Here is a 52,440-nt window from a genome sequence, read left to right on the forward strand (position 1 = left end):
ACACTTCGGCCAGCACTTCTTGCGTGGCAGGGTCGCGGGTTTCAAATGTTTGTGAGCTGGCAACGGCTTTGCCGTCAATCAAATGGTCAATGCGCATTTCTTGTTTCCTCTGTTCATGTCTTCGCTGGCAGATGAATCACTCACCCAAGGTGTTGATCAACTCGCCCACACCTTCAATGCTGGTCACGATCACATCGCCCACATTGCAATTCACCACACCATCGGGTGTGCCCGTCAAAATCAAATCGCCGGGTTGCAGCGTCATAAAGGCACTGAAATACTCGATCAAAGTCGGCACATCAAAAATCATGTCGCGCGTGTGGCCACTTTGCGTCACCTTGCCGTTCACGGTGGTTTGCAAACTTAAATTTTGAGGACTGCCGTACTGGTCGTGAATGTCTTTGGCGTCTACCAACCAGGGTCCAATGGGCGTGCAGGTGTCGCGGTTCTTCACACGGAAATTGGGGCGATACCAGTTTTCCAAATAATCACGAATGGCGTAATCGTTGGCCACGGTGTAACCGCCCACATACTCGTAGGCATGTTCTTTTTTCACGTTCTTGGCCGTGCTGCCAATGACGACGGCCAACTCGCATTCGTAGTGCATGTGGGTTGCGTCTTGCGGCCTGCGAGTGAAGGCCTTGTGACCGATCAAGGAGGCCTCGCCTTTCACAAACACCAAAGGTTCTTCCGGCGCTTTGAAGGCCAACTCTTTGGCGTGATCTGCATAGTTCAAACCCAATGCCAAAATGGTTCGGGCCTGAGGCACAGGCGCCAAAGGCGGCAACCACACCACCTCGTCAAACTTCAAACGTTTGCCAGCCCAAGGACTGCGCGTGAGCAACAACTCACCATCCGATTCCACCGCTTCGTGAACGGCGCCAGCCCATGCAATGCGTGCGTGTTTCATGCGGCACCTCCCACGAATGTGTTGACCAAGGTGTCAAAACCATTAGCGGAAATTTCCACCACGTCACCCACCTTGGCGCGAGGGCGCTTGCCATCGGGCAAGCAGTCGCTGCCGAGCAACAACACATCGCCCTCTTGAAAGGTCATGAACTCAGCAATGTCTGCCAGCAAAGTTTGTGATTTGCGCACAGTGTCTGCGTAGTTCACACGCTGCACCTCTTTGCCATTCACCTTGACAGTGAGCACCACCGCGTCGGACTTGACCTGCGCAATGCCCAGCGCTTTGGACCCCACGCCCAAGAAGCCATCCACACATTTGAACTTCACAGGCGGCCTGTAATAACTCTCGTGCGGAATGGACACATCGTTCACCAACACACAAGCCACGGGTTTGGCGTCTGCGCCGAACACCCAAGCCAAGTTGGCACCAATGTCCACATCGGCCACTGCTGAAGGAATTGCGATGCTTGCCCCCGACGCTGTGAACGTGTTGGCCGTTTTGATGAACAGCACGGGTGCTTTGGGTTCGCCTTTGTAGGGCGCCTCTGGCATTTGCGACGCTCTTAAATTCCATTCTTGCTGAAAATTCAACAGAGCGCCGTACACGGTGCCTTGCGGCCAATAGCATGCATCACTGTTTAGGCTGGGATTCATTTTGCTCATTCCATTTCTTCAATCGCCTCGTCCATTGGAGACGTCTCCAACTGAATCACGGCATCTAACAACTGATACAACTGCGCCAATTTTTGTTTGCCCAGTTCGCTTTCCATCCAGGCGTAATGCGCCTCAATGGCTTCCGATAATTTGGCCACTTTGGACAATCCCAATGGGGTGGCCCGAACCACTGTGCGCCGCGCATCTTGCGAACAACGGCTGCGCTCAATCAACCCATCGCGCTCCATGCGTGTCAGCACACCCGTCAAACTGGGACCGAGTAAAAACGCTTCGCGTGCCACACGCCCCGTCTCCACACCTTCAGCACCATCCTTGCTGTTGGCATGCTCACCCAGCACTCGCAGCACGCGCCACTGCTGATCTGACAGCCCATGTTCGCGGAGGCTCGGACGCGTGTGCGTCATCACTGCCTCGCGAGCTTGCAGCAGCAGGCGAGGCAAATTGCGGTGAACAAAAGCTTGTTGTTTCATGGTGTTTGAATTTATTTAACATGTTAAATGAATTTCAAAGCGCCGCAAAATCGGGTTAACCCGCGCCTTGGCTCAAAATAGCCTCATGGGCTTGTCTCATGAGCCAGCGCACAGGGAATAATTGCGCCATGAACACCTCATTTTTTGATGCCCACGCCATCCGATTGGTCCAAGCACCTATGGCTGGATCACAAAACCATGCCTTGGCGGCGGCCGTTTTCAAAGCGGGTGGCTTGGGCAGCATTCCCGCAGCCATGCTCAATGCCGAGCAACTGCACAAAGAGTTGACCGCATTTCAAGGGGCCATCTCAACGGCAGTTCAGTCTCGTTCGGCTTGGGGCACCCTGCTCCCTCTTAACGTCAATTTCTTTTGTCACACACCGCCAGAGGCGCAACCCCACAAAGAAGCCGCCTGGCGCCTGAAACTCCACCCGGCCTACCAATCACACGGCATTGACCCAGCGACGGTGGGCTCTGGGCCAGGCCGCGCGCCTTTCAGCGAAGAAAGCCTCGCGCTCATGGGCCAATTCAAACCTGCGGTGGTCAGCTTCCACTTTGGTTTGCCAAAGCACGAGTGGGTGCAACAACTCAAAGCTTGTGGCATTCAAATTTGGTCCTCCGCCACCACCGTCCTAGAAGCCCAATGGCTGGAGCAACATGGCGCCGATGCCGTCATTGCGCAGGGACTGGAAGCTGGTGGCCACCGCGGCATGTTTCTCACAGACGATCTCAGCACCCAAGTGGGCACCCTGTCTTTGTTGCCTCAAATCGTTAAAGCGGTGACAGTGCCTGTGATTGCAGCGGGGGGCATTTCAAGTGCAGCAGCCGTGAAAGCGGCGCAAAGCCTGGGCGCCAGCGCGGTCCAGGTGGGCACCGCATTTTTGACCAGCCACGAGGCCACCACCAGCGCCCTGCATCGACAAGCTTTGATGTCAGAGCGCGCACGTCATACGGCTTTGACCAACTTGTTCAGTGGCCGACCCGCGCGCGGCATTGTGAACAAGTTCATGCAAGACTTTGGGCCCCTCAACCCTGACGTCCCCGATTTCCCCTTGGCCACGGCAGCGGTCGCCCCATTGCGTACAGCCGCTGAAGCGCAGGGTTCTGGCGACTATTCGCCTTTGTGGTCTGGTCAAAACGCGTCCGATTGCGAGGCCTTGCCTGCTGCCGACATTGCCCACAAACTCTTGCAAGCTTGGTCCTCATGAAGTTCATCGCGCGTTTGTTCGCGTCGGAGTGTTAGGCTCAACCCATGGCCAAAGACAAAACCATTTTCACCTGCACCGATTGCGGTGGCACCACACCACGCTGGCTGGGCAAGTGCCCCGCGTGCGGCGCTTGGAACACCCTCATTGAAAGTACCGTCGACGCTGGTGGCAACGCCAAAAACCGGTACACCAGCCAATTTCAAGCCTTGGCCAAAACGTCCGAGCTCACCAAGCTGGGCGAAATTGAAGCCACAGACGTCGACCGCAGCCCCACCGGCATTGAAGAGCTCGACCGTGCTTTGGGCGGCGGCGTGGTGGAAGGCGGCGTCGTCCTGATTGGCGGCGATCCCGGCATCGGCAAATCCACCTTGCTGTTGCAAGCGCTCGATGCCTTGCAACGCAAGGGCATGAACACTTTGTATGTGACGGGCGAAGAAAGTGGCGCCCAAGTGGCCCTGCGTTCCAGACGACTAGGCCTGGACCACAGCCAGGTTCAGGTATTGGCCGAAATTCAACTGGAAAAAATCCTGGCCACTTTGCAAAGCGAGCGGCCCCACATTGCAGTCATTGACTCCATTCAAACGGTTTATTCCGACCAACTCACTTCGGCCCCAGGCTCGGTGGCACAAGTCCGGGAATGTGCCGCGCATCTCACGCGCGCAGCCAAAGCCACCGGCACCGCCATTGTGTTGGTGGGCCACGTCACCAAAGAAGGCGCGCTGGCCGGACCCCGTGTTTTGGAGCACATGGTCGACACCGTTTTGTATTTTGAAGGAGACACGCACAGCAGCTTCCGCCTCATTCGGGCCATCAAAAACCGCTTTGGTGCCGTCAACGAAATTGGCGTTTTTGCAATGACCGAAAAAGGCCTGAAGGGCGTTTCTAACCCCAGCGCCATCTTTTTGTCGCAGCATTCAGAGCCCGTGGCAGGCAGTTGTGTCATGGTCACTTTAGAAGGCACCCGACCTTTGCTGGTCGAAATTCAAGCCTTGGTTGACAGCGGCGGACCCAGTCCGCGAAGGCTGTCGGTGGGTCTTGAAAGAGACCGCTTGGCCATGCTCTTGGCCGTCTTGCACCGCCATGCCGGCGTGGCCTGTATGGACCAAGACGTGTTTGTCAATGCGGTAGGCGGCGTTCGCATCAGCGAGCCTGCTGCTGACTTGGCGGTGATGTTAGCAATTACTTCATCACTTCGTGGCAAGCCTTTGCCCAAGGGTTTTATCGCCTTTGGCGAGGTCGGTTTGGCAGGCGAAGTACGGCCAGCACCCCGCGGCCAAGAGCGCCTCAAAGAGGCTGCCAAGTTGGGCTTTACCGTGGCCGTGGTGCCCAAAGCCAACGCGCCCAAAAAGAACGACAAGAACTTTGAAGGCCTCACCATTTATCCGGTTGACCGCATTGAAGACGCCATGAACTGCGTCCGCGGACTTTAAGATCGGATCATGAACTTTTCCAAAATTTTGATCCCCATTGGGGTTGTCCTGTTTGTTGCGGGCGCATGGCATCAGTACCAATGGCAAGGCGTCGCCATTGCCACGGGCGCCGTGGTGATGTGGATCTTGTTGCATTTCACGCGCATGGTGACCGTGCTCAGCCGCGCCGCCAATCGCCCTGTGGGTCATGTTGGTAGCGCCGTCATGCTCAACGTCAAGCTCCAAAAAGGCGTCAACTTGATGCACGTCATTGCCCTGACCAAGTCTTTGGGCGAGCGGCTGTCAGAACCCAACGCCCAGCCCGAAATTTTCAAATGGACCGATTCCGGCGACTCTTATGTCATCTGCACCTTTCAGGGAGGCAAGTTAATGTCCTGGGAGATGACCCGGCCCGCCGAAGAAACGGATGGGCACACGGCAGACCCCACGTCAGAACCCATAGCAGCCGCAACACGCGAAACCCAAGCAACAAGCTAATCAGCGCAGCAAGTCAAAATGACCGCATAAGCCTCGTAAAATGAGGCTTTTGCGAACCTGGCAACAAAGGACAAACAATGAGCACCGCAACCCCCTCAATGGAAGACCGTGACGGCAAAATCTGGATGGACGGCAAGATGGTCGAGTGGCGCGACGCCAAGATCCACGTTTTGACCCACACGCTGCACTACGGCTGCGGTGCCTTCGAAGGCGTTCGCGCCTACAAAACAGTCAATGGCACGGCCATTTTCCGTTTGCAAGAGCATACCGACCGCCTCTTCAACAGCGCCAAAATTTTGCGCATGAAGTTGCCCTTCACCAAAGAAGAAGTGAATGAAGCCCAAAAAGCAGTGGTTCGCGAGAACCATTTGGAAAGCGGCTACATCCGTCCTTTGACGTGGATCGGTTCTCAAAAATTGGGCGTCAGCCCCAAAGGCAACACCATTCACCTGATGGTCGCTGCATGGACTTGGGGTGCTTACCTCGGTGAAGACGGCATGAAGCGCGGCATTCGCGTGAAGACCTCCAGCTTCACACGCCACCACGTGAACATCACCATGACGCAGGCCAAAGCGGTCAGCAACTACACCAACTCCATCTTGGCCAACATGGAAGCCACCGACGAGGGTTACGACGAAGCCTTGTTGCTCGACACTTCCGGATTTGTGTCAGAAGGTGCTGGCGAAAACATTTTTGTGATCAAAGACGGCGTGATCTACACCCCCGATTTGTCTGCCGGCGCATTGAACGGTATCACACGCAACACCGTGTTCCACATCGCCAAAGATTTGGGCCTCGAGATTGTGCAAAAGCGCATCACACGCGACGAGATCTACATTTGCGACGAAGCGTTCTTCACGGGTACCGCCGCTGAAGTCACGCCCATTCGCGAACTCGACCGCATTGAAATTGGTGCTGGCAGCCGCGGCCCCATCACTGAAAAAATTCAAACAGCGTTCTTTGACATCGTGAATGGCAAGAACCCCAAATACGCACACTGGTTGACTGCGGTTTAATTCTCAAAAAGAAACAGATCATGAGCCAAGCTGTTGAACTTCTGGCCAAAGACTTGAACCCACAAGGCGGTGTCTTTTGCCCCAGCCCCAAAGCTGACATGAAAATTTGGAACACCCATCCCAAGGTTTACTTAGACGTGGCCCGCGAAGGCCATGCCAAGTGCCCCTATTGCGGTACGGTGTACCAACTCAAAGCAGGCGAAACAGTCGGCCACGGCCACTGATCTTCGTCTGGTGACCATGGCGGTGCCTACGCTGACCATTGCGGTCCTGACCAAAAACGAGGCGCACCGCATCGAAGCCTGTTTGGCCAGCGCTGCGTTTGCGGACCAAGTGCTGGTGGTTGACAGTGGCAGCACCGACAACACGGTGGCCTTGTCCCGCCAAGCGGGTGCCGAAGTCTTTGAATACCCCGATTGGCAAGGCTTCGCAGTTCAGCGCAATCGCCTCATTGCACATGCCAAGTGCGATTACATTTTTTTCTTGGACGCCGACGAACTCATCACGCCGGCCTTCCAAAAAGAACTCCAAGCCATCGTGCAATCCAACGCACAAGCCGTCTGGCAAATTCAATGGCGCATGGTGGCCTACGGGCATGAGTTGACATATTACATTTCGCGCTCCAAAGTCGAGCGCTTGTTCCGACGCGACATGCTCAAGGAATATGTCGGCGCAGTGCACGAGCAAGCCATCTTGCACAACGAAAACCCTGCAAACCCAGTGCCCCGCAAGGTGATTTCAGCCAAGCTGCTGCATCACTCGCGCGAAACCGTTCGTGGCAGTTTGGAAAAACTCACGCAGTACGTCATGCTGGGCGCCAGCAAACGTGCACAAGCAGGCAAGCGCGGCGGCGTGGTGCGCGGTCTGGCTTCTGGCCTGTCGATGTTTGTTCGCTTGTATGTTTTCCGCTTGGGATTTTTGTGCGGCGGCGCTGGCTTTTTGTATTGTTTGTTCGTAGCCTTGGAAGCATTCTTTCGCTACGCAGCCTTGCACTACGACAAAGACCATCTCACCAACAACGTGGGCCGCGCTTAAGTCAGCACAATCTTGAGCGTTTGAATGGGTGTTTCAAGCTGCACGAATGCAAGCTTTCAAAGCTTGGGCAAACGCACCACAAAACTAGCCCCGCCTCCTGCGCGGTCTTCACAGGTCACCTGACCATGGTGACGCTCTGCAATTGACTTCACCAAAGACAAGCCCAAGCCCACACTGCCGGCTTTTTCGCTGGCGCCAGGCAGGCGAAAGAAGGGCTCAAAAATTTTCTGGCGAAAGGCAAGTGGTACACCTGGCCCCCGATCGCTCACCGTCAAGACCACTTCGTGGTCGGTCACAGCAGCCATCACGTGCACATCTTCAGGGCCGTTGATGGCGCCGTAGCGGCCGGCGTTCTCGAGCAAATTGCGAATCAGGCGTCGCATCAACTTCACCACCCCGTGCATCTCGAGGGACTGCACACCCGTTTGAACCTCCAACACCGCGCCCACGCGCGCGCACTCTTCTGCACACAAGCCCATCAAATCCACTGCTTCAACGGTGCCTAAATCGGCTTCTTGCGCATCCAAACGACTGGCCAACAATATCTCGTCGATCAACTGATCAAGCTCAGCAATGTTGCGCGCGATTTCTTGTTTGGCGACGTTGCTGTTGTCGGCGCTCAAGAACTCCAAGCCCATGCGGATGCGCGTCAACGGCGAGCGAAGTTCATGCGAAGCGTTGGCCAACAAAGATTTTTGGGAGTTCAACAAACTTTGCTGCGAACTCATCAAGTGCTGAATGCGTTCGGCTGCTGCATTGAAACGCTTGGACAAATCGGCCACTTCGTCTTGACCTTGCTCTGGCATGCGCACCGTCAAGTCGCCCTCACCCCAGCGCTGTACACCCTGCTGCAATGACTCCAAACGTTGCGTCAACTTGCGCACAATGGGGTACACGCCAATGGCCACAGCCAAACCGACCAACACCAACATCCAGACAAAACCATAAGGCGGCCGCGCCCACCAAGGCGACAGATCACGAGGGCCGTTGCCCATGCCGCGATTGAACCCACCCGGCCCCATGCCCATGGCCCCGCCACCGTCTGCACCGAGGCCTGGCGCTTGACCCGCAGCAGGCGGGCGACGTGGCAGCAACAAATTCAAGGTTTGGCCATCGGGCAAGGTCACCTCAAAATTCACACCCACGCCACGTTGCAATTGGCCAGGCACGGCCGTGATCAATTCGCCTTTGTCATTGCGCACTTGCAACTCGCGAACACCTTGCGGTCCATTGTGGGCCACGTGCTCAACCGACAGACTCCAGGCCCAACCCACCACCAACATCAACACGGCCACACCCAGCACCACGGCCAACCAAATCCGCAAGTACAAATGTTTTGAGATGGAAGCGATCCAATTCATGCGCGGCTTATTTTTGTTGTTTGGCAAAAACATAGCCCACGCCGCGCACCGTCAAAATTCGCTCGGGAACTTTGTGATCTTTTTCGATGGCCATGCGGATGCGGCCCATGTGAACATCAATCGAGCGGTCAAAGGCTTCTAGCTCACGGCCCCGCACTGCTTCCATGATTTGATCGCGGGTGAGCACGCGTCCGGCGCGCTCCGCCATGGCCACCAACAAATCGAATTGATACGAAGTGAGGTCGCACGCTTGCCCGTTGACGCTGACTGTGCGCGCATCGCGGTCAATTTCCAAGCTGCCAAATTGCATGCGCGTGTGGCTGCCAGATCCCGCATCGGTTTTGCGGCGCAAGATGGCGCGAATGCGCGCCAAGAGTTCTCGGGGCTCAAAGGGTTTGGGCAAGTAATCGTCGGCACCCAGTTCCAAGCCAATGATGCGGTCCATGGGATCGCCTTTGGCGGTGAGCATGAGCACAGGTGTTTGCGCATGCGCGCCACTGAGGCCGCGAATTTTTTGACACACTTGCAAGCCATCCATGTCGGGCAGCATCAGGTCCAAAATGACCAAATCAGGGGACGTCTTTTGCACTGCCGCCAAGCCATGGGTGCCGTCTGCTGCATGTGCAAAACCAAAACCTGACTGACGCAGGTAATCTCCCACCATCTTGGCCAAGCGTTCATCGTCTTCAATCATCAACAGTTGCGGCGTCATACTTTCAGTCAAGCTTGCTTACACCACCATGATGCACCTGCCAAAGCGCAATTGCGTCGGCATCTGTTGAATGCCTCGTAAAGTTAGGTAAATCAGTCTTGGGCGCTGGGCTGATAGTGCCACGCCAAGCCCACCAGAACCAATACCGGCAAACCCAACCAAGCGGTGGCTGTAAAGAAATCTGCATAGCCATGCGCATTCACATAATCGCCCGAAAAGCCAGCAATGAATTTGGGCAAGAGCAACATCATGGAACTGAGCAAGGCGTATTGCGTGGCCGAATATTGCACGTTCGTCAGTGAAGACAAGTACGCAATGAATGCAGCAGAGGCAATGCCGCTGGCCAAATTGTCTGCGGACACGACGGCAATCAAGGCGTTCACATCATGGCCGTAGCCACTGAGCCATGCAAACAACAAGTTGCTTAGCGCACTCAGCACCGCACCCAACATCAAGATGCGCATCACACCCCAGCGCAGTGCCATCACGCCGCCAATGAAGGCACCCAACAAAGTCATGAGCACGCCATAGACTTTGGTCACGGTGGCCACTTCGGCTTTGGTGTAACCCATGTCCACATAAAAAGGATTCGCCATGATGCCCATCACCACGTCACTGATGCGGTAGACCGCAATCAAACTCAAAATCAACACTGCCTGCCATTTGTAGCGTTTCAGAAAGTCTGCAAAGGGTGCAATCAAAGCGCCCTGCAACCATTCTTTGACATTTCTAGCGGGTGGCAATTCTGCAGGGACAGGCTCCTTGGACATCAACACCGTGATGCATCCCACCGACATGCTGGCCGCCATGACCAAATAGGCCGCTTGCCAAGCAGCATGCACATAGCCTGTTGCATTGTCGCCTTGCACCCAAGCCGCCACCCACAGCACACCGGCGCCCGCCCAGATCATGGCCAAGCGATAGCCTGTTTGGTAACTGGCTGCCAATGCGGCTTGCTGCGTTGGGTCCGCGGACTCAATGCGAAATGCATCCAAGGCAATGTCTTGCGTGGCAGAACCGAAAGCCACCAACAAAGCACACCACACCACAGGACCCAAAGTTTGCGAAGGGTCGCTGATGGCCATGCCGACCAAGCCGACCATCACCATGCTTTGTGACAACAACAACCAACTGCGGCGACGCCCGAGGCGATGTGTGAAAAATGGAATGGGCAAACGATCAACCAGCGGCGCCCAAACCCACTTGAAGCCATAGGCGAGACCCACCCAACTCAAATAACCAATGGTGCTTCGATCAATGCCCGCTTCGCGCAGTCTGAAACTCAAGGTACCCAAGACCAAGAGCAAGGGCAAACCGGCTGCAAAACCCAACAGCAGCATGCGCAAGCTGGCAGGTTGTAAATAAATGCGCCAAGAGGCAAGCCAAGAAAAGGAAGCAGTGGGTGTCTTTTCGGTCATGCCCTCATTATCCAAGCCTGCGCAAGGATTTCTCAAAAAAAGCGCCTTGAATTCTTGGCTTGCGGCACTATGATTGAAAAATGTGCTGGCGTTGTTTTTCTACCTTAAAAATTTCGCATCCTGAAGCGCCTTTAGAGGCCTTGCCAGGCGCTTCGTCACGCCGTGGTTTTTTAAACCACTGGGGTGCAGGCTTGGGATTGGCCGCATTGGTTCATGCCGATGCGCAAGCACAGGTGGATGTGGGGCAGTCCTCCAGCATGCGCAAGTTGATTCCCGCCGAATCACTTGAGCAATCTGCCCGGCAGCAATACCGCCAAACCCTGAGCGAGGCCAACAGCAAAGGCGCCTTGGCGCCAGATGACTACCCTCAACTCAAACGCTTGCGTGCCATTGCCAATCGACTGATTCCTTTCACCTCACAGTGGAACCCCGATGCCCGCAAATGGAAATGGGAAGTCAACTTGATTGGCAGCAAACAACTCAATGCATGGTGCATGCCTGGCGGCAAAATTGCCTTTTACACAGGCATCTTGGACCAACTGCAATTGAACGACGATGAAGTGGCCATGATCATGGGCCACGAAATGGCACATGCCTTGCGCGAACACGCACGTGAGCGCTTGGCCAAATCCAAAGCCACCAGCATGGGTTTGTCGGTAGCCTCGCAATTGTTGGGCTTAGGTCAACTGGGGGATGTGGCCGCCAACGTCGGCACGCAATTGCTCACCCTGAAATACAGCCGCGACGATGAAACAGAAGCCGACTTGGTCGGTTTGGAAATAGCCGCACGCGGTGGCTTCAAGCCCGAAGCCAGTGTGCAGCTTTGGAAAAAAATGTTGGGCGCCACTGGCGGCGGCAAAGGTCAACCCAGTTTCTTGTCAACGCACCCCAGCGGCAACAATCGCATTCAAGAGTTAGAGGCCAATTTGCCCAAGGTGGCGCACTTGTATGAACAGGCTCGCCAAAATCCGGCGGGTACTCAGCTCAACTGACAGCGGCTGTCTCAGGTGCCGCCCACATAAGGGTTGCTGGCGCGTTCTCGGCCAAAGGTACTTTCGGGGCCGTGACCCGGAATGAACACCGTGTCGTCGCCCATGGGCCACAAGCGCTCTGTGATGCTGGCAATCAAGGTGTCATGATCGCCCTGCGGAAAATCAGTACGGCCAATGCTGCCCGCAAACAACACATCACCCACGAAGGCACGCTTGATGTCGGGCGAGTAAAACACGACATGACCGGGTGTGTGGCCAGGACAGTGACGCACGTTCAAGGTGTAGGCGCCCAACTGAACGGTGTCGCCATCTTGCAGCCAACGTGTGGGGGTGAACACTTCAGCATCTGGGAACTGAAACATCCGGCCTTGGTCTGACAAACGGTCAATCCAAAACTGGTCACCCGGATGGGGGCCCACGATGGGCAAGTTCAAATTGCGCGCCAATACCGCTGTGCCGCCCGCATGATCAATGTGCGCATGCGTCAGCCAAATTTGCTCTAACTTGAGTTGCTGCTTGGCCACTTCGGCCAAGATCAAATCCAAATCACCGCCTGGATCAATCACAGCCGCTTGACGTGTTTGGTCATCCCAAATCAAAGAACAGTTTTGCTGAAAAGGCGTGACAGGAACGGTTTGGTACTGAAGCATGGTGAAATTTCAATCGGTTTCAAGTCGGTTATTTTGCAAGTCAATGCAAACACCAAAACATCTCAAATGCGTATTGTGAGGGTTCTTTCTTTCAAGGACCCATGCACACCCCACTTTTTCGCCGCCAAGTCACCCAAGCCAAGCAAGCTTCTTGGCTAGGCGGCATTCACTTGGCGCACCATCCGCGTTTTAGCCTGATCGCAGGTGTCGCTCTGGCCCTTGCAGGTGCCCTGGTGGCATTTGGCGCTTGGGGCAAAGTTGCACGCAAAGTGCGTGTGCCGGGCATCCTCATGGCACAAATGGGCACGCTCGAATTGAGCGCTCCCACCGCGGGGGTTTTGCTGTCGCAAACAGTGCAAGAAGGCGAGTGGGTTCAACAAGGCCAAACGCTGTTTGTCATCAACACCGACAAAGCCACACCCGAGGGCAGCGCCTCCACATTGCTGGCCTCTCATTTGGCACAGCGCCGCACCACCTTGCTGTCAGAGCGCGCCTCTCGCCAGTCTCAGCACGCACAGCGCCTCTTGCACATGACCGAGCGCGTTCGCTCCTTGTCACTCGAGTCCGAGCAAGCCACCCAAGAGCAAGCCCTTGCCAAACGCCGAGTCGAGTTAGCGCACAAAACATGGCGCCGCTTTGAACAAATGGCCCACGAGGGTTTTGTTTCCGACATCCAGGCGCAGAACAAACAAGAAGAACTCATCGACCTGCAATCCCGCTTAGAAAATACACAGCGCAATGGCACAGCACTCACGCGTGAGCACCGCGCTGCTCAAGCCGAATTGAACAGCCTGCAAAAACAAGGGGCCATCGACCTGCTCCAAGTCGATCGCAGCCTGGCCAGCCTCGATCAAGAAACGGCCGAAAATCAATTGCGCAAAACCAGCAGCGTGTTGGCGCCAAAAGCGGGGCAAATCAGCACGCTCCATTTGCCCTTGGGCGCAGTGATTCAAGCGGGTCAAACCATCGCCAGCATGGTGCCCCAAACGGAACCCCAAACCCCACAACTTCAAGCCCATGCGCCACTGATCGCAGCGCTGTTTGCACCCACGCGCACAGCCGGCTTCATTCAGCCTGGGCAAGAAGTTTGGTTGCGACTTGCCGCCTATCCGTATCAAAAATTTGGCTTGGCCAAAGGCCGTGTGGTCAAAATCAGCGGCACGCCCATCGCCCCCCAAGACTTGCCGCATGGCCAAGGCAATGCACTGCTGGCTTCTACCCAAAGCAATGAACCGCTCTACCGAATTCAAGTGGCCTTGGCATCACAGCATGTTGTGGCGTTTGGCGAACAACACTTGCTTCGACCCGGCATGACCCTCGAAGCCGATGTCATTCACGACGTTCGAGGCATTTGGGAATGGATTTTCGAGCCACTTCTGGCCATTCACGCACGGCAACAAACATCATGAACATCGTTCAAAAAATCAGGGCTTCGCATCTCAATCGACATGGCTTTATAGATGCCCTAGTTTGTATTGTTGTGTTTCAAGCCATCAACGTTTCATTGATCGTATTGTTTTGCAATCTAGATGAAGGGCCAAGCGATGATGAGTCAAGGTCAATTTGGGTGATTGCGTTTTTCATGTTGATCATGGCGCCACTCCTTGAAAATTTGTTATTGATTGGCTTCGCTGCAGTCCACGAAAAGATTTTCAGTCGAACTTTGTTGTTTGTAGTGTCACCTTTGGTGATGGCAGCGCTTCATTTCAGAACGCCACAAAACCTACCATTTCCAAGTTTCATTCGATTGACTGAACTCTTTTTCTTCTTCTATATATTTTTAAAGCAATACGATTTGCACAAATTTGAAATAGGCAAGCGTAAAGCGTTTCTTTTGTCCAGCGCTCTTCACTTCGCATCCAACGCCACTGTGCTTCTTGTCTTGTGCTTGTTTGATTTTTATATCGACGCTGAAACGATTTTTTCAGCACAACCAGGAGAATGAAATGAGAAATTTAAATTTGAATGAATTAGAAGAAGTTGAAGGGGGTGGTATTAGCTTTCAGTGGGCAATCAGACTTGGTGGAATCATTGCAGATGGGATTACGCTTTTCGAAGCTGGCTCCAAAATTGAGCTCGAACCTTCAAGCTACGGCTCAGTAGATGCAGGCGGATACAACCCCATGGGCGACTACACCAACGGCATTTGCCTCCGATAAGCTTGGCATGCAGTGCCTGCGTAACTTCCTTATGCAGGCACTCGTTCTTCATCACAAAGCAGCTTTCACTTGAATCCGGTTCTGCAACTGCAAAACGCCGAATGCGGCTTGGCTTGCTTGTGCATGATTGCCAATGCACACGGACAGCATTGGCGACTCATGGATTTGCGGCACAAGTTTCCTCAGACCCTGAAGGGCGCCAATCTCAAACAACTCATCGACCAAAGTCAAGTCTTGGGTTTCAACGCCAGACCTGTTCGTTTAGAGTTAGAGGAGCTTCACCAACTGGCCACGCCTTGCATCTTGCATTGGGACCTGAACCACTTCGTGGTTTTGCAAAAAATCAAGGGGCAGCAAGTCACCTTGCTCGACCCAGCACTTGGTCTGCGAAACATCAGCTTGGCAACAGCCTCGCAACACTTCACGGGTGTTGCGCTAGAACTTACGCCGCAGGCGCAATTCAAAACAAAGCCTGTTGCCAAATCGTTTCCTTTTTCGCAACTGACTGGCACCATCCGAGGATTTGGCAAGTCAGCTGCGCAAATACTGGCATTGGCATTTGTTCTTGAACTCTTCGCCATCTTCATGCCCCTGTTCAACCAAGCGGTGGTCGACGATGTCTTGACATCTGGCGACCACGAATTGCTGTCGGTTTTGGTGGCAGGCTTTGCACTCATTCTTCTGATTCAATCGGCGCTTTCTTTGGCGCGAAGCTGGTGGGTCATGGTGCTCAGCCAAACCGTGTCCATTCAGTGGCTGAGCAATGTGTTTGCGCATTTGCTCAAGTTGCCAGCCGATTGGTTTGCGCAGCGCCATCTGGGTGATATTGCTTCCCGCTTTGGCGCTGTGCACGACATTCAAAGAACACTGACCCAAACCACGCTCGAGTCTTTGCTCGACGGCTTGATGGCCATTGCGGCCTTGGTCATGATGTTCATTTATTCACCTACGCTCACTTGGGTGGTGCTGGCAGCCTCCGCCTTGTACGCCATCGTCCGCTGGATCAGTTACGCCCCCTTCCGACATGCTGCGTCCGAACGTTTGGTCTTGGCAGGTCAAGAGCAAAGTCACTTCGTCGAAACACTGCGGGCCATGACACCCCTCAAATTGTTTGCGCGTGAAAACGAGCGTCGAACGCGTTGGCAAAGTCTGATGGTGGAAGTCATGAACCGTGATTTTCAGACAGCCAAACTCAACATGGGCTTCAACGCCGCCCGCACGCTTATTTTTGGCTTAGAGAATTTGTGCGTGTTTTGGTTAGGCGCCAAAATCATTCTGGCCTCACAAGCACAGATCTCTGGCACTCCGGCATTGACGGTTGGCATGCTGTTGGCGTTCATCAGTTACAAAATGCAATTCACTGGACGCGTCAGCGCCCTCATCAACCAAGGTATCGAACTCAAGATGCTCAACTTGCATCGCGACCGATTGGCCGACATTGTGCTGACACCCCCCGAACAAGACACACCAAAGGGCAACTTGCCTGTCAACGATTTGGCCCATCTGCCAGCCAGCCTTGAACTTCGCAATGTTTCGTTTCGTTACACCGACACCGAGCCCTGGCTCTTTCGGAATCTCAACCTGTGCATTCAAGCTGGCGAGCATGTGGCCATCACAGGCGCCAGTGGTTGCGGCAAAACCAGCTTGCTCAAGATCATGTTGGGACTTGTCGCACCCACCCACGGCATTGTTTTGTATGGTGGCGTGCCCGTTCAGCAATTGGGCTTGTCCAATGTGCGCCGCAAAATCGGCGTGGTCATGCAAGAAGATGCACTGCTGACCGGCAGCATTGCCGACAACATTGCTTTCTTTGATCAAGCGCCGCATCAACCCACCATTGAACGCTGTGCGCAATTGGCAGAAATTCACCAAGACATCATGCGCATGCCGATGGCTTATCACACCCACATTGGGGAGTTAGGCTCGGGCTTGAGCGGTGGGCAAAAGCAGCGGCTCTTGCTGGCGCGCGCGCTTTATGGACAGCCCACCGTATTGGCTTTGGACGAAGCCACCAGCCATTTGGACATGCACAACGAACAAGCGGTTTCACAAACGCTGTCGCAACTGCAACTCACGCGCATTGTCATCGCCCATCGGCCCGAGACCATTGCCCGCGCAGACCGACAAATCGACTTCAGCGACTTTAGCGACTTGAACGAATGAAGCGTAAGATCCACCAAACCAGCCACACTCCGTGGCTGTCCGATTGTCTATGTGACACACAACTCTTCGATGTCTGCTGATGCAGGCGCAATAGACTCGCTGCCAATCGTTAGCGCACCCGGCTATCTGACCAAGCAAGAGTCCATCGCCGTGCACGGCGTACCCAACTTGCTCGTTCGCTCCTTGTTGGACAAGCAACAGTTTTACGACCCTGAAGACGCTGCACTGGCACTTGGCATCTCCTCTGCGTTTTGGTCTTTGTTTGGTTTGCTGTGGCCATCCGGTTCGCGCTTGGCCGAACGCTTGGCCCTTCGACCTGTCAGCACCCATGAACGAATCTTAGAAATTGGTTGTGGTTTGGCTTTGTCCAGCTTGGTGGGCCATCGCCGCGGCGCCAACATCACCGCTTCCGATTGCCACCCCTTGGCCGGTGAGTTTCTAAGAGAAAACTTGCGACTGAACAAGCTCAGCCCCATGAATTATCAGCATGGCCACTGGGGTCAGCACACTGCACAACACCAAGATCCCACTGTCAACAGCAGGTTCGACTTGATCATTGGCAGCGATATTTTGTACGAACGCGACGAGCAAGGCGACCTGGCGCATTACATCAACGAGCACCTTGAAGACCATGCAGAAGTTTGGGTGGTCGACCCGAATCGAGGCAACCGTGCGCACTTTCACCGAAACATGGCGGCACAAGGCTTTAGCTTGCGTGAAGAAGTCCTCGACATTTCAGCCACCGAAACCGAAGCAGCCTACAAAGGCAGAATGCTCACCTACTTGCGAGACTGAACTTCAGTTTCAAAGCGACCAGTTGTAATCAATGGTCAAAGGCGCGTGATCGCTGAAGCGCGTCTCTTTGTAAATGTGAGCCTTGGTGGCGCCTTCTGCCAACGCGGCCGTAGCCAAGTGGTAATCCAAACGCCAGCCCACATTCTTGGCATACGCTTGCCCACGGTTGCTCCACCAGGTGTAGCACTCGTCAGTGGTTTCGGGGTGCAAGCGTCGGTACACATCCACCAACGGACCTTCAGAGGTCATGTGCGTCATCCACGCGCGCTCTTCTGGCAAAAAGCCGCTGTTCTTTTGGTTGCTTTTCCAATTCTTCAAATCGGCTTGTTGATGCGCAATGTTCACATCACTGCACACAATGAATTCACGCTGCGCGCCCAAAGCCTTGAGGTGCGGCCCCATGTGGTCCAAGAAACGAAACTTGGCTTCTTGCCGCTCAGGGCCCGATGAGCCACTGGGGAAATAAGCGCTGACGATCGACATCTTGCGCTTGGGCGTGTCAAAGCGCAACTCCACAAAACGGCCTTCTGCATCAAACTCCTCACAACCCATGCCCACCACCACCTCGCTGGGCTCGTGTTTGCTGTAAACCGCTACGCCCGAGTAACCCTTTTTCTCAGCGAAGTGAAAATGTCCCTTCAGCCCAGCCAAGCTCTCAAATTTGCCCGCCACATCGGGCGCTTGTGCTTTAACCTCTTGCACGCAAATACAATCGGGATTGTTTTGAGCAATCCACGCCTCCACCCCTTTGGTGGCCGCAGAACGGATGCCGTTCAAGTTCAAGCTGGTTAATTTAAACAAGGATTCCCCCATGGTGACTGGACACACACCCCAAACCGACACAGCGGCCTTGGCGCAAGAGTTTGTTCAATTTTCCGTCGATGCTGGCGTGCTGAGGTTTGGTGAGTTCAAAACCAAAGCCGGTCGCATGAGCCCTTATTTCTTCAACGCAGGCTTGTTTGACGATGGCGCCAAACTCGGAAAACTCGCTCAATTCTATGCAAAAGCTTTGGTTGCCAGCGGGATCGAATTCGACATGATTTTTGGACCCGCTTACAAAGGCATTCCTTTGGGTGCGGCTGTGTCGATTGAATTGGCGCGCTTGGGCAAAAACGTGCCTTTTGCGTACAACCGCAAAGAAGCCAAAGACCACGGCGAAGGGGGCACCTTGGTGGGCGCTCCCCTCAAAGGACGCGTGTTGATTGTGGACGACGTGATGAGCGCAGGCACTGCGGCGCGCGAGTCGATTGAGCTGATCAAAAAAGCCGGCGCCACAGCCCATGCCATCGCGATTGCTTTGGACCGACAAGAAATGGCCACCGAAGTTCAAGCCGATGGTACGGTGAAAGATGTGCCACACAGCGCCGTGCAATATGTGCGCAACACCTTGGGCATGGATGTGTGCTGCATTGCGCAGTTGTCCGACTTGCTCGCTTATTTGTCGACACAAAGCGGTAACGAGATGGGCCAGCACCTGCCCAAGGTACAAGCCTATCGCGATCGTTACGGCGTTTAACGCTTCAGAAAAGCGCTTCAGCTGAGCTTGAAGCGCAATTCTCCTTAAGCCTGCAGCTTCTTCAACAAAAGCTCATTCACTTGAGCTGGGTTGGCCTTGCCTTTGCTGGCTTTCATGATGGGGCCCACCAAACCATTGAGTGCTTTGCTGTTGCCCGCTCTGAACTCTTCAACATTCTTCGGATTAGCCGCAAGCACTTCGTCAATGATGGCTTCCAAGGCGCCGGTGTCGTTCATCTGCTTCAGGCCTTTGGCCTCGATGATGGCGTCCACTTCGCCGCCCTCAGTCCACAATGCATCAAACACTTGCTTCGCAGCACTGTTGCTGATGGTGCTGTCGGCAATGCGGCCAATCATGGCGGCCAGTTGCGCCGCGCTCACAGGCGCTTGCTCAATGCCCACTTCGCTGGCATTCAAGCGACGTGATACTTCACCCATCACCCAGTTGCTGACCAACTTGGCTTGTCCGCAAGACTTAGCGGCCGCTTCAAAATAAGCGGCCATGGCTTTGCTTTGTGTGAGGGTGGTGGCGTCGTATTCGGGCAAACCGTAGTCGGCCACAAAGCGTGCAGCCATGACGCGGGGCAACTCGGTCATCTCGGATTGAACACGCGCCACCCAATCGCGACCAATCACCAAGGGTGGCAAATCGGGATCGGGGAAATAACGGTAATCGGCCGCATCTTCTTTGGTTCGCATGGCGCGTGTTTCGCCCGTATCCGGATCGAACAGCACCGTGGCTTGTTGAATTTCAAAGCCGTCTTCAATTTGCTCAATTTGCCAGCGCACTTCAAAGTCGATGGCTTGCTGCATGAACTTGAAGCTGTTCAAGTTTTTAATTTCGCGGCGAGTGCCTAAAGGGGCGCCAGGCTTGCGTACGGACACGTTGGCATCGCAACGGAAACTGCCCTCTTGCATGTTGCCATCGCAAATGCCAATCCAGGTCACAATTTTGTGCAACTCTTTGGCATAAGCCACCGCTTCTTCGCTAGAGCAAATGTCGGGCTCGGTCACAATTTCCAAGAGCGGCGTGCCAGCGCGATTCAGGTCAATGCCACTCTGGCCAATGAAGTCTTCGTGCAAAGATTTGCCGGCGTCTTCTTCCAAGTGCGCACGCACTAAGCGAACGGTTTTTTTCTCATCGCCCACAAAGAACGACACTTCACCGCCTTGCACCACCGGGATTTCAAACTGACTGATTTGATAACCCTTGGGCAGATCTGGGTAGAAGTAATTTTTGCGTGCAAAAATACTTTCTTCTGCAATGTGCGATCCAACAGCCAAGCCAAATTCAATGGCACGCGCCACAGCGCCCTTGTTCATGACGGGCAGCGTGCCAGGCAAGGCCAAGTCCACTGCGCAAGCTTGCGTGTTGGGCTCTGCACCAAACGCAATGGGTGCACGGCTGAAAATTTTGCTCTGTGTAGAAAGTTGGGCGTGGGTTTCAAAGCCAATGACCACTTCGTAGCCTTGGACCAACAGCGTTTTTTGTTTCGTGCTCATTTTGCGCCTCCTGGTTGACGGAGGTGAAAGTCAGTGGCCTGCTGCAAACGGTGTGCGGCATTGAGCAACTGTGCTTCTTTGAAATAATTGCCAATCAGCTGCAAGCCAACAGGCATGCCCTCTTCGCCAAATCCTGCTGGCATGCTCATGCCAGGCAAGCCTGCCAGCGATGCTGGCAAGGTAAAGATGTCGGCCAAATAATTGGCGACCGGATCGTCGGCTTTTTCGCCCAACTTCCAAGCCACCGTGGGCGCGACTGGACCGGCAATGACATCGCAAATTTTGAAGGCTTGCTGGAAGTCATCGGAAATCATGCGGCGAATTTTTTGCGCTTGCAAGTAGTAAGCATCGTAGTAACCGTGCGACAACACATAGGCGCCCGTCATGATGCGGCGCTTCACCTCTTCGCCAAAACCTTCAGCGCGTGAGCGCTTGTACATCGACACGAGGTCGGTGTAATCCTTGGTGCGATGGCCAAACTTCACGCCATCGAAACGGCTCAAGTTGCTTGACGCTTCTGCGGGCGCAATGATGTAGTAAACGGGAATGGAAAGCTCTGTGCGCGGCAAGCTGATGGGGACCAACTTGGCGCCCAGCTTTTCGTATTCTTTCAACGCAGCATCGACGGCGGCGCGAACACCCGGCGCCAAACCTTCACCAAAGAATTCTTTGGGAATGCCGATGCGCAAACCATCGATGGAGGCGTTCAAATCGCGCGCAAAGTTTTCTGCAGGCACATCCAGAGATGTGGAGTCGCGGTCTAAGTCGGGGCCGCACATGGCAGACAACATCAATGCGCAGTCTTCTGCGGTGCGAGCCATGGGGCCGGCTTGGTCCAAGCTCGACGCATAGGCAATCATGCCGTAGCGTGACGCGCGGCCGTAAGTGGGCTTGATGCCCGTGATACCGCAAAAGCTGGCGGGTTGGCGAATTGAACCACCCGTGTCGGTGCCGGTTGCAGCCGGCACCAAGCGCGCAGCCACTGCGGCCGCACTACCACCCGAAGAGCCGCCGGGAACACGTGAGATATCCCAAGGATTGGTGACGGATTTGTAAGCGGAGTTCTCATTGGACGAACCCATCGCGAATTCATCGCAATTGAGCTTGCCAACATTCACCATGCCAGCGCCGCCCTCTTGCACGCCCAATTTGCGCACCACAGTAGCGTCAAATGGCGAGCGATAGCCTTCCAACATCTTGGAGCCAGCCGTGGTGGGAAAGTCGGTGGTGACAAAAATGTCTTTGTGCGCCATGGGCACACCGGCCAAGGGGCCAGCTGTACCAGCGGCCAATTGGGCATCTGCCACTTTGGCTTGCGCCAGCGTGGCTTCTGCGTTGAGGCTTAAAAAGGAACCTGAAGTATCGGCTTGGCTGCGCGCCAAAAAGTGCTGCGCAAGCTCGGTGGCGCTGACTTTTTTAGCGCGAAGGTCAGCTGCCAGGGCGGCAACTGTTAAATCATGCAAAGTGGTCATGGCGGTCCCTTACTCAATCACTTTGGGAACCAAAAACAAGCCGCGCTCGACAGCGGGGGCGCTTTGTTGGTTGGCCTCGCGCTGATTGGGCTCGCTGGCCACGTCGTCCCGCAGGCGCAGGGCCACCTCTTGGATGGTGGCAATGGGGTGTGGCAAGGGCTGAACACCGGTGGTGTCGACCGCGCGCATGGCTTCCACAATGGTGAAAAAGCCATTGATTTGGTCCAACATGCGTTGGCCTTCCTCGGGCGGGAGCTCTAACCGGGCCAAATTGGCAATGCGGTCAATATCTTGGGCAGTCAATGACATAAAAATTAACTCTTTACGGGCTCTTTATGGGCGTTGAAGCCCTCAAATTTGGGGCCTCAATTCGCGTTTTTTTTCAAGCGATCGGTTATTATCGTGCGTTCGCTGCAGGCTCTCCAAAAAAGCCTGTTCAAGCCCACAAATTTTTCCCTTTCATGCCCCCCAAACCGCAGTTGACCGCCTCAAAACTGCAGTTGTTTAGGATTTGTTATGTTCAGCTCGTTCCGCCGCTATTTTTCTACCGACTTGGCCATTGACCTGGGTACGGCCAACACCCTCATTTTTGTCCGCGACAAAGGCATCGTTTTGGACGAGCCCTCTGTGGTGGCCATTCGCCACGAAGGCGGCCCCCAAGGCAAGAAGGTCTTGCAAGCGGTCGGCCACGAAGCCAAGTCCATGTTGGGCAAAGTGCCGGGCAACATTGAAGCCATTCGCCCGATGAAGGACGGCGTGATTGCCGACTTCACGGTCACCGAGCAAATGCTCAAGCAGTTCATCCGCATGGTGCACCCCCGCAGCACCTTCCGCCCCAGCCCCCGCATCATCATTTGCGTGCCCTGCGGTTCTACCCAAGTGGAGCGCCGTGCCATTCGCGAATCGGCTTTGGGCGCCGGTGCCTCCGAGGTGTACCTCATTGAAGAACCCATGGCCGCTGCCATTGGCGCGGGCTTGCCTGTGTCTGAAGCCTCTGGCTCTATGGTGGTCGACATCGGCGGTGGCACCACCGAAGTGGGCGTGATTTCTTTGGGCGGCATGGTCTACAAAGGCAGCGTGCGCGTGGGTGGCGACAAGTTTGACGAAGCCATCATCAACTACATCCGCCGCAACTACGGCATGCTGATTGGCGAACCTACCGCTGAAGCCATCAAGAAAAGCATTGGCTCTGCCTTCCCAGGCAGCGAAGTGCGCGAAATGGAAGTCAAAGGCCGCAACCTGTCTGAAGGCGTGCCCCGCAGCTTCACCATCAGCAGCAACGAAATTTTGGAAGCACTCACCGATCCGCTGAACAACATTGTGTCAGCGGTCAAAACAGCGCTCGAGCAAACCCCTCCTGAGTTGGGCGCCGACATTTCTGATCGCGGCATGATGCTCACCGGTGGTGGTGCGTTGCTGCGCGACCTCGATCGCTTGCTGTCCGAAGAAACTGGCTTGCCCGTCTTGGTGGCAGAAGATCCCCTCACTTGCGTGGCCCGCGGTTGCGGCATGGCCCTCGAACGCATGGACCGTCTGGGCAGCATCTTCACCAGTGAATAACACTGGCGCATCGCATGGCGCTGGAGTCTCTTGACCGCAGCCCCCCACCTTTCTTCAGGGTGGGGTTTGCGCCCCTGACCAAACTGATTTTTTTCGGCGCCTTGTCTGTGGTGCTGATGTTTGGCGACAAACAACTTCAATTCACCAAACCCATTCGCGCCGGCCTTGCCACCTTGGTCCTGCCCATTCAGTGGTTGGTGCTGCAACCTGGGCAAGCCTTGTCATCTGTCAGCAAGCACTTTGAAAGCTTGAACGATGCGCAACAAAAATTGAAGCAGGCCCAGTCGCAAGTCTTGCTGCAATCTTTGCGTGCCCAACAAGTTGAGCAGTTGCAACTTGAAAACCAAAACCTTCGTCAGCTGATGGGACTCCAAAGCAGTGTGGCCACACCCTCGCAAGTGGCTGAAGTTTTGTTTGATGTGCCCGACCCCTACAACCAACGCATCGTGATTGACAAAGGGCAACTCAAAGATGTGGCGCTAGGATCTCCCGTCGTGGATACCGGGGGCGTTGTAGGCCAAGTCACTCGCGTGTACCCCTTGTCTGCCGAAGTGACTTTGCTCACAGACCGCGATCAAAGCATCCCTGTGCTCAACAGCCGAACAGGTGCACGCAACATTGCCAGCGGCGATATCTTGGGCGGCATTCCACAAATCGAACTTAAATTTGTGCCTGCCGGGGCTGACGTCAAAGAAGGCGACTTGCTCACCACCAGCGGCATCGATGGCGTGTACCCAGCCGGCCTGCAAGTGGCTCGCATCTCGCACATCGAAAGGCGCGTTGACATCTCTTTCGCACGCATTCATGCCAAGCCTTTGGCTGACATGAAAGGTCGGCATGTGCTGATCTTGCAACCCATTGGCGCTCAGGCAGCGACAAAAGGCAAAACACCATGATCATGTCGCGTCGTGAGGCCCTGTTGTTGCCCGTCAGTCCTTGGTTCATTGGCCTCAGTCTGTTGGTCTGTTTGGTGTTGAATATGCTGTTGGGTTTGACACAAGCCATTTGGTTGCCAGACCTGTTGGCAGTCTGCATCTTCTTCTGGGGCATCCATCAACCTCGACGTGTTGGCATTGGCATTGCTTTTTGCTTGGGTCTTTGGACCGATGTGCAGCAGTCTTCCCTGATGGGGCAACATGCACTCACGTATGCCATCTTGAGTTACTGCGCTTTCACTTTGCATCGGCGACTTCTGTGGTTTCCCATCAAAGAACAAATGATCCAAATCATTCCTTTCCTTTTCTTGGCAGAAGCCACTGGATGGGTCATTCGCCTTTCGACGGGGAATGATTTTCCAGGTTGGCCATTGCTGCTCTCGCCCATCTTGGAAACCTTGTTGTGGCCGGCAGCCAACTTTATTTTGCTGGCACCACAGCGTCGGGCGCACGACCCTGACGCCAATCGCCCGATCTAAATCATGGCGCTTCACCTGCCCTCGTTAAGCGAGTTGCGCAACACCGAGTTTGAGATTTTCAAATTTCAAACGCGCGTGATGGTGCTGCAAGGCGTGGTGCTTTTGTGTTTTGCTTTGTTGGGCATCCGCCTGTTTTATTTGCAAGTCATTCGGCACGAAGACTTGTTGGAGCAAGCAGAAAACAATCGCACCGCCATCTTGCCCACAGTGCCCAATCGCGGCACGATCATGGACCGCAATGGCGTTGTGTTGGCCAACAACTACTCGGCCTACACACTCGAAATCACACCTTCACGCGTGAAGGACCTCGAAGCCACCATCGACAGTTTGTCTGAAATCATCGACATCCCACTGCGCGATCGTCGTCGCTTCAAACGCATGCGAGAAGAGTCTAAGAACTTTGACTCACTGCCCATTCGTTCACGTCTCACAGAAGAAGAAGTGGCCAAGTTCTCTGCGCAGCATTACCGCTTTCCGGGTGTTGAAATCAAAGCGCGTTTGTTCCGCAACTACCCCTATGGTCATTTGGCCAGCCACGTGTTGGGCTACATCGGCCGCATCAACCAAAAAGAAAAAGAACAAATTGAAGAGAGCGATGACGAAGGCAACTACCGCGGCACTCAATACATCGGCAAGTTAGGCGTAGAACAACGCTACGAACGAGAACTGCATGGCATCACCGGCGTGCAAGAAGTCGAAACCTCGGCAGGCGGCAAAGCCGTGCGTCGACTGGCCAGCAGACCCGCCACGCCTGGTCAAAACGTGGTGCTGTCACTCGACATCAAATTGCAAAAGATGGTGGAAGACTTGTTCGGCGATCGTCGCGGTGCTTTGGTGGCCATGGACCCACGCACCGGCGAAGTTTTAGCCTTCGTCAGCAAGCCCACCTTCGATCCCAATTTATTTGTCGATGGCATCGACAGTGAAAGCTGGAAAGCCTTGAGTGAGTCGATCGACAAGCCTCTGCTGAACCGGGCCATTCGCGGCACTTACCCACCGGGGTCCACCTACAAACCCTTCATGGCCTTAGCGGCACTCGAAACAGGCAAACGCAGCGCCAGCGAAATCATCAACGACCAAGGCTCGTGGAACTACGGCGGTCACACCTTTCGAAGCCACGGCGATACAGGCCTTGGGCCTGTTGACATGGTTCGCTCCATTGTGTTGTCCAGCAATGTGTACTACTACTCATTGGCCAATACCATGGGCGTGGATGCCATTCACGACTTCATGAAGCCCTTGGGTTTTGGCCAAATCACAGGCATCGATTTACCAGGAGAAGTGCGCGGCGTCTTGCCAAGCACCCAATGGAAAAAGAACACCTACAAGAAAGCCGAGCAACAACGTTGGTACGGCGGTGAAACCATCTCTCTGGGCATTGGCCAAGGTTACAACGCCTTCACCATGCTGCAGTTGGCCACGGCAACATCCACCTTGGCCAATGGCGGGGTGGTGCGCAAACCTCGCTTGGTCATGGCCACACAAGACCCCATTGCACGTGTAGACCGAAGTGTGGCCGGTGAGGAGCCTCTCAACTTAGGCTTCAAGCCTGAGAATGTGGCGGTGGTGAAACAGGGTTTGATTGGCGTGGCCAAAGAAGGCACCTCAGCCAGAGTGTTTGCGGGCACGCCCTACCAAAGTGCGGGCAAAACAGGCACCGCACAAGCCGTCACCATTGGCCAAAAAGACAAGTACAACGCCAGCAAATTGGAAGAGCATCAGCGTGACCACGCCTTGTACATGGCCTTTGCACCGGCTGATGAACCGCAAATTGCCTTGGCCATTGTGGTGGAAAACGCCGGCTTTGGTGCCGCCCAAGCCGCGCCCATTGCCAGACGTGTTTTTGACTATTGGCTATTAGGCGACTACCCCAGCATCGAAGACATTGAAGCCTCGCAAAAAGGTTTGGCTGCATCACCTGTGGGCGTGCGCAGGCGAAAAGAAGACATCTTGTTGACACCCAGTGAAGGGGTGGTCGGCGTGATGGGCAACCGATAACTTTGGTGCGGCTGGCGGGGATCGAACCCACGACCCTTGGCTTCGGAGGCCAATACTCTATCCACTGAGCTACAGCCGCGCTAGGAATGGTGTTTGCGACAATTATGGCATGGGGACTTCTCTCGCAGACGTCGCCCCACCATGCGGTCACCCCGCGGTTATAATTTCGGCTCTATTTAGCACCCCCAAACATCGCACAGAATTTCTGAGGACGCCATGAGCACGAACAGTCACGACAGCCATTCCGGCAATTCCAAAATCTCTAAATCAGACCTTTGGTTGATCATTGCCTGCGCTGCAATCATCATCTTTGCTTATTTCGACCTCAGCAAAACCACTGTGACCTACAGCAATGCCGAACGCGACGTCGCCGAGCGGATTCAAAAAGTGGGCGCCGTTCAATTCCGCGATGCAGCCAAAGCCGCTCGCCCTGGCGAAGATGTCTACAAAGCACAATGTGCTGCTTGCCACGCTTCAGGTGCGGCCGGTGCACCTAAATTTGGCGATGTGGCCGCTTGGGCCCCACGCATCAAAAACACCTTCGAGTCTTTGGTGAATTCCGCACTCAAAGGTAAAGGTGCAATGAGCGCACAAGCTGGCGGCGAATTCAGCGACCTGGAAATTGCACGTGCTGTGGCCTACATGGCGTCACAAGCTGGCGGCAAATTCAAAGAGCCAGAAGCACCGGCACCTGCTGCTGAAGAAAAGAAGTAATTCTCTGATCTGGCGTGGCTAAAAAGCCTACGCCTTTCAAACAAAACCGCTCGATGCAAATCAGAGCGGTTTTTTCTTGTCTGCCGCAGGGCTGATTCTGAAAGCAAACGCCGTTTGCAAGTTGGCAGCTTCTGTTGTCTCGAGCTGCCACAAGCCTTGCTCAAGGCCCTCTGCGGCTTTGCCAACGTCCAGGGTGTGAAGCAGGCCAAAGCCCATCGACGTGTTGAAGTACACGCGGCCTTCTTCGTCCGTATAGCAAGCCTGAACCTGCGCCGTTTGACCTGTTTGGGCCATCAATTGAAAGTCATCTGACAAACGCCAAACCAAAGGCGTCAAAGCCAACTCGACGTAAACTCGTTGAGGGCCATTCTGGAAAAACCAAGCACCCTGCGCATCGGGTGCGTAATTTCGATGGATGAATTCAATCAACTTCTCGTGCCGAAGCAGTGAGCCCTTGGCCCCTTTTGCACCACTTTGAAAACTGCCACTGGCCTGTGCCGCATCGTCTCGGAGGTACCAATGACCTCGCTCGTCCAGCCCCAACCAGCCATAGCAATCTGGCACATTGGGCCATTTGGCCATGGCTTGTTTGACTAAGTCATCCATTGCGCTCACTCATTTCAAATGCTGCAACAGCCACGCACCAACCGCTTGCGGCATGGCCTTCAAATGGCCGGGCAGAGACCCTTTTGCAAATCCAACATGACCGCCATGTTGAGGTTGCCACAATTCTACGTAAGTACTGACTTTCTGTTGTGTCGGCAAACTGTATGCAGGCACAAAGGGATCGTTCACTGCATTCAATGCCAAAGCCGGTACTGCAATGTGCAACATCACGGGCAATGCAGAAGCTTTGTGCCAGTAATCGTCGGTGTTCTGAAAGCCATGCAATGGCGCCGTGAACACATTGTCGAACTCATACAAATCTTTGGACGCTAACAACTTTTGAGGATCAAACAAGCCTGGGTGTTGCTTCAACTTGGCCATGGCTTTGGGTTTCATGGTGCGCAAAAACATGCGCGTGTAAACCTGTCGATTGAAACCTTCGCCGATGGCTTTGCCACTGGCCGTTAAATCCAAGGGGGAGCAAATGGACGCAACGGCTTTCACCACAGATTGCGCGCTTTGTCCTTGTTCGCCCGCCCATCGCATCAATGCATTGCCTCCCAAGGACACACCCGCCGCAAGCACGCCAGGTCGCTGATTTGCATCTGCTTGTTGCTTGAACTTTCGCAAGAAAAAATCGATCTCTTCGTGATCGCCAGAATGATAGGCTCGTGGGCCCAAGTTCAAGCTGCCACTGCATCCCCTGAAGTGAGGCACAGCCAAGTCGCATTGGTGGTGTTGCGCCCAATCAGCAAATGCTTGCGCGTAGTGGCTGCCTGATGATCCTTCTAGGCCATGAAACAAAACCAGCAAAGGTTTGGCCACATCTGCCCTTGCAGATTCACAAAAATCCACATCCACAAAATCTTGGTCGGGGGTGGTCCATCTTTCGCGGCGCCAGACTGCAGGTGCATAACGGCGTGAATAGAGCGCCGGCCAAATGGTTTGCAAATGGCCGCCAGGCAGCCACCACGGTGATGCGTATTGCATTAACGGTTTCTCAACTCTCAGTGCAAAACCGATGGGCTTGACGACATTTCTTGGGGTGCGTGCGGCGTGCCGGGGCTTGCATGGTGCGCAACCATTCGCCAGCCTTGTGGTGTCTTGTGATACACGTTGGTGGCAATCACGTACGCCGTTTGCGGGCCGTCGGCGCCCAACACTTCGACCCGCTCTATCAAGTGATGCATGGCGCTGGCCAACGCATCCACTTTGTGAATGTTTTCGGGATGCGCTTGAACGGTGCCATTGGCGAACATGGCTTCAAATGTGGCGCGAATGGCACCTGCACCGACAAGCCGAGGTCCGCCTGGGTGGACACACACAATTTCTTCTTCATCGGCCCAGCAAGACATCAGCCGTTCAATGTCGCCTTGTCGGAGGGCATCATAGAAAGTGGCTTCCACATCATCAGGATTGCCACCCAAGGTGGCTGCTCGAAGTTTAGCTTTGCGCATGGTGTCCTTGAAAACAAAAAACCCGGCGTGCGCCGGGTTTCAGAAAACGATCAGCGTGTTGAACGCCATCATTTTATTTTTTAGTGCGGAACTTGCGCAAGGCTGCCAGCTGGGCAGCAAAAACTGCCAGCTCGCTTTGCGCACGCGCCATGTCGATTTCAGACTTGGCATTGCGAAGGGCATCCTCTGCAGCGGCTTTGGCTGCATTGGCTTTTTCTTCGTCCAAGTCTTTACCGCGAATCGCAGTGTCTGACAACACAGTCACGTGGTCGGGTTGCACTTCCAAAACACCGCCAGCCACGAAGACGAACTCTTCGGTGCCATCGGTTTTTTCGATGCGAACGGAACCAGCCTTGATGCGTGAGATCAACGGTGTGTGACGGGGATAAATGCCCAACTCGCCGGCCTCACCAGGCAAGGCCACGAAACGGGCTTCACCTGAGAAGATGGACTCTTCGGCACTGACCACATCAACGCGGAGGGTGTTCATAGTGTGTTCCTTGAAAAGGGTTTACAAAAATGGCTTACGCCATTTTCTTGGCCTTTTCGAAGGCTTCGTCAATGGTACCCACCATGTAGAACGCTTGCTCTGGCAAGTGGTCGCACTCGCCAGCCACAATCATTTTGAAACCGCGGATGGTTTCGGCCAATGTCACGTACTTGCCGGGTGAGCCTGTGAAGACTTCAGCAACGTGGAAAGGCTGAGACAAGAAACGCTGAATCTTACGTGCACGGGCCACAGCCAACTTGTCTTCTGGTGCCAAGTCGTCCATACCCATAATCGCAATGATGTCGCGCAGTTCGCGATAACGCTGCAGTGTGCCTTGAACAGCGCGCGCTGTTTCGTAGTGGTCCACGCCCACGACCAAAGGATCGAGCTGACGGCTTGTAGAGTCCAAAGGATCCACAGCAGGGTAGATACCCAAAGAGGCGATGTCACGAGACAACACCACGGTGGAGTCCAAGTGAGCAAACGTTGTGGCAGGTGACGGGTCGGTCAAGTCATCGGCTGGCACGTAAACGGCTTGGATGGAAGTGATGGAGCCCACTTTGGTGGAAGTAATACGCTCTTGCAAACGGCCCATTTCTTCGGCCAGTGTAGGCTGATAACCCACAGCAGAAGGCATACGACCCAACAAGGCGGACACTTCGGTACCGGCCAATGTGTAACGGTAGATGTTGTCCACGAAGAACAACACGTCTTTGCCTTCGTCACGGAAAGATTCCGCAATGGTCAAACCTGTGAGGGCCACGCGCAAACGGTTACCTGGGGGTTCGTTCATCTGACCGTAAACCATCGCCACTTTGGACTCAGGCAGGTTTTCCAGATTCACCACACCAGAGTCAGCCATCTCGTGATAGAAGTCGTTACCTTCACGTGTACGCTCACCCACACCAGCGAACACGGACAAGCCGCTGTGCGCTTTAGCGATGTTGTTAATCAGTTCCATCATGTTCACAGTTTTGCCCACACCGGCACCACCGAACAGACCCACTTTACCGCCTTTGGCGAATGGGCAAACCAAGTCAATCACCTTGATGCCGGTTTCCAGCAATTCTTGTGAAGGGCTCAATTCGTCATACGCAGGGGCCTTACGGTGAATGGAAGCTGTCAGTTCTTGGCTGACAGGACCGCGCTCGTCGATGGGCGTGCCGAGCACGTCCATGATGCGGCCCAATGTGGCTTTGCCCACAGGCACTGTGATGGGGTTGCCCGTGTTGGACACCATCAAGCCGCGGCGCAGACCGTCGGATGAACCCAGCGCAATGGTACGCACCACGCCGTCACCGAGTTGCTGCTGCACTTCCAATGTCAAGGCAGAGCCTTCCATTTTCAGGGCATCATAAATCTTGGGCATTTGATCGCGTGGAAATTCCACGTCAACCACGGCGCCAATACATTGAACAATTTTTCCTTGGGCTTGCATTTTTCGCTCCAATAATTTGAATTAGCTGAACTGTCTTAACCGCTGATCGCCGCAGCGCCAGAAACGATTTCGGACAATTCTTTCGTGATGGCTGCTTGACGAGTTTTGTTGTAAACGAGTTTGAGCTCGCCAATCACATTACCCGCGTTGTCTGTTGCAGCTTTCATGGCGACCATGCGAGCAGCGTGCTCGGAGGCCATGTTTTCTGCAACAGCTTGGTAAACCAAAGCTTCCGCATAACGAACCAACAAGTCGTCAATGACGGCTTGTGCATCGGGTTCGTACAAATAGTCCCAACCATGATGCGAACCAGCGGCCTGGGTTTCAGCTTCCATCTTGTCTGCTGACAAAGGCAGCAACTGATCGATGGTGGGCTGTTGGGCCATGGTGCTGATGAACTTGTTGTAGCAAAGGTAAACCGCGCTCAACTCGCCATTGGCATACGCATCGAGCATCACCTTGACGGGGCCGATGAGTTTTTCCAAATGGGGTTTGTCGCCCAAGTGCGTCACTTGTGACACCACTTTGGCACCCACGCGGTTCAGGAAACCCAAACCTTTGCTACCGATGGCCACTGCTTGCGCAGTTTTGCCAGCGGCTTGTGTGTCACGCAACTGTGCAGTGACTGCGCGCAACAAGTTGGTGTTCAAACCGCCGCACAAACCTTTGTCAGTGGTGACCACAATGAAGCCAACGGCTTTGCCGTCGGAGTGCTTCATGTAAGCGTGCACATACTCAGGGTTGGCCTTGCCGAGATTGGTCGCGATGGCGCGAATTTTCTCAGCGTAAGGACGTGCCGTGCGCATGCGCTCCTGCGCCTTGCGCATTTTGGAGACAGAAATCATCTCCATCGCTTTGGTGATCTTCTTGGTGTTTTCCACCGATTTGATCTTGGTGCGTAGTTCCTTGCCCGATGCCATCAGAGGCTCCTTTTGGTCAGGTAGAAATTAAGCAAAAGTTTTCTTGAATGCAGCAACAGCAGCGTTCAACTCGGCTTCGGCGTCTTTGTCCAAAGCTTTGGTCTCTTCGATCTTGGCCAACAAAGCGGCACATTTATCTTTGAGGTACGCGTGCAAACCGCTTTCGAAGGACAGAATTTTCTTCACGTCCACGTCGTCCATGAAACCTTTGTTGACGGCGAACAAAGAAGCACCCATCAAGCTGATGGATTGTGGGCTGTACTGCGCCTGCTTCAAGAGTTCTGTCACGCGGGCACCGCGGTCGAGTTGTTTGCGTGTGGATTCGTCCAAGTCAGAAGCGAACTGCGCGAACGCAGCCAATTCACGGTACTGCGCCAAGTCGGTACGGATACCGCCAGACTGACCCTTGATGACTTTGGTTTGAGCCGAGCTACCCACGCGAGACACAGAAATACCAGCGTTAATCGCGGGACGAATACCAGCGTTGAACAGTGATGTTTCCAAGAAGATCTGGCCGTCGGTAATCGAAATCACGTTGGTTGGCACGAAGGCAGACACGTCGCCGGCTTGCGTCTCAATGATTGGCAAAGCTGTGAGCGAACCTGTTTTGCCTTTGACAGCGCCTTTGGTGAAAGCTTCGACGTAGTCGGCATTCACGCGGGCTGCACGCTCGAGCAAACGGCTGTGGAGATAGAACACGTCGCCAGGGTAAGCTTCGCGGCCTGGTGGACGGCGCAAAAGCAATGACACTTGACGGTAAGCCACAGCTTGCTTGGACAGATCGTCATAAACGATCAATGCGTCTTCGCCGCGGTCGCGGAAGTACTCGCCCATGGTGCAACCAGAGTAGGCTGACACGTATTGCATCGCTGCAGATTCAGAAGCGGAGGCAGCCACCACGATGGTGTAAGCCATGGCGCCAGCTTGTTCCAACGCGCGAACCACGTTCTTGATGGAAGAAGCTTTTTGACCAATCGCCACGTACACGCAGGTCATGTTCTGACCTTTTTGGTTGATGATGGCGTCGATGGCCACAGCTGTTTTACCAGTCTGACGGTCACCAATGATCAATTCACGCTGACCACGGCCCACGGGCACCATGGAGTCAATGGACTTCAAGCCAGTTTGCATTGGCTGGTCAACTGATTTACGAGCGATCACACCAGGCGCAACCTTTTCGATCACGTCGGTCATCTTGGCATTGATGGGGCCTTTGCCGTCAATCGGCTGACCCAAAGCGTTGACCACACGGCCAATCAGCTCGGGGCCCACGGGCACTTCCAAAATGCGACCTGTACATTTGACAGTGTCGCCTTCAGAGATGTGCTCGTACTCACCCAAAATCACGGCGCCGACAGAGTCACGCTCCAAGTTCAAAGCCAAACCGAAGGTGGCAACACCAGCGGCAGTAGCGGGGAACTCAAGCATCTCGCCTTGCATCACGTCTGACAAACCGTGCACGCGCACGATACCGTCAGTCACGGACACCACAGTGCCTTGGTTGCGGATGTCTGCATCAGAAGACAAACCTTGGATTCGGCTCTTGATCAGCTCAGAAATTTCTGCTGGATTGAGTTGCATGACTCTTTCCTTCTTTCTTTAAATAGATCCGGACTCTCGCTGCCTTAAGCAGTGAGGGCCACTTTCATTTGTTCCAGACGGGCCTTGACGGAGGTATCTAACACTTCGTCCCCAACGACCACGCGCACGCCACCAATCAGTGACGCATCGACCTCAACGCTGACGTTGAGTTTGCGGCCAAAACGCTTTTCCAGTGTTCCAGACAGATCAGCCAAAGCGGCTGCATCAATGGGGAAAGCACTGTGAACAATCGCATCGGCGGTGCCACCTTGTGCATTTTTAAGTGCGCGAAATTGGCTGGCAATTTCGGGCAATGCACTAAGACGGCGGTTTTCAATGGCCAAACGCAAGAAGTTTTGACCTGCTGCTGGCAACGCGGTTTTCACGACACCAGAAATCAGATCGAACACTTGCGCGTCGGTCACCTTGGGGTTTTCAGAGAATTGCAACAGTTGCGAGTTGCTCGCAACTGCGGCAAGCTCGTCGAGCCAAGCTGCAGTACCCGCAAGGTCGGCCGATTGCGCTTTGAAAAGCGCATCAGCGTAAGGGCGGGCGATGGTTGCAAGTTCTGCCATGGTCTTCTCGGACTGATAAAAAATTACAGCTCGGTCTTCAGACGGTTCAACAGATCAGCATGAACACCCGCATTGACTTCCTTGCGGAGAATCTGCTCGGCGCCCTTCACAGCCAATGCCGCAACTTGCTCGCGCAAAGTTTCACGGGCATTCACCGTTTGTTGCTCTGCTTCAGCTTTCGCTGCAGCAATGATCTTGTTGCCTTCTTCAGTGGCACGGGCTTTGGCTTCTTCGATGATCGTCAAAGCACGGCGCTCGGCGTCAGCCAAGCGAGAAGCCGTTTCGTTGCGTGAGGTGGCCAATTCAGCTTCCACGCGCTGGTTTGCAGCAGCGAGTTCTGATTTGGCTTTGTCAGCAGCGGCGAGGCCGTCGGCGATTTTTTGAGCTCGTTCATCCAATGCGGCTGCAAGGGGTGGCCACACGAATTTCATCGTGAACCAAACCAGAATTGCAAAAACAATGGCTTGAACAAACAGGGTTGCATTGATACTCACGGCAACACCTTTCTTTTGGTTGTTGCAGGAATTACTTCAGAACAAACGGATTCGCGAAAGCGAACATCATGGCGATACCAACGCCAATCAGGAAAGCCGCGTCGATCAAACCAGCCAACAAGAACATTTTGGTTTGAAGTTCGTTCATCAACTCAGGTTGACGAGCAGCTGCTTCGAGGTATTTGCTGCCCATGATGCCGATACCGATACAAGCGCCAATCGCGCCCATGCCGATGATGAGACCAGCTGCCAAAGCGACGTAACCGAGAACGTGTTCCATTTAATTGCTCCTATGGATGATGATGGAAAGGTTGAGAAAAACTAAACTAAATTGTGACGCTTAGTGAGCGTCGTGCGCTTGACCGATGTAGACCAAAGTCAACATCATGAAAATGAAAGCTTGCAAAGCCACGATCAAGATATGGAAGATGGCCCAAATGGAGCCAGCGATCACGTGACCGATAGGCATCAAGATGCCAGTCAATGACATGGCGGCTGTACCACCCATCAAAGCGATCAACATGAAAATCAGTTCGCCGGCATACATGTTGCCGAACAGTCGCATGCCGTGAGACACGGTTTTGGCGACGAATTCAATCATTTGGAACACAAAGTTGAAGGGCCACAAAATGGGGTGCGCACCAAAGGGCGCTGTGGTCAACTCATGGAACCAACCGCCCAAGCCCTTGATTTTGATGTTGTAGTAAATACAAATCAGCAAAACCGACACAGACATGCCCAAAGTGCTGGACAAATCGGCAGTAGGCACAACGCGGAAATAATGAATGCTGTGGTCAACGCCAGTCCACTCGAACACTTTGTGGAACAAGTCAACAGGCAAGAAGTCCATTGAGTTGAGCAAGAAGATCCAGACAAAAACGGTCAGGGCCAAAGGGGATACCAATTTGCGGCTTTGCGCGTTGTGGATGATGCCCTTAGCTTGGGAGTCGACCATTTCGAACAAAATCTCAACAGCAGCCTGGAAACGACCAGGAACGCCAGAAGTGGCCTTGCTGGCAGCCTTCCAAAGCAAAAAGCTGCCCAAAACACCCAACAAAATACCCCAGAAGATGGAGTCGATGTTGAAGACTGAAAAGTCAATCACACCTGCCATCGGCTTGTTTTGCAGATGGGTCAGGTGGTGGCCAATGTATTCACCGGCGCTGGGAGCGTTTGCAGCTGACATTCTCTAGGCTCTTTAAAAATTTACTTTAACTTTTCAACTTGGGCACAACTTAGACAACTGGGTGAAACACTTTGCGCCAGGCAAACACCACCCAATAAACCTTCATCGTCACCACCAGGCCCACCAACATGGCAGGCCAACTCAAATCTTTGACCAGCCAGACCGCCGCATAAAGCATGGCGATCGTGAGACCAATCTTGACCAATTCCCACAGCAAAAACCCAAAAACCGCAGTTCCTGAATTCACGGTGGTGGCTTTGCTGGTTAAACCCCGCGCGAACAACGCTGCTGGGACCACCACCGCCAAACCCCCGTAAGCTGCTGACCATGCTGCCGAAACCCGCCCCGTGAAGAGCCAAGTTAGAGCCGCAACGGCCGAACCCACCACTATTTGCGCCAGAACCACACGCCAAATAGAGAGTAGCGGTTGCTGAAGGCGCAATTCCTGCACTTCTTCAGCGGTAAGCGGCTTGAAGTCTTGGGTGTCCGCATTGTCATACGCATCGTATGAACTTGGGGCACCAAGGACTTGGCCGTTGTCGCGCGCTGTCTTCATTGGGCAAATCTTGTGGCGGGATTGTCTGTCTGTATGTTTACACACAGGTTACAGAAATATCCCAAGGTTCCGCAAAGCTCACGATTATAGGTGAAAACCCATATGGCTAAAAAAGGCCACAATGGAAGTTGGCAAATTCTTCTCAATTGCGCTCCAACCGGGATTCCTTTCATGTACGAACTCATTAAATTTAGCCACCTGGCCGCAGGTGTTGTTTGGCTTGGCGGCATGGCCGCCATGATTTGGGCCGTGCGACCTGCAGCCATTGCGATGTTCGAACCACCATTGCGTTTGCCGTTTCTGGCAATGGCCATGGGTCGGTTTTTCAATGTGGTGGCCGCTTGCGTCTTCATTTTGATTTTGACGGGAAGTGCCATGTTGGTTGGGGTTGACATGAAACTGGCGCCCAAGGGTTGGCATGCCATGTTGGGCATCGGCACCCTCATGTGCCTCATCTTTGGGCACATTTATGCCGTGCCTTTTCGGAAAATGAAATTGGCCCTGGCGCAAGAGGACCTGCCTTCGGCGGCGTCACAATTGGCCAAAATACACCCCCTGATGATTTTGAATTTCGCACTTGGCTGGCTGGCCGTAGGTGCCGTGGTCATTTGGCGATAAACGTTTTTTACAATCCAATCCTATGAGCGCATCTCTTACGCCCCCCTTCAAAGAAGATCCACGCAAGGAGTCGCTGATCGAGTACCCCTGCGACTTTCCCATCAAGGTCATGGGCGCTCGCGTTGATGGGTTTGCAGAAGCCATGGCGCAAGTAGCTCAGCAATTTGACCCCAGCTTCAACCCTGCCACCATCGAAATGCGGCCCAGCAAAGCGGGCAACTACCTGAGCGTGACTTTGACCATCAGGGCCACCAGCCGAGAACAACTCGACAACATGTACCGCGCCTTGACCAGCCACCCCATGGTCAAGGTGGCACTTTAAAGCCTGAGTCGTCAAGCAAGATGTTGGTCAAACGTTCAGGGCTGGTCGCTTATTTAGAGGCCTACCAGGCCATGCAAGATTTCACAGCGCAAAGAAGCTCAGAGACTGCCGATGAGCTCTGGCTTTGCGAGCACCCGCCCGTCTTCACACAAGGTTTGGCCGGCTTGGCAGGTCATGTGCTGCATGCGGGCGACATCCCTGTCATTGCCACCAACCGCGGTGGCCAAGTCACGTATCACGGCCCAGGCCAGGTCATGGCCTATCCCATGGTCAACTTACAACGCGCCGGCTACTTCGTCAAAGAATATGTGTACCGCCTTGAAGAGGCCGTCATTCGAACCTTGGCGCATTTCGGCGTCACGGGTCACCGAGTGGCCAACGCACCCGGCATTTACGTTCGCTTGGCAGATCCTTTTGCGCACACCGCACTCACAGGACCTGCCAACCCAGGCGACCCCTTCAAAGGCCTTGGAAAAATCAGCGCCTTGGGCATCAAAGTCAGTCGACAATGCACCTACCACGGGCTGGCCTTGAACGTGAGAATGGACCTCGAACCCTTCCAACGCATCAATCCTTGCGGCTATGCTGGATTGCAAACCGTGGACCTTTTTACAATGGGGGTGAATACAACTTGGGAAGAAGCGGCTGATGTGTTGGCGTTCAAACTCACGCCCCTGCTATCGCCCTGAGCCGACGACAACCGAGCCCACGACACTGAAAGAATGTGATGACCAAAGATACCGACGCCGCACGCAACGTTGTGCGTGAGGCGCAAACTGTCGAAAACTACGACGCCACAGCCAAGCAAAAAGCGGCGGCCAAGCTGTCTCGCATTCCCATCAAAGTTGAACCCGGTGAGGTGCTGAAAAAACCAGATTGGATTCGCGTCAAAGCAGGTTCACCCACCACACGTTTTTACGAAATCAAAGACATCCTTCGCAAAAACAAATTGGTCACGGTCTGTGAAGAAGCCAGTTGCCCGAACATCGGCGAATGCTTTGGCAAGGGCACGGCCACCTTCATGATCATGGGCGACAAATGCACGCGCCGCTGCCCCTTCTGCGATGTGGGCCATGGCCGCCCCGATCCGCTGGATGTGAACGAGCCCGCCAACTTGGCGCGCACCATTGCAGATTTGAAACTCAGCTATGTGGTGATCACCAGTGTGGACCGCGACGATCTGCGCGATGGCGGTGCCGGACACTTTGTCGATTGCATCCGCGAAACGCGCGCGCTGTCACCACTCACACAAATTGAAGTCCTGGTGCCCGACTTCCGCGGCCGTGACGATCGCGCTTTGGAAATTTTGAAAGCCGCTCCGCCCGATGTGATGAACCACAACTTGGAAACCGTGCCACGCTTGTACAAAGAAGTACGCCCCGGCTCTGACTATCAGTTTTCACTGCAACTCTTGAAAAAGTTCAAAGCGCTCTTCCCCAACGTGCCAACCAAATCTGGTTTGATGGTGGGCTTGGGCGAAACCGATGAAGAAATTTTGGCCGTGATGCGCGAGATGCGCGAGCACAACATTGAAATGCTCACCTTAGGTCAGTACTTGGCACCGTCCAACAGCCACTTGCCCGTGAAGCGTTACGTTCATCCTGACACCTTCAAGATGTTTGAAGAGAAAGCCTATGAGATGGGCTTCAAGCATGCCGCCGTGGGCGCCATGGTGCGGTCAAGTTATCACGCCGACCAACAGGCGCATGGTGCGAGCTTGTCGCGTTGAAAACATCTGTTCGTGCAACTTGGCTAGCGCTAGGCGCTATTGCCTTGTGGGCTACCCTGGCCCCTGTCGGCGTTCGCTTGTCACACTTACCGCCCTTTCTCACGGCGGGCTGCGCCTTGCTCATCGGCAGTTTGGTGGCGCTGCCTTGGTCAGGTTTTAAATGGCGCTTGGCCATCGTGCCCACCTCAAGCTTGCTCCTTGGCGTTTACGGTTTGTTTGGCTATCACTTTTTATTGTTCGTTGCATTTCGCACAGCGCCTGCAATTCAAGCCAACTTGGTCAACTACCTGTGGCCTTTGCTCATCGTGGTTCTGGCGCCGCTCTTCAACAAACACACTCAACTCAAACTGCGACAAGTGATCGCTGCGCTTGCCGGATTTGCTGGTGCAGCCTTGGTCATGACAGGCGGCAAAGCCATCAGCGCTGATTTCGATGTGGGCTATTTGGCGGCCTTGGCGTCTGCCTTCATTTGGGCTACCTACTCACTCATGACTCAACGTGTGAAAGCTTTCCACACAGCCGCCATCGGTACCTTCGGCTTGGTGTCCGGCTTGTTGTCACTGGTTTGCCATGCGGCACTCGAGACGCCCGTGACTTTGAGCACACAAGATGCAGGCCTTTTGGTTTGGATGGGACTTGGCCCTCTGGGTTTGGCGTTTTACCTGTGGGATGCCGCGCTGAAAAATGGCAATGCGCAGCACATTGGATTGCTCAGCTTCATCACACCTTTGGGCTCCACGGTCTTGTTACTGATAGACCGCCAAGAGGCGCTGACACCAGTGGTGGCCTTGGCGGGCTTGTTGATTGTGGGCGGTGCTTGGTTGGGTCGCAACACAGGGCCACAGGAAGCAGCCAACGATCCAAAGTTTGAAAGCTTGGGCTGAAACTTCAAGCTGAAAGCTTGGTTTGAAAACTGCGCGTCAAGTTAACAAACTGGCGGGATCTTCGGATGCCAACACTTGCTGTGCCAGTGCTTTGAGTTTCTCGGTGTCTGCGCGCAATATTTGTTGCTTGACCAGCAGCACTTGAGAAGGGTGCATCGAAAAACTGCGCAAGCCCATGCCCAGCAAGAGGCGCGTCAAATTCACATCCCCCGCCATCTCACCGCACACCGACACACTTTTGCCTTGCGCTGCACCTTCGGCAATGGTGTCGGCCACCAAACGCAACACGGCTGGGTGCAATGGGTCGTACAAATGCGCCACGCTTTCATCGGCGCGGTCAATCGCCAAGGTGTATTGAATCAAGTCATTGGTGCCAATGGACAAGAAATCAAAATGCTTTAAGAACAACTTCAAGGACAAAGCGGCCGCCGGAATTTCGATCATCGCGCCCAAGCGCACATGGCCATAAGCAACGCCGCGCGCATCCAAATCAAGTTGCGCTTGCTTGACGAGTGCCATGGTCTGGTGAATTTCACTGGCATGCGCCAGCATGGGCACCAGCAAATTGACTTTGCCCAAAGCGGCTGCGCGCAAAATGGCGCGCAGCTGCGTTAAAAACATTTCAGGATCGGCCAAGCTCCAACGAATGGCGCGCAAACCCAATGCCGGGTTCAAATGCGCTGCGTCATGCCTTGCTTCGTCCAGGGGTTTATCGGCACCCACGTCCACCGTTCGAATGGTGACTGGCAAGCCTTGCATGCCTTCCACGGCTCGTCGGTATTGTTGAAACTGCTCTTCTTCACCTGGCAAATCACCTTGCCGGCCCATGAACAAAAACTCGCTTCTAAAAAGACCGACACCCACAGCGCCCACTCTGATCGCGGTGTCGGCGTCTTCTGGCATTTCAATATTGGCCAGCAATTCAATTTTTTGACCGTCCAAGGTCACGGCGGGAGTGTGACGCAATCGGGTGAGGCGCTCGCGTTCTAGATCGCCTTGACGTTGCTTGAAACCGTACTCCGCCAAGATGATGGGAGAGGGGTCCACAATGACCACGCCCATGTCGCCATCGATGATGATCCAATCGTCTTGTCGAATGAGTTGGCTGGCACTGCGTGCACCCACTACCGCCGGGATGTCGAGGCTGCGCGCCACGATGGCGGTGTGTGAGGTTTTACCGCCCACATCCGTCACAAAACCCGTGAACACACTCTGTTTGAACTGAAGCATGTCGGCTGGCGACAAGTCGTGTGCCACCAACACCAAGGGGACATCCATGGTGTCACCCAACTGCAACTCTTGCTGCGGCCTTGCCTGAGGTTTGGTTCTGACAACAGGCGATGTTCCGCCTTTGAGGAAATGTAAGACGCGTTCCGTGACTTGTTCGAGGTCTGATTTGCGCTCGCGCAAATAAGCATCTTCCATTTCATCGAACTGGCGGCCAATCACTTCCATTTGGCTGGTGACAGCCCATTCCGCGTTGTACAGCCGGTTCTCAATCCAGTGCCTCACGCCCAAGGACAAACTCTCGTCCTCTAACAACATCAAGTGCACATCGAGCAAGGCGCCCAGCTCTGGCGGCGCATCGTCGGTTAAATCTTTTTGCAGACGCTTGAGTTCTTCGACCACCGCATCGCGCGCTTGACGCAAACGGTCAATTTCAGCTTCAACTTGCGAGGGTTGAATGAAATAGTGGGCAACGTCGACGCGGCTGGAAGCCACCAGCACCGCACGCCCAATGGCAATGCCTCTGGCAACCGCCAAGCCATGAATGCTGAAGGTCATTCACCCTCACCAAATTTATCGGCAATCAAGGCCAGCATCGCATCGAGCGCCTCTTGGGCTTGCTCGCCATCGGTGTCAATCACCACTTCGCTGCCAATGCCTGCGGCCAGCATCATCACGCCCATGATGCTCTTGGCATTGACGCGGCGCTCGCCTTTGGCAATCCAAACTTCACATGGAAAACTACCCGCCAACTTGGTCAGCTTGGCAGAAGCTCGGGCATGCAAGCCCAACTTATTGCTGATGGTCGTCGTAGCTTGGGGCATGTCGTGGTCCTGATTGATTTTGAGGGGCAGTGCAACCTACGGGAATGATGCCTTGCGCGCCACCGGCCTGCGCGCGCGTTGCCAAAGCATCTAATGATTCATGTCGATAACAGACGCTGCGCAACAGCATCGGCAAATTCACGCCAGCCAGCAAACGCGTGTCGATGCCGTCATTGAGTTTTTGCGCCACATTGGAAGGCGTCGCACCAAAGACGTCACTCAACATCAAAACTTCGGTGGTGTTGAGCTTTGACAGGGCAGCTTTGGCCAAAAGCAAGCTCTCATCAGGGCTTGCATTGGGCAAGATGTCCAGCGCCTGTACACCCAGCGCACACTCTGGGTAAACATGCAAAGCGCAATCGCGCAAGGCCGAAGCCAAAGGCGCATGGGCGATGATGAGAATTCCAATCATGCTGAATTATCGCGGTTTGCCCAGTGAAAATAAACATAGGACAAAACCGCACATAAACCAAACACAGTAAAAGCGGCCTGGAAAGCCAAAACAGGTGGCCAGCCCAGTGACTTGAAGAAGTCAATGCCAAAACCAATGCCCCACTGCACCACAAAGACCCCTACGAAAATGACCAAGTTGTAGGCCGAGAGTGCACGGCCCGCCAAATGCGACGGAAAGGCCATGCCGACGGCAGGCTGCGCCAAAGCCACAAAAGTACTGGTCACACAAAACAAGGCCAGGGCTGCTGCAGAAGCGCCACCCAGATCTGGACCGAACCAAATCACACCGAACAGCACCGCAAAACTGAGCGGCTGACCCCATGCAATCAATTTGTTGGCGCTGATACCGCGCTTGGCCAAGCGCGGCGTGATCAGGCCCCAGATCCAGAAAGTCACCAGCATGCTCAAGTTGATGGCAAACAATCCAGTCGCTGCGGCAAGCGGTGTGTAGCCGCCCACCACCGTCATCCAAGGACCTGCCCACAGGGTTTGAACCGCCAACATGCCCGCATAACAAAAGAACCCCACAGGCGCCATGCGCCAAAAATAGGCGTTGCGCCAAACAGGTCCATAGCCGGTCTCTTCTGTTGCAGTTGGGTCTTGCGATGCCTTTTGCGTTTCCCAAACAGGTACCACCTTGTAAATGAGAACCATGGCCAGCACCACCAAGACTGCCAAGCCTGCAAAGATTGCGCGCCACCCTGTGACGGGCATCAACCACTGCACAGGCAAGGTGGATGACAACATGCCCAAAGAGCCTGTCATCAACATCCATGAGTTGGCCCGCAACTGAGAACCCGCATCCATCCACCTGCGGTAACCTGTCAAAGGCGCCATCAAACAAGCACTGACGCCCACACCACACAAAAAGCGCGCCAACCACAGACCCACAAAACTTTGTGCCATGGCAAATGCGGCGCAACCTAATACCGCCACGATCAAGAAACACAAAATGACAGTTTTAGGGCCGTACCGGTCCAACCACTTGCCCAAGGGCAACTGCGTTGCCGAAAAGCCTAAAAAATAACCACCGGCCAACAGACCCAAGTCTTGGGCGGACAATGACAACTCTTGCGTCAGGGCTGGCGACAAGGTCGCCGTGATGGCGCGCATCAAGGTGGACAAAAAATACGCAAATGCAAAGACCAAGAAGACCCCCACCATTTGTCGCTGCGCCAGCATGGGGCTTGGGGTTTGACGCTCGGTCATGACACGCTTTCAAAAAATTCTTGCATGTGCCCATTATCGGTGCATGCATGCATGCAAATTTTTCGCGACAATGACGCCATGAATTCACTTGACGGCATCCGCATTCTCGACCTGTCCCGCGTGCTCGCGGGCCCCTGGTGTACCCAAACTTTGGCCGACCTTGGCGCCGACGTGATCAAAATTGAGCGCCCAGGCGCCGGTGACGACACGCGCAGTTGGGGCCCACCTTTTCTCAAAGACGCCGATGGCAAAGACACGCCCGAAGCCGCATATTATTTAGGAACTAACAGAAATAAGCGCTCACTGACTTGTGATATTGCCCAAGCCGATGGGCAAGCGCTCATCCGCGAATTGGTCACCCACTGCGATGTCTTCATTGAAAACTTCAAAGTGGGCGACATGGCCCGCTATGGTTTGGACTACGAGAGTTTGAAGGTCCTCAATCCCAAGTTGGTTTACTGCAGCGTCACCGGATTTGGACAGACCGGGCCCTACCGCGAGCGGGCTGGATACGACTATGCAGTTCAAGGCATCGGGGGCTTGATGAGCGTCACGGGCGAGCGAGATGACCTGGGGGGTGGCCCCCAAAAAGTAGGTGTCGCTGTGGCCGACTTGTTCACAGGCATGTACGCGACTGTTGGCATTCTGGCCGCGCTCAGGCACGCCGAAAAAACCGGCGAAGGTCAGTACGTGGACATGGCCTTGCTCGATACCCAAGTGGCCATGTTGGCCAATTTAGGTGCCAATTATTTGGTCAGCGGCAAGACCCCTGGTCGCGCAGGCAACGCACACCAAAACATCGTGCCTTATCAAGTATTTGAAGTAAAGGCACCCACACACGCAGCAGCAGGCAGCCGCGACCATTTGATTCTGGCTGTGGGCAATGATGGCCAATATGCCAAATTCTGTGATATGGCAGGCCACCCCGAATTGGCCAGCGATGTGCGTTTTGCCAAGAACACCGATCGGGTCAAAAACCGCGCCATCTTGGTTCCCCTGCTTGAACAGATCATGTTGACCCGCACCAAAGCCGACTGGCTGTCTGCGCTCGAGGCAGCCAAGGTGCCCTGTGGTGCCATCAACAATTTATCGGAGGTGTTCGCCGACCCTCAAGTGGCTGCGCGCAACATGGTGAGTACTTGGCAGCACCCTCATCAAAAGGATTTGAAATTGGTGGCCAGCCCACTCAAGCTCAGCCGAACGCCCGTCCGGCAAGACCATGTGCCACCCCAGCTGGGACAGCACACCTCGCAATTGCTGGAAGAAGTTTTGGGTTACAGCTCAGCGCAAATTGAACAACTGAAAAACAAAGGTGTGATCTGATGGCCCAGTATTTATTGGTTCATGGCGCTTGGCATGGTGCTTGGTGCTGGCGCCATGTCACAGAAGCTTTGATCCGTGCAGGTCACAGCGCACACGCCATCACCCTCACGGGCTTGGGTGAACGCTCCCACCTTTTGCACCGTGGCATTGATTTGGAAACGCACATCCAAGATGTTTTACAGGCCCTAGACGCCGAAGAAATGAACGATGCCATTTTGGTCGTTCACTCCTATGCAGGCATGTTGGGCACCGCTGTGGCCGATCGGCGAGCGCATCGTCTGAAGCACTTGGTTTACTTGGATGCTGTGGTTCCCAAGCCCGGCGAAACTTGGAGCAGCACCCATGCCAGCGCCACACAAAAAGCCAGAATTGAAGCAGCCGCAGAGAGCATCGACAACAGCTTCCCACCACCCGATGCTTCTGTGTTTGGCCTCAGCGCGGATGACTATGAATGGGTGCAACGTCGACAAACACCTCACCCAGGTGGCACTTACCAACACGTTTTGAATTTCGATCCTGCACGTGTTGCAAGTGTTCCCAGAACGTTCATCAATTGCACCGTGCCACCCTTGGCAACCATTGATGCCGTGCGACGTCGCGTGGTCGATCCCCTGTTTTGGGATGGCCAGTGGCTGCCCAACTCTCAAGTGGTTGAAATAAAAACGGGGCACGATCCCATGATCAGTGCCCCGCAAGAGTTGACAGCGCTGCTACTTCGCTGCGCCAATCAAAGCTGAAGATTCAAGCGTCAGTCTTTTCGGAAGTTGTCGTGGCAACCTTTGCAAGTTGCTGCAGCAGGACCAAAGGCTGTTTTCAAGGCATCGGCGTTACCGGTTTTGGCGGCGGCAGCCACCTTGGTCAGCTCAGCTTGCATCTTGTCCGCAGCTTCTTTGAACTTGGCGCTGTCTTTCCAAATTTCTGGCTTGGCGCGCGTCTCACCTTTGTCGCTGCCTTCTGGGAAAGCAGCCCAAGGCAACTTGGACATGGCAGCCGCAATGTCGGCATTTTCGGCAGCGGCTTTGGCGTCGTAAGGCACTCTGCCTGCGGCCATGGCACCGACACGGCCGAAATGAGCGCCCATGACGGTGAAGGATGCTTTGCGATATTTGATGGCGTCTTCAGGTTTCGCAAATTGAGCGGCGGCTGGCAAAGCCAACATGAGGGCCAGCAATGCCGAAGCAGCAGTGACAAGTTTTTTCATAAGTATTCCATTGAAGGTGAGGGTGCTTTACAGTTTCGCATGTTTTTGAATTTTCTGCAGATCGCGCAAAGCCCATGAAAGTATCACCATGAATGCCATCCGAGTTTGGGATTTGCCCACCCGCCTTTTCCACTGGACCCTCGCATTGTTGGTCCTTGTGTTGGTCATCACCGGCAACGTCGGGGGCAATGCCATGGTCTGGCACTTTCGCTGTGGCTATGCCGTTTTAAGTCTGTTGTTGTTCAGATTGCTCTGGGGCTTTGTGGGCGGCCATTGGTCTAGATGGCGACAGTTGTCGTGCACGCCCTCAGCATTGCGCCAGTATTTTTCTGCGCAGAGCAGCCAACAACGCTACCTGGGACACAACCCCATAGGCTCACTTTCTGTCATCGCCTTGATGAGCTTGCTCTTGCTGCAAGTCGCAACAGGCTTGTTCAGTGATGATGAAATTGCAAATGCCGGACCCTTGACCGTTTGGGTGTCTGAAAGCATTGTGTCCATGACCACCCAATGGCACAAAGGCTTTGGCAAGGGTTTGGTCCTGTTGTTGATCGCCATCCACGTGGGTGCCATTCTTTGGTACTTCGTCAAAAAGAAAGAAAACCTCAGCCGTGCCATGCTGTGGGGCGACAAATCATCGGAGTCACCGGCCACTGCTTCGTTGGATCGACCCCTCGATTGGCTCAAAGCGTTGCTCTGCCTTGCACTGGTTGCAGCCTTGGTATTTGTCCTGATCAACGCAGTGCCCTCCAGCCTGTAGGACTGGGCATTTCAACGCTACACTTGAATTTCGTTACGCACCGAACTCACTTGTCAGAACTTCCTTCACCCGCCGTTGCGATTGTTTCGCCTCAGACTCTTGAAGAGATGGCCACTGTTCGGCACATCTTTACGGAGTATGCACAGTCACTCAATGTGGATTTGTGTTTTCAAGACTTCGAAGCCGAACTGCAACAGCTACCAGGCGAGTACGCAGCGCCGCGAGGGGCTTTGCTTTTGGCCATGGTCGATGGCGAAGTGGCGGGGTGCTGCGCATTAAGACCGCTCGATTCGGCCGATTCACCCAATGCGTCTGAAATGAAACGCTTGTATGTACGGCCCGCATTTCGCCGCTTGGGTTTAGGACGCCAACTGGCAGAAGCCATTTTGGATGCAGCGCGTCAATGTGGCTACAGCTGTGTGCTGCTGGACACCTTGGATGAAATGGAAACAGCGCGTGCTTTGTACGAAGACTTGGGATTTGAAGAAATCCCGCCGTACTATCACAACCCATTGCCAGGTGCGCACTATCTCAAAGTGATGCTTTGAGTTGAAGCACACAGCATGCGCCGGCAGGTGCAATGCTGTGTCTTCAGTTGGCCCCTTGTGAGAGCCTGATGCCTGATCGGCAATCAGCCTTTGACTTGAGCCAACAGGGTGTCAGCGTCGCTGACTTCAAATTTGCCTGGGCCTTCAATGTTCAAGCTGGCAACTTTGCCATCTTTGACCAACATGGAATAACGGTTGCTGCGCAGGCCCATGCCGCGCGCTGTCAGGTCCAAGGTCAGGCCAGTGGCTTTGGTGAAGTCTGCACTGCCGTCGCCCATCATGCGCACTTTGCCTGTGCTCTTGAGCTCACGTCCCCATGCGCCCATGACAAAAGCATCGTTCACGCTGACACACCAAATTTCATCAACGCCTGCGGCCTTCAAGGCATCGTATTGCGCCACATAACCGGGGACGTGTTTGGCAGAGCAGGTGGGCGTGAAAGCGCCTGGCAATGCGAACAAGGCAATGGTTTTACCATCAGATGCTTTTGCCACATCGACGGGGTTGGGGCCAATGCTGCAACCGTTGCCTTCAACTTCAACAAATTCTGTCAATGTCACTGCAGGAAGTGTGTCGCCAACTTTGATCATGGTGTGTCCTTTAATCTTGGATGAGTGAATGGGTGTGAGTGTCTATTCGTAAGAGCAGAAATATATTCAGACGAAAAAAAAACGACCCACAATTGTGAGTCGTTTTTTGAAGGTTTGCTGAGAATAAGCAGATTAAGCTTAAACCGCTGCAGCCTTTTCAACCAAACGGGTTGCAACCCAGTTTTTGGTTTTGGAAATTGGCTTGCTCTCGGTGATCTCGATCACGTCGCCCAAACCGAATTGTCCAGATTCGTCATGTGCGTGGTACTTGCTTGATTTGGCAACAATCTTGCCGTACAAAGCATGCTTCACGCGACGCTCCACCAACACCGTTACGGTTTTGGCGCGTTTGTCGCTGACCACCTTGCCGATCAAGGTGCGCTTGAGGGATGTTTTAGCTTCCGTCATGGTCACTCCTTATTTGGCGGCTTGCTTTTCAGCAAGGATGGTTTTGGCACGAGCGATGCTGCGGCGAGTTTCGCGCAGTTGGTTCGTGTTGCCGAGTTGCTGAGTGGCTTTTTGCATGCGCAAGTTGAAATGGGCCTTTTGCAAGTCCTTGATTTCTTTTGCCAGTCCAGCTTCGTCTTGGGTGCGCAGTTCAGTTGTGTTCATTGTGAGTTCTCCTGAATTACTGGCCAATCATGCGAGCGACAAACGTCGTGCGCAAGGGCAGTTTGGCTGCGGCCAATTTAAACGCTTCACGGGCCAATTGCTCTGGCACGCCAACGATTTCATACAACACCTTACCGGGCTGAATTTCAGCCACGTAGTACTCGGGGTTGCCCTTACCGTTACCCATACGAACCTCTGCAGGTTTTGTAGAGATTGGCTTGTCGGGGAACACACGAATCCAGATACGGCCGCCACGCTTCACGTGACGTGAAATTGCACGACGTGCAGCTTCGATCTGACGGGCCGTCAAACGGCCGCGGTCGGTGGACTTCAAACCGAAATCACCAAACGCAACCGTGTTGCCACGGGTTGCGACGCCGGTGTTGCGGCCCTTTTGTTCCTTACGGAACTTTCTGCGAGCGGGTTGCAGCATGTTTACTCTCCTTTGGCACCGTCAGCTGCTGCAGCTGGCGCGGCTACTTTACGTACGCGCTTAACGGTGGGTTTGACATCACCACCAGCTTCGGCGGGCTTGTCGCTGCCGTCAACTGGTGCTGTGTTGGTACCGCCAGCACGACGGGGCGCACCGCGAGCAGGCCGGTCACCCGGACGTGCATCACGACGCGGGCCACGTGGGCGACGCTCTTCTTCTTGACGGGGTTCAGCCAAAGCGGGTGCATCGTTGCGACCCAGGTTGTCACCCTTGTAGACCCAGACCTTCACGCCGATCACACCGTAGGTGGTCTTAGCTTCAGAAGTGCCGTAGTCAATGTCAGCGCGCAGAGTGTGCAAAGGCACGCGGCCTTCACGGTACCACTCAGTACGTGCGATCTCGATACCGTTCAAACGGCCAGCAGACATGATCTTGATGCCCAGAGCACCCAGACGCATGGCGTTTTGCATGGCGCGCTTCATGGCGCGGCGGAACATGATCCGCTTTTCGAGCTGTTGTGTGATGCTGTCAGCAATCAGTTGCGCATCGATTTCGGGCTTGCGCACTTCTTCGATGTTCACTGCGACTGGCACGCCCAAACGAGCTGCGAGTTCTTTTTTCAAGCTCTCGATGTCTTCGCCTTTTTTGCCGATCACAACACCAGGACGAGCCGAGAAAATTGTGATGCGTGCGTTTTTAGCTGGACGCTCGATGAGGACGCGTGCAACCGCAGCGTTCTTTAACTTGGCCTTGAGGTATTCACGAACCTTGATGTCTTCGGCCAACATGCCGGCGAAATCACGGTTGCTTGCGTACCAACGGCTTGCCCAATTGCGGCTGACCGCAAGGCGGAAGCCGGTAGGATGGATTTTTTGTCCCATATTCTTCCTAGGCCTTTCAGTTGCCAACCGTCACATACACGTGGCATGTGGGCTTGCTGATACGGTTGCCACGGCCTTTGGCGCGGGCGGTGAAACGCTTGAGTGTGGCGCCTTGTTCGACGTAGATGGTTTTCACCTTCAACTCGTCGATATCAGCACCGTCGTTGTGTTCAGCGTTGGCGATAGCGGACTCCAAAACCTTCTTCACGATGCCAGCAGCTTTTTTCTGCGTGAATGTGAGGATGTTCAAAGCTTGATCCACTTTTTTGCCGCGAATCAAATCGGCGACCAGGCGGCCTTTATCGACCGACAAACGGACGCCCCTGAGGACTGCACGTGTTTCCATGGTCTTTCCTTATTTCTTCTGGACTTTTTTGTCCGCTGGATGACCCTTGAATGTCCGGGTCAAAGCGAATTCACCCAGCTTGTGGCCAACCATTTGGTCAGTCACATAAACAGGCACGTGTTGTTTGCCGTTGTGCACAGCAATGGTCAAACCGATGAAATCGGGCAAGACCATAGAACGACGTGACCATGTTTTGATGGGCTTCTTGTCTTTCGTTGCAACGGCTTTTTCAACCTTGACAACGAGGTGATGGTCAACAAATGGACCTTTTTTAAGTGAGCGAGTCATTGGCTACCCTTTACTTCTTGCGACGCGACACGATCATGACCTGCGTGCGCTTGTTGTTACGGGTACGGTAGCCCTTAGTCAGGTTACCCCATGGGTCAACTGCATGACGGCCTTCACCGGTACGACCTTCGCCACCACCGTGTGGGTGGTCAACAGGGTTCATTGCCACACCGCGGACGGTAGGACGAATACCCATCCAACGCTTCACACCGGCTTTGCCCAACTGGCGCAAGCTGTGTTCTTCGTTGGCGACTTCACCAATCGTTGCACGGCAATCGATGTGAATCTTGCGAACTTCACCGGAACGCATACGCACTTGAGCGTAGATGCCTTCGCGGGCCAACAATGTGGCAGAAGTACCAGCAGAGCGAGCGATTTGAGCGCCGGCACCTGGTTTCAATTCGATGCAGTGAATGGTTGAACCCACTGGAATGTTGCGGATGGGCAATGTATTGCCTGCACGGATCGGGGCTTCCGAACCGGACAACAATGTTGCGCCAACTTCCAAACCACGGGGTGCAATGATGTAACGACGCTCACCATCTGCATAGCAGACCAACGCAATGTGCGCTGTACGGTTTGGATCGTACTCAATGCGTTCCACTTTGGCTGGAATTGCATCTTTGTTACGTTTGAAGTCAACAACACGGTAGTGATGTTTGTGACCACCACCCTTGTGACGGGTTGTGATGTGACCGTTGTTGTTGCGACCCGATTTTTGATGCTGTGCTTCGAGCAAAGGCGCATAGGCCTCGCCTTTGTACAGGTGATCGCGAGTCACCTTCACCACGCCACGTTGGCCTGGTGAGGTTGGTTTGAGTTTAATGACTGCCATGATTAAGCGGCCTCCCCTGAGAGGTTCAGCTCTTGACCTGGCATCAAGGTGACATAAGCCTTGCGAACGTTGTCGCGACGGCCCACAGTCTTGCCAAAACGCTTGGTCTTGCCTTTGGTGTTCACCACAGACACGCCCTTAACTTCCACCTTGAACATCAACTGCACAGCAGCTTTAATTTCAGGCTTGGTAGCGTCCTGCAGCACTTTGAATGTGACAGCGTTTGATTTTTCTGCAACCATGGTGGCCTTCTCGGACACGATGGGGGCAACCAACACAGCCATCAGACGACCTTCGTCAAACTTTTGTGTGCTCATGCGAACATCTCCTTGAGTTTGTCGACAGCGCCTTTGGTCACGAGCACTTTCTTGAAGTGCACCAAAGACACGGGGTCGGCGTAACGGGGCT

Annotated in this window: 66 protein-coding genes and 1 tRNA gene (2 of these 67 running past the window's edge); 27 read left to right on the top strand and 40 right to left on the bottom strand. The window is 54.3% G+C overall.

Features of this window, described 5'->3' with window-relative positions; translation table 11 throughout:
• The 4 genes in view from hpaE to hpaR are tightly spaced (at most 39 nt apart) and all read right to left on the bottom strand, a layout consistent with a single transcriptional unit that may run on beyond the window.
• On the bottom strand, positions 1-97 hold the start of the coding sequence (hpaE, locus tag B9Z46_RS13620; protein ID WP_108257158.1) for a 5-carboxymethyl-2-hydroxymuconate semialdehyde dehydrogenase. 1,373 nt of this gene lie to the left of the window's left edge; 97 of the gene's 1,470 nt are visible here — the first part of the coding sequence; its start codon is at positions 95-97; its stop codon lies beyond the left edge, outside the window.
• A 39-nt stretch (positions 98-136) separates the two neighbouring features.
• On the bottom strand, positions 137-910 hold the full coding sequence (locus B9Z46_RS13625; RefSeq protein WP_108257159.1) for a fumarylacetoacetate hydrolase family protein: 774 nt from the start codon (positions 908-910) through the stop codon (positions 137-139).
• Positions 907-1,563, bottom strand: a complete 657-nt coding sequence (locus tag B9Z46_RS13630) for a fumarylacetoacetate hydrolase family protein (RefSeq protein ID WP_108257201.1) — start codon at positions 1,561-1,563, stop codon at positions 907-909. The genes B9Z46_RS13625 and B9Z46_RS13630 overlap by 4 nt, the downstream gene beginning before the upstream one ends.
• 5 nt (positions 1,564-1,568) lie before the next feature.
• Positions 1,569-2,054: a homoprotocatechuate degradation operon regulator HpaR gene (gene hpaR / locus B9Z46_RS13635; protein WP_108257160.1), complete on the bottom strand. Its 486-nt coding sequence runs from the start codon at positions 2,052-2,054 to the stop codon at positions 1,569-1,571.
• A gap of 128 nt (positions 2,055-2,182) precedes the next feature.
• On the opposite strand from hpaR, the gene B9Z46_RS13640 reads away from it, so the two are divergent.
• The 6 genes from B9Z46_RS13640 to B9Z46_RS13665 all read left to right on the top strand — a co-directional run bounded on the left by B9Z46_RS13640 (position 2,183) and on the right by B9Z46_RS13665 (position 7,220).
• Positions 2,183-3,262, top strand: a complete 1,080-nt coding sequence (locus B9Z46_RS13640) for a nitronate monooxygenase family protein (protein ID WP_108257161.1) — start codon at positions 2,183-2,185, stop codon at positions 3,260-3,262.
• Positions 3,263-3,306: 44 nt separating this feature from the next.
• Complete coding sequence (gene radA / locus B9Z46_RS13645) at positions 3,307-4,692, top strand: DNA repair protein RadA (RefSeq protein ID WP_108257162.1); 1,386 nt, start codon at positions 3,307-3,309, stop codon at positions 4,690-4,692.
• A 9-nt stretch (positions 4,693-4,701) separates the two neighbouring features.
• Positions 4,702-5,169 (top strand): glycerate kinase, encoded by a 468-nt coding sequence (locus B9Z46_RS13650; RefSeq protein ID WP_233246022.1) that lies wholly within the window; start codon positions 4,702-4,704, stop codon positions 5,167-5,169.
• A 77-nt stretch (positions 5,170-5,246) separates the two neighbouring features.
• Entirely contained in the window at positions 5,247-6,185 is a 939-nt protein-coding gene (locus tag B9Z46_RS13655; RefSeq protein ID WP_108257163.1) for a branched-chain amino acid transaminase, read from the top strand.
• Positions 6,186-6,205: 20 nt separating this feature from the next.
• Entirely contained in the window at positions 6,206-6,409 is a 204-nt protein-coding gene (locus tag B9Z46_RS13660) for a zinc-finger domain-containing protein (RefSeq protein ID WP_055359538.1), read from the top strand.
• 16 nt (positions 6,410-6,425) lie between these two features.
• Entirely contained in the window at positions 6,426-7,220 is a 795-nt protein-coding gene (locus tag B9Z46_RS13665; RefSeq protein ID WP_108257164.1) for a glycosyltransferase family 2 protein, read from the top strand.
• Between the two features lie 56 nt (positions 7,221-7,276).
• Here the strand turns inward: B9Z46_RS13665 and B9Z46_RS13670 are convergent, their stop codons facing one another.
• The 3 genes from B9Z46_RS13670 to B9Z46_RS13680 form a co-directional block, all read right to left on the bottom strand.
• A complete protein-coding gene (locus tag B9Z46_RS13670) occupies positions 7,277-8,581 on the bottom strand; it encodes a HAMP domain-containing sensor histidine kinase (protein ID WP_108257202.1) in 1,305 nt (434 codons plus the stop codon).
• A gap of 7 nt (positions 8,582-8,588) precedes the next feature.
• Positions 8,589-9,293, bottom strand: a complete 705-nt coding sequence (locus tag B9Z46_RS13675; RefSeq protein WP_055359536.1) for a response regulator transcription factor — start codon at positions 9,291-9,293, stop codon at positions 8,589-8,591.
• Between the two features lie 92 nt (positions 9,294-9,385).
• Positions 9,386-10,711 (bottom strand): MFS transporter, encoded by a 1,326-nt coding sequence (locus B9Z46_RS13680; RefSeq protein WP_108257165.1) that lies wholly within the window; start codon positions 10,709-10,711, stop codon positions 9,386-9,388.
• Positions 10,712-10,791: 80 nt separating this feature from the next.
• Here B9Z46_RS13680 and B9Z46_RS13685 point away from each other — a divergent pair, with 80 nt between their 5' ends.
• On the top strand, positions 10,792-11,703 hold the full coding sequence (locus B9Z46_RS13685; RefSeq protein ID WP_108257166.1) for a M48 family metallopeptidase: 912 nt from the start codon (positions 10,792-10,794) through the stop codon (positions 11,701-11,703).
• Between the two features lie 11 nt (positions 11,704-11,714).
• Here the strand turns inward: B9Z46_RS13685 and B9Z46_RS13690 are convergent, their stop codons facing one another.
• Positions 11,715-12,353: an MBL fold metallo-hydrolase gene (locus tag B9Z46_RS13690; RefSeq protein WP_108257167.1), complete on the bottom strand. Its 639-nt coding sequence runs from the start codon at positions 12,351-12,353 to the stop codon at positions 11,715-11,717.
• Between the two features lie 101 nt (positions 12,354-12,454).
• Between B9Z46_RS13690 and B9Z46_RS13695 the strand changes: the two genes are divergently transcribed.
• The 5 genes from B9Z46_RS13695 (at position 12,455) to B9Z46_RS13715 (ending at position 17,470) form a co-directional block, all read left to right on the top strand.
• Positions 12,455-13,762, top strand: coding sequence for an HlyD family secretion protein (locus B9Z46_RS13695; RefSeq protein WP_108257168.1), 1,308 nt, complete (start codon positions 12,455-12,457; stop codon positions 13,760-13,762).
• Complete coding sequence (locus B9Z46_RS13700) at positions 13,759-14,298, top strand: hypothetical protein (RefSeq protein ID WP_108257169.1); 540 nt, start codon at positions 13,759-13,761, stop codon at positions 14,296-14,298. Before B9Z46_RS13695 ends, B9Z46_RS13700 begins: the two co-directional genes overlap by 4 nt.
• 1 nt (position 14,299) lies before the next feature.
• On the top strand, positions 14,300-14,512 hold the full coding sequence (locus B9Z46_RS13705; RefSeq protein ID WP_108257170.1) for a hypothetical protein: 213 nt from the start codon (positions 14,300-14,302) through the stop codon (positions 14,510-14,512).
• 69 nt (positions 14,513-14,581) lie between these two features.
• Positions 14,582-16,675 (top strand): peptidase domain-containing ABC transporter, encoded by a 2,094-nt coding sequence (locus B9Z46_RS13710; protein WP_108257171.1) that lies wholly within the window; start codon positions 14,582-14,584, stop codon positions 16,673-16,675.
• A gap of 69 nt (positions 16,676-16,744) precedes the next feature.
• Entirely contained in the window at positions 16,745-17,470 is a 726-nt protein-coding gene (locus tag B9Z46_RS13715; RefSeq protein ID WP_108257172.1) for a methyltransferase, read from the top strand.
• A 9-nt stretch (positions 17,471-17,479) separates the two neighbouring features.
• On the opposite strand, the gene B9Z46_RS13720 is transcribed toward B9Z46_RS13715, so the two are convergent.
• A complete protein-coding gene (locus tag B9Z46_RS13720; protein WP_199220615.1) occupies positions 17,480-18,283 on the bottom strand; it encodes an exodeoxyribonuclease III in 804 nt (267 codons plus the stop codon).
• Between B9Z46_RS13720 and pyrE the strand changes: the two genes are divergently transcribed.
• Positions 18,282-18,986 (top strand): orotate phosphoribosyltransferase, encoded by a 705-nt coding sequence (gene pyrE / locus B9Z46_RS13725; protein WP_108257173.1) that lies wholly within the window; start codon positions 18,282-18,284, stop codon positions 18,984-18,986. The genes B9Z46_RS13720 and pyrE overlap by 2 nt on opposite strands.
• 44 nt (positions 18,987-19,030) lie before the next feature.
• On the opposite strand, the gene gatB is transcribed toward pyrE, so the two are convergent.
• The 3 genes from gatB to gatC are packed head-to-tail and all read right to left on the bottom strand — an operon-like array spanning position 19,031 to position 22,269.
• Positions 19,031-20,488 carry an Asp-tRNA(Asn)/Glu-tRNA(Gln) amidotransferase subunit GatB gene (gatB, locus tag B9Z46_RS13730; RefSeq protein ID WP_108257174.1) on the bottom strand — a complete coding sequence of 486 codons (1,458 nt, stop codon included), beginning with the start codon at positions 20,486-20,488 and terminating at the stop codon, positions 19,031-19,033.
• Complete coding sequence (gene gatA / locus B9Z46_RS13735) at positions 20,485-21,960, bottom strand: Asp-tRNA(Asn)/Glu-tRNA(Gln) amidotransferase subunit GatA (protein ID WP_108257175.1); 1,476 nt, start codon at positions 21,958-21,960, stop codon at positions 20,485-20,487. Before gatA ends, gatB begins: the two co-directional genes overlap by 4 nt.
• Positions 21,961-21,969: 9 nt before the next feature.
• The gene (gene gatC / locus B9Z46_RS13740) at positions 21,970-22,269 is read right to left on the bottom strand and encodes an Asp-tRNA(Asn)/Glu-tRNA(Gln) amidotransferase subunit GatC (RefSeq protein WP_055359524.1); all 300 of its coding nucleotides are present in this window, start codon (positions 22,267-22,269) and stop codon (positions 21,970-21,972) included.
• Between the two features lie 207 nt (positions 22,270-22,476).
• Between gatC and B9Z46_RS13745 the strand changes: the two genes are divergently transcribed.
• The 4 genes from B9Z46_RS13745 to mrdA are packed head-to-tail and all read left to right on the top strand — an operon-like array spanning position 22,477 to position 26,932.
• Entirely contained in the window at positions 22,477-23,520 is a 1,044-nt protein-coding gene (locus B9Z46_RS13745) for a rod shape-determining protein (protein ID WP_055359523.1), read from the top strand.
• Between the two features lie 14 nt (positions 23,521-23,534).
• A complete protein-coding gene (gene mreC / locus B9Z46_RS13750) occupies positions 23,535-24,416 on the top strand; it encodes a rod shape-determining protein MreC (RefSeq protein ID WP_108257176.1) in 882 nt (293 codons plus the stop codon).
• Positions 24,413-24,934: a rod shape-determining protein MreD gene (gene mreD, locus B9Z46_RS13755; RefSeq protein WP_108257177.1), complete on the top strand. Its 522-nt coding sequence runs from the start codon at positions 24,413-24,415 to the stop codon at positions 24,932-24,934. Before mreC ends, mreD begins: the two co-directional genes overlap by 4 nt.
• Before the next feature lie 3 nt (positions 24,935-24,937).
• The gene (gene mrdA / locus B9Z46_RS13760; protein WP_108257178.1) at positions 24,938-26,932 is read left to right on the top strand and encodes a penicillin-binding protein 2; all 1,995 of its coding nucleotides are present in this window, start codon (positions 24,938-24,940) and stop codon (positions 26,930-26,932) included.
• Between the two features lie 3 nt (positions 26,933-26,935).
• Here the strand turns inward: mrdA and B9Z46_RS13765 are convergent.
• Positions 26,936-27,011: transfer RNA gene (locus B9Z46_RS13765), tRNA-Arg, on the bottom strand.
• Positions 27,012-27,148: 137 nt separating this feature from the next.
• On the opposite strand from B9Z46_RS13765, the gene B9Z46_RS13770 reads away from it, so the two are divergent.
• Entirely contained in the window at positions 27,149-27,646 is a 498-nt protein-coding gene (locus tag B9Z46_RS13770; protein WP_108257179.1) for a cytochrome c5 family protein, read from the top strand.
• A gap of 60 nt (positions 27,647-27,706) precedes the next feature.
• Here B9Z46_RS13770 and B9Z46_RS13775 read toward each other — a convergent pair whose 3' ends face one another.
• From B9Z46_RS13775 to B9Z46_RS13830, 12 genes are all read right to left on the bottom strand, one after another.
• Positions 27,707-28,252 (bottom strand): DUF2946 family protein, encoded by a 546-nt coding sequence (locus B9Z46_RS13775; RefSeq protein WP_108257180.1) that lies wholly within the window; start codon positions 28,250-28,252, stop codon positions 27,707-27,709.
• Between the two features lie 9 nt (positions 28,253-28,261).
• Positions 28,262-29,242: a YheT family hydrolase gene (locus B9Z46_RS13780; RefSeq protein WP_108257181.1), complete on the bottom strand. Its 981-nt coding sequence runs from the start codon at positions 29,240-29,242 to the stop codon at positions 28,262-28,264.
• Positions 29,243-29,259: 17 nt separating this feature from the next.
• Positions 29,260-29,709: a nuclear transport factor 2 family protein gene (locus B9Z46_RS13785; RefSeq protein WP_055359516.1), complete on the bottom strand. Its 450-nt coding sequence runs from the start codon at positions 29,707-29,709 to the stop codon at positions 29,260-29,262.
• Between the two features lie 73 nt (positions 29,710-29,782).
• Positions 29,783-30,199 (bottom strand): F0F1 ATP synthase subunit epsilon, encoded by a 417-nt coding sequence (locus B9Z46_RS13790; RefSeq protein WP_055359515.1) that lies wholly within the window; start codon positions 30,197-30,199, stop codon positions 29,783-29,785.
• 34 nt (positions 30,200-30,233) lie between these two features.
• Positions 30,234-31,637, bottom strand: coding sequence for a F0F1 ATP synthase subunit beta (gene atpD, locus B9Z46_RS13795; RefSeq protein WP_055359514.1), 1,404 nt, complete (start codon positions 31,635-31,637; stop codon positions 30,234-30,236).
• 35 nt (positions 31,638-31,672) lie between these two features.
• The gene (gene atpG, locus B9Z46_RS13800; protein WP_055359513.1) at positions 31,673-32,557 is read right to left on the bottom strand and encodes a F0F1 ATP synthase subunit gamma; all 885 of its coding nucleotides are present in this window, start codon (positions 32,555-32,557) and stop codon (positions 31,673-31,675) included.
• Between the two features lie 27 nt (positions 32,558-32,584).
• Entirely contained in the window at positions 32,585-34,138 is a 1,554-nt protein-coding gene (gene atpA / locus B9Z46_RS13805) for a F0F1 ATP synthase subunit alpha (protein ID WP_055359512.1), read from the bottom strand.
• 44 nt (positions 34,139-34,182) lie between these two features.
• Positions 34,183-34,713, bottom strand: a complete 531-nt coding sequence (locus B9Z46_RS13810) for a F0F1 ATP synthase subunit delta (protein WP_055359511.1) — start codon at positions 34,711-34,713, stop codon at positions 34,183-34,185.
• Between the two features lie 23 nt (positions 34,714-34,736).
• Complete coding sequence (locus B9Z46_RS13815; RefSeq protein ID WP_055359510.1) at positions 34,737-35,207, bottom strand: F0F1 ATP synthase subunit B; 471 nt, start codon at positions 35,205-35,207, stop codon at positions 34,737-34,739.
• Positions 35,208-35,238: 31 nt separating this feature from the next.
• On the bottom strand, positions 35,239-35,487 hold the full coding sequence (gene atpE / locus B9Z46_RS13820; protein WP_055359509.1) for a F0F1 ATP synthase subunit C: 249 nt from the start codon (positions 35,485-35,487) through the stop codon (positions 35,239-35,241).
• A gap of 60 nt (positions 35,488-35,547) precedes the next feature.
• The gene (atpB, locus tag B9Z46_RS13825) at positions 35,548-36,393 is read right to left on the bottom strand and encodes a F0F1 ATP synthase subunit A (protein ID WP_055359508.1); all 846 of its coding nucleotides are present in this window, start codon (positions 36,391-36,393) and stop codon (positions 35,548-35,550) included.
• A gap of 49 nt (positions 36,394-36,442) precedes the next feature.
• Positions 36,443-36,949 carry an ATP synthase subunit I gene (locus tag B9Z46_RS13830; RefSeq protein WP_055359507.1) on the bottom strand — a complete coding sequence of 169 codons (507 nt, stop codon included), beginning with the start codon at positions 36,947-36,949 and terminating at the stop codon, positions 36,443-36,445.
• Between the two features lie 171 nt (positions 36,950-37,120).
• Here B9Z46_RS13830 and B9Z46_RS13835 point away from each other — a divergent pair, with 171 nt between their 5' ends.
• From B9Z46_RS13835 to B9Z46_RS13855, 5 genes are read left to right on the top strand one after another with little or no spacing between them, the layout of a single operon-like run.
• Positions 37,121-37,567 carry a CopD family protein gene (locus B9Z46_RS13835; RefSeq protein WP_108257182.1) on the top strand — a complete coding sequence of 149 codons (447 nt, stop codon included), beginning with the start codon at positions 37,121-37,123 and terminating at the stop codon, positions 37,565-37,567.
• 22 nt (positions 37,568-37,589) lie between these two features.
• Positions 37,590-37,889 carry a YbeD family protein gene (locus tag B9Z46_RS13840; protein WP_055359505.1) on the top strand — a complete coding sequence of 100 codons (300 nt, stop codon included), beginning with the start codon at positions 37,590-37,592 and terminating at the stop codon, positions 37,887-37,889.
• Positions 37,890-37,909: 20 nt separating this feature from the next.
• Complete coding sequence (lipB, locus tag B9Z46_RS13845) at positions 37,910-38,578, top strand: lipoyl(octanoyl) transferase LipB (RefSeq protein WP_108257183.1); 669 nt, start codon at positions 37,910-37,912, stop codon at positions 38,576-38,578.
• A 38-nt stretch (positions 38,579-38,616) separates the two neighbouring features.
• Positions 38,617-39,618 carry a lipoyl synthase gene (gene lipA / locus B9Z46_RS13850; RefSeq protein WP_108257184.1) on the top strand — a complete coding sequence of 334 codons (1,002 nt, stop codon included), beginning with the start codon at positions 38,617-38,619 and terminating at the stop codon, positions 39,616-39,618.
• Positions 39,615-40,502 (top strand): DMT family transporter, encoded by an 888-nt coding sequence (locus B9Z46_RS13855; RefSeq protein WP_108257185.1) that lies wholly within the window; start codon positions 39,615-39,617, stop codon positions 40,500-40,502. Before lipA ends, B9Z46_RS13855 begins: the two co-directional genes overlap by 4 nt.
• Before the next feature lie 36 nt (positions 40,503-40,538).
• Here the strand turns inward: B9Z46_RS13855 and ptsP are convergent, their stop codons facing one another.
• The 4 genes from ptsP to B9Z46_RS13875 are packed head-to-tail and all read right to left on the bottom strand — an operon-like array spanning position 40,539 to position 44,215.
• Entirely contained in the window at positions 40,539-42,287 is a 1,749-nt protein-coding gene (ptsP, locus tag B9Z46_RS13860) for a phosphoenolpyruvate--protein phosphotransferase (protein WP_055359501.1), read from the bottom strand.
• On the bottom strand, positions 42,284-42,553 hold the full coding sequence (locus tag B9Z46_RS13865) for an HPr family phosphocarrier protein (protein ID WP_108257186.1): 270 nt from the start codon (positions 42,551-42,553) through the stop codon (positions 42,284-42,286). The genes ptsP and B9Z46_RS13865 overlap by 4 nt, the downstream gene beginning before the upstream one ends.
• Complete coding sequence (locus B9Z46_RS13870; protein ID WP_055359499.1) at positions 42,522-42,965, bottom strand: PTS sugar transporter subunit IIA; 444 nt, start codon at positions 42,963-42,965, stop codon at positions 42,522-42,524. The genes B9Z46_RS13865 and B9Z46_RS13870 overlap by 32 nt, the downstream gene beginning before the upstream one ends.
• Positions 42,962-44,215, bottom strand: coding sequence for an MFS transporter (locus B9Z46_RS13875; protein WP_233246023.1), 1,254 nt, complete (start codon positions 44,213-44,215; stop codon positions 42,962-42,964). The genes B9Z46_RS13870 and B9Z46_RS13875 overlap by 4 nt, the downstream gene beginning before the upstream one ends.
• A 78-nt stretch (positions 44,216-44,293) precedes the next feature.
• Here B9Z46_RS13875 and B9Z46_RS13880 point away from each other — a divergent pair, with 78 nt between their 5' ends.
• Positions 44,294-45,538 (top strand): CaiB/BaiF CoA-transferase family protein, encoded by a 1,245-nt coding sequence (locus tag B9Z46_RS13880; RefSeq protein WP_108257205.1) that lies wholly within the window; start codon positions 44,294-44,296, stop codon positions 45,536-45,538.
• Positions 45,538-46,275, top strand: a complete 738-nt coding sequence (locus B9Z46_RS13885) for an alpha/beta fold hydrolase (protein ID WP_108257187.1) — start codon at positions 45,538-45,540, stop codon at positions 46,273-46,275. Before B9Z46_RS13880 ends, B9Z46_RS13885 begins: the two co-directional genes overlap by 1 nt.
• An 11-nt stretch (positions 46,276-46,286) precedes the next feature.
• Here B9Z46_RS13885 and B9Z46_RS13890 read toward each other — a convergent pair whose 3' ends face one another.
• Positions 46,287-46,739, bottom strand: coding sequence for a cytochrome c (locus B9Z46_RS13890; RefSeq protein WP_108257188.1), 453 nt, complete (start codon positions 46,737-46,739; stop codon positions 46,287-46,289).
• 88 nt (positions 46,740-46,827) lie between these two features.
• Between B9Z46_RS13890 and B9Z46_RS13895 the strand changes: the two genes are divergently transcribed.
• Both B9Z46_RS13895 and B9Z46_RS13900 read left to right on the top strand, forming a co-directional pair.
• Positions 46,828-47,499: a cytochrome b/b6 domain-containing protein gene (locus B9Z46_RS13895; protein ID WP_108257189.1), complete on the top strand. Its 672-nt coding sequence runs from the start codon at positions 46,828-46,830 to the stop codon at positions 47,497-47,499.
• 107 nt (positions 47,500-47,606) lie between these two features.
• Positions 47,607-48,047, top strand: a complete 441-nt coding sequence (locus B9Z46_RS13900; RefSeq protein ID WP_055359494.1) for a GNAT family N-acetyltransferase — start codon at positions 47,607-47,609, stop codon at positions 48,045-48,047.
• Positions 48,048-48,130: 83 nt separating this feature from the next.
• Here the strand turns inward: B9Z46_RS13900 and B9Z46_RS13905 are convergent, their stop codons facing one another.
• From B9Z46_RS13905 to rplD, 10 genes are all read right to left on the bottom strand, one after another.
• Positions 48,131-48,637 (bottom strand): peroxiredoxin, encoded by a 507-nt coding sequence (locus tag B9Z46_RS13905; RefSeq protein WP_108257190.1) that lies wholly within the window; start codon positions 48,635-48,637, stop codon positions 48,131-48,133.
• Positions 48,638-48,775: 138 nt separating this feature from the next.
• Positions 48,776-49,045, bottom strand: coding sequence for a 30S ribosomal protein S17 (gene rpsQ / locus B9Z46_RS13910; RefSeq protein ID WP_108257191.1), 270 nt, complete (start codon positions 49,043-49,045; stop codon positions 48,776-48,778).
• 9 nt (positions 49,046-49,054) lie between these two features.
• Positions 49,055-49,249, bottom strand: a complete 195-nt coding sequence (gene rpmC / locus B9Z46_RS13915; RefSeq protein WP_055359491.1) for a 50S ribosomal protein L29 — start codon at positions 49,247-49,249, stop codon at positions 49,055-49,057.
• Between the two features lie 16 nt (positions 49,250-49,265).
• Complete coding sequence (gene rplP / locus B9Z46_RS13920) at positions 49,266-49,682, bottom strand: 50S ribosomal protein L16 (RefSeq protein ID WP_055359490.1); 417 nt, start codon at positions 49,680-49,682, stop codon at positions 49,266-49,268.
• A 2-nt stretch (positions 49,683-49,684) separates the two neighbouring features.
• Positions 49,685-50,563 (bottom strand): 30S ribosomal protein S3, encoded by an 879-nt coding sequence (gene rpsC / locus B9Z46_RS13925; protein WP_055359489.1) that lies wholly within the window; start codon positions 50,561-50,563, stop codon positions 49,685-49,687.
• Between the two features lie 16 nt (positions 50,564-50,579).
• Positions 50,580-50,909, bottom strand: a complete 330-nt coding sequence (rplV, locus tag B9Z46_RS13930; RefSeq protein WP_055359488.1) for a 50S ribosomal protein L22 — start codon at positions 50,907-50,909, stop codon at positions 50,580-50,582.
• Positions 50,910-50,918: 9 nt separating this feature from the next.
• A complete protein-coding gene (gene rpsS / locus B9Z46_RS13935) occupies positions 50,919-51,197 on the bottom strand; it encodes a 30S ribosomal protein S19 (protein WP_108257192.1) in 279 nt (92 codons plus the stop codon).
• 10 nt (positions 51,198-51,207) lie between these two features.
• Positions 51,208-52,032 carry a 50S ribosomal protein L2 gene (rplB, locus tag B9Z46_RS13940; protein WP_055359486.1) on the bottom strand — a complete coding sequence of 275 codons (825 nt, stop codon included), beginning with the start codon at positions 52,030-52,032 and terminating at the stop codon, positions 51,208-51,210.
• A gap of 2 nt (positions 52,033-52,034) precedes the next feature.
• Complete coding sequence (gene rplW, locus B9Z46_RS13945; protein ID WP_055359485.1) at positions 52,035-52,349, bottom strand: 50S ribosomal protein L23; 315 nt, start codon at positions 52,347-52,349, stop codon at positions 52,035-52,037.
• On the bottom strand, positions 52,346-52,440 hold the final stretch of the coding sequence (rplD, locus tag B9Z46_RS13950; protein WP_055359484.1) for a 50S ribosomal protein L4. Its footprint extends 526 nt past the window's final position; the window shows 95 of its 621 coding nt (coding positions 527-621); its start codon lies off the right edge, out of view; its stop codon occupies positions 52,346-52,348. Before rplD ends, rplW begins: the two co-directional genes overlap by 4 nt.

The organism is Limnohabitans sp. Hippo4 (assembly GCF_003063605.1).
Lineage (GTDB): Bacteria > Pseudomonadota > Gammaproteobacteria > Burkholderiales > Burkholderiaceae_C > Limnohabitans_A.

What these genes read in the sequence shown, in the direction of transcription:
- B9Z46_RS13625 (WP_108257159.1), bottom strand. Translation starts at nt 910, where the DNA reads ATGAAACACGCACGCATTGCATGGGCTGGCGCCGTTCACGAAGCGGTG.
- B9Z46_RS13630 (WP_108257201.1), bottom strand. Translation starts at nt 1,563, where the DNA reads ATGAATCCCAGCCTAAACAGTGATGCATGCTATTGGCCGCAAGGCACC.
- hpaR (WP_108257160.1), bottom strand. Translation starts at nt 2,054, where the DNA reads ATGAAACAACAAGCTTTTGTTCACCGCAATTTGCCTCGCCTGCTGCTG.
- B9Z46_RS13640 (WP_108257161.1), top strand. Translation starts at nt 2,183, where the DNA reads ATGAACACCTCATTTTTTGATGCCCACGCCATCCGATTGGTCCAAGCA.
- radA (WP_108257162.1), top strand. Translation starts at nt 3,307, where the DNA reads ATGGCCAAAGACAAAACCATTTTCACCTGCACCGATTGCGGTGGCACC.
- B9Z46_RS13650 (WP_233246022.1), top strand. Translation starts at nt 4,702, where the DNA reads ATGAACTTTTCCAAAATTTTGATCCCCATTGGGGTTGTCCTGTTTGTT.
- B9Z46_RS13655 (WP_108257163.1), top strand. Translation starts at nt 5,247, where the DNA reads ATGAGCACCGCAACCCCCTCAATGGAAGACCGTGACGGCAAAATCTGG.
- B9Z46_RS13660 (WP_055359538.1), top strand. Translation starts at nt 6,206, where the DNA reads ATGAGCCAAGCTGTTGAACTTCTGGCCAAAGACTTGAACCCACAAGGC.
- B9Z46_RS13665 (WP_108257164.1), top strand. Translation starts at nt 6,426, where the DNA reads ATGGCGGTGCCTACGCTGACCATTGCGGTCCTGACCAAAAACGAGGCG.
- B9Z46_RS13670 (WP_108257202.1), bottom strand. Translation starts at nt 8,581, where the DNA reads ATGAATTGGATCGCTTCCATCTCAAAACATTTGTACTTGCGGATTTGG.
- B9Z46_RS13675 (WP_055359536.1), bottom strand. Translation starts at nt 9,293, where the DNA reads ATGACGCCGCAACTGTTGATGATTGAAGACGATGAACGCTTGGCCAAG.
- B9Z46_RS13680 (WP_108257165.1), bottom strand. Translation starts at nt 10,711, where the DNA reads ATGACCGAAAAGACACCCACTGCTTCCTTTTCTTGGCTTGCCTCTTGG.
- B9Z46_RS13685 (WP_108257166.1), top strand. Translation starts at nt 10,792, where the DNA reads ATGTGCTGGCGTTGTTTTTCTACCTTAAAAATTTCGCATCCTGAAGCG.
- B9Z46_RS13690 (WP_108257167.1), bottom strand. Translation starts at nt 12,353, where the DNA reads ATGCTTCAGTACCAAACCGTTCCTGTCACGCCTTTTCAGCAAAACTGT.
- B9Z46_RS13695 (WP_108257168.1), top strand. Translation starts at nt 12,455, where the DNA reads ATGCACACCCCACTTTTTCGCCGCCAAGTCACCCAAGCCAAGCAAGCT.
- B9Z46_RS13700 (WP_108257169.1), top strand. Translation starts at nt 13,759, where the DNA reads ATGAACATCGTTCAAAAAATCAGGGCTTCGCATCTCAATCGACATGGC.
- B9Z46_RS13705 (WP_108257170.1), top strand. Translation starts at nt 14,300, where the DNA reads ATGAGAAATTTAAATTTGAATGAATTAGAAGAAGTTGAAGGGGGTGGT.
- B9Z46_RS13715 (WP_108257172.1), top strand. Translation starts at nt 16,745, where the DNA reads ATGTCTGCTGATGCAGGCGCAATAGACTCGCTGCCAATCGTTAGCGCA.
- pyrE (WP_108257173.1), top strand. Translation starts at nt 18,282, where the DNA reads ATGGTGACTGGACACACACCCCAAACCGACACAGCGGCCTTGGCGCAA.
- B9Z46_RS13720 (WP_199220615.1), bottom strand. Translation starts at nt 18,283, where the DNA reads ATGGGGGAATCCTTGTTTAAATTAACCAGCTTGAACTTGAACGGCATC.
- gatB (WP_108257174.1), bottom strand. Translation starts at nt 20,488, where the DNA reads ATGAGCACGAAACAAAAAACGCTGTTGGTCCAAGGCTACGAAGTGGTC.
- gatA (WP_108257175.1), bottom strand. Translation starts at nt 21,960, where the DNA reads ATGACCACTTTGCATGATTTAACAGTTGCCGCCCTGGCAGCTGACCTT.
- gatC (WP_055359524.1), bottom strand. Translation starts at nt 22,269, where the DNA reads ATGTCATTGACTGCCCAAGATATTGACCGCATTGCCAATTTGGCCCGG.
- B9Z46_RS13745 (WP_055359523.1), top strand. Translation starts at nt 22,477, where the DNA reads ATGTTCAGCTCGTTCCGCCGCTATTTTTCTACCGACTTGGCCATTGAC.
- mreC (WP_108257176.1), top strand. Translation starts at nt 23,535, where the DNA reads ATGGCGCTGGAGTCTCTTGACCGCAGCCCCCCACCTTTCTTCAGGGTG.
- mreD (WP_108257177.1), top strand. Translation starts at nt 24,413, where the DNA reads ATGATCATGTCGCGTCGTGAGGCCCTGTTGTTGCCCGTCAGTCCTTGG.
- mrdA (WP_108257178.1), top strand. Translation starts at nt 24,938, where the DNA reads ATGGCGCTTCACCTGCCCTCGTTAAGCGAGTTGCGCAACACCGAGTTT.
- B9Z46_RS13770 (WP_108257179.1), top strand. Translation starts at nt 27,149, where the DNA reads ATGAGCACGAACAGTCACGACAGCCATTCCGGCAATTCCAAAATCTCT.
- B9Z46_RS13775 (WP_108257180.1), bottom strand. Translation starts at nt 28,252, where the DNA reads ATGGATGACTTAGTCAAACAAGCCATGGCCAAATGGCCCAATGTGCCA.
- B9Z46_RS13780 (WP_108257181.1), bottom strand. Translation starts at nt 29,242, where the DNA reads ATGCAATACGCATCACCGTGGTGGCTGCCTGGCGGCCATTTGCAAACC.
- B9Z46_RS13785 (WP_055359516.1), bottom strand. Translation starts at nt 29,709, where the DNA reads ATGCGCAAAGCTAAACTTCGAGCAGCCACCTTGGGTGGCAATCCTGAT.
- B9Z46_RS13790 (WP_055359515.1), bottom strand. Translation starts at nt 30,199, where the DNA reads ATGAACACCCTCCGCGTTGATGTGGTCAGTGCCGAAGAGTCCATCTTC.
- atpD (WP_055359514.1), bottom strand. Translation starts at nt 31,637, where the DNA reads ATGCAAGCCCAAGGAAAAATTGTTCAATGTATTGGCGCCGTGGTTGAC.
- atpG (WP_055359513.1), bottom strand. Translation starts at nt 32,557, where the DNA reads ATGGCATCGGGCAAGGAACTACGCACCAAGATCAAATCGGTGGAAAAC.
- atpA (WP_055359512.1), bottom strand. Translation starts at nt 34,138, where the DNA reads ATGCAACTCAATCCAGCAGAAATTTCTGAGCTGATCAAGAGCCGAATC.
- B9Z46_RS13810 (WP_055359511.1), bottom strand. Translation starts at nt 34,713, where the DNA reads ATGGCAGAACTTGCAACCATCGCCCGCCCTTACGCTGATGCGCTTTTC.
- atpE (WP_055359509.1), bottom strand. Translation starts at nt 35,487, where the DNA reads ATGGAACACGTTCTCGGTTACGTCGCTTTGGCAGCTGGTCTCATCATC.
- atpB (WP_055359508.1), bottom strand. Translation starts at nt 36,393, where the DNA reads ATGTCAGCTGCAAACGCTCCCAGCGCCGGTGAATACATTGGCCACCAC.
- B9Z46_RS13830 (WP_055359507.1), bottom strand. Translation starts at nt 36,949, where the DNA reads ATGAAGACAGCGCGCGACAACGGCCAAGTCCTTGGTGCCCCAAGTTCA.
- B9Z46_RS13835 (WP_108257182.1), top strand. Translation starts at nt 37,121, where the DNA reads ATGTACGAACTCATTAAATTTAGCCACCTGGCCGCAGGTGTTGTTTGG.
- B9Z46_RS13840 (WP_055359505.1), top strand. Translation starts at nt 37,590, where the DNA reads ATGAGCGCATCTCTTACGCCCCCCTTCAAAGAAGATCCACGCAAGGAG.
- lipB (WP_108257183.1), top strand. Translation starts at nt 37,910, where the DNA reads ATGTTGGTCAAACGTTCAGGGCTGGTCGCTTATTTAGAGGCCTACCAG.
- lipA (WP_108257184.1), top strand. Translation starts at nt 38,617, where the DNA reads ATGACCAAAGATACCGACGCCGCACGCAACGTTGTGCGTGAGGCGCAA.
- ptsP (WP_055359501.1), bottom strand. Translation starts at nt 42,287, where the DNA reads ATGACCTTCAGCATTCATGGCTTGGCGGTTGCCAGAGGCATTGCCATT.
- B9Z46_RS13865 (WP_108257186.1), bottom strand. Translation starts at nt 42,553, where the DNA reads ATGCCCCAAGCTACGACGACCATCAGCAATAAGTTGGGCTTGCATGCC.
- B9Z46_RS13870 (WP_055359499.1), bottom strand. Translation starts at nt 42,965, where the DNA reads ATGATTGGAATTCTCATCATCGCCCATGCGCCTTTGGCTTCGGCCTTG.
- B9Z46_RS13875 (WP_233246023.1), bottom strand. Translation starts at nt 44,215, where the DNA reads ATGACCGAGCGTCAAACCCCAAGCCCCATGCTGGCGCAGCGACAAATG.
- B9Z46_RS13880 (WP_108257205.1), top strand. Translation starts at nt 44,294, where the DNA reads ATGAATTCACTTGACGGCATCCGCATTCTCGACCTGTCCCGCGTGCTC.
- B9Z46_RS13885 (WP_108257187.1), top strand. Translation starts at nt 45,538, where the DNA reads ATGGCCCAGTATTTATTGGTTCATGGCGCTTGGCATGGTGCTTGGTGC.
- B9Z46_RS13890 (WP_108257188.1), bottom strand. Translation starts at nt 46,739, where the DNA reads ATGAAAAAACTTGTCACTGCTGCTTCGGCATTGCTGGCCCTCATGTTG.
- B9Z46_RS13895 (WP_108257189.1), top strand. Translation starts at nt 46,828, where the DNA reads ATGAATGCCATCCGAGTTTGGGATTTGCCCACCCGCCTTTTCCACTGG.
- B9Z46_RS13900 (WP_055359494.1), top strand. Translation starts at nt 47,607, where the DNA reads ATGGCCACTGTTCGGCACATCTTTACGGAGTATGCACAGTCACTCAAT.
- B9Z46_RS13905 (WP_108257190.1), bottom strand. Translation starts at nt 48,637, where the DNA reads ATGATCAAAGTTGGCGACACACTTCCTGCAGTGACATTGACAGAATTT.
- rpsQ (WP_108257191.1), bottom strand. Translation starts at nt 49,045, where the DNA reads ATGACGGAAGCTAAAACATCCCTCAAGCGCACCTTGATCGGCAAGGTG.
- rpmC (WP_055359491.1), bottom strand. Translation starts at nt 49,249, where the DNA reads ATGAACACAACTGAACTGCGCACCCAAGACGAAGCTGGACTGGCAAAA.
- rplP (WP_055359490.1), bottom strand. Translation starts at nt 49,682, where the DNA reads ATGCTGCAACCCGCTCGCAGAAAGTTCCGTAAGGAACAAAAGGGCCGC.
- rpsC (WP_055359489.1), bottom strand. Translation starts at nt 50,563, where the DNA reads ATGGGACAAAAAATCCATCCTACCGGCTTCCGCCTTGCGGTCAGCCGC.
- rplV (WP_055359488.1), bottom strand. Translation starts at nt 50,909, where the DNA reads ATGGAAACACGTGCAGTCCTCAGGGGCGTCCGTTTGTCGGTCGATAAA.
- rpsS (WP_108257192.1), bottom strand. Translation starts at nt 51,197, where the DNA reads ATGACTCGCTCACTTAAAAAAGGTCCATTTGTTGACCATCACCTCGTT.
- rplB (WP_055359486.1), bottom strand. Translation starts at nt 52,032, where the DNA reads ATGGCAGTCATTAAACTCAAACCAACCTCACCAGGCCAACGTGGCGTG.
- rplW (WP_055359485.1), bottom strand. Translation starts at nt 52,349, where the DNA reads ATGAGCACACAAAAGTTTGACGAAGGTCGTCTGATGGCTGTGTTGGTT.